Source organism: Pelagicoccus mobilis, from assembly GCF_016595505.1.
Classification (GTDB): Bacteria; Verrucomicrobiota; Verrucomicrobiia; order Opitutales; family Opitutaceae; genus Pelagicoccus; species Pelagicoccus mobilis.
This window is the reverse complement of the sequence record NZ_JAENIL010000028.1, coordinates 1-55,734: the sequence shown is the minus strand read 5'-3', so window position 1 is coordinate 55,734 and position 55,734 is coordinate 1. Positions and strand designations below refer to the sequence as shown.

The 55,734-nt window shown below is 54.7% G+C and carries 54 protein-coding genes (1 of these 54 only partly in view); 24 read left to right on the top strand and 30 right to left on the bottom strand.

Annotated elements, in window-relative coordinates; translation table 11 throughout:
• From JIN87_RS15560 to JIN87_RS15545, 4 genes are all read left to right on the top strand, one after another.
• Positions 1 to 1,061, top strand: partial view of an ABC1 kinase family protein gene (locus tag JIN87_RS15560; protein WP_200356510.1) — the 3' portion only. It extends 598 nt beyond the left edge of the window; the window shows 1,061 of its 1,659 coding nt (coding positions 599-1,659); its start codon lies beyond the left edge, outside the window; it ends in the stop codon at positions 1,059 to 1,061.
• Between the two features lie 114 nt (positions 1,062 to 1,175).
• Positions 1,176 to 2,282, top strand: a complete 1,107-nt coding sequence (gene holA, locus JIN87_RS15555) for a DNA polymerase III subunit delta (protein ID WP_200356509.1) — start codon at positions 1,176 to 1,178, stop codon at positions 2,280 to 2,282.
• A 144-nt stretch (positions 2,283 to 2,426) separates the two neighbouring features.
• Entirely contained in the window at positions 2,427 to 3,623 is a 1,197-nt protein-coding gene (locus tag JIN87_RS15550; protein ID WP_200356508.1) for a glycosyltransferase, read from the top strand.
• An 82-nt stretch (positions 3,624 to 3,705) separates the two neighbouring features.
• Positions 3,706 to 4,356, top strand: a complete 651-nt coding sequence (locus JIN87_RS15545; RefSeq protein ID WP_200356507.1) for a DUF2959 domain-containing protein — start codon at positions 3,706 to 3,708, stop codon at positions 4,354 to 4,356.
• 64 nt (positions 4,357 to 4,420) lie between these two features.
• Here the strand turns inward: JIN87_RS15545 and JIN87_RS15540 are convergent, their stop codons facing one another.
• A complete protein-coding gene (locus JIN87_RS15540) occupies positions 4,421 to 5,302 on the bottom strand; it encodes a tetratricopeptide repeat protein (protein WP_200356506.1) in 882 nt (293 codons plus the stop codon).
• A gap of 90 nt (positions 5,303 to 5,392) precedes the next feature.
• Positions 5,393 to 5,830: a MarR family winged helix-turn-helix transcriptional regulator gene (locus tag JIN87_RS15535; protein ID WP_200356505.1), complete on the bottom strand. Its 438-nt coding sequence runs from the start codon at positions 5,828 to 5,830 to the stop codon at positions 5,393 to 5,395.
• Positions 5,831 to 5,909: 79 nt separating this feature from the next.
• Between JIN87_RS15535 and JIN87_RS15530 the strand changes: the two genes are divergently transcribed.
• On the top strand, positions 5,910 to 6,533 hold the full coding sequence (locus JIN87_RS15530; RefSeq protein WP_200356504.1) for a hypothetical protein: 624 nt from the start codon (positions 5,910 to 5,912) through the stop codon (positions 6,531 to 6,533).
• On the opposite strand, the gene JIN87_RS15525 is transcribed toward JIN87_RS15530, so the two are convergent.
• On the bottom strand, positions 6,530 to 7,519 hold the full coding sequence (locus tag JIN87_RS15525; protein WP_200356503.1) for a phosphotransferase enzyme family protein: 990 nt from the start codon (positions 7,517 to 7,519) through the stop codon (positions 6,530 to 6,532). The genes JIN87_RS15530 and JIN87_RS15525 overlap by 4 nt on opposite strands.
• Positions 7,520 to 7,776: 257 nt before the next feature.
• On the opposite strand from JIN87_RS15525, the gene JIN87_RS15520 reads away from it, so the two are divergent.
• Genes JIN87_RS15520 through JIN87_RS15505 form a run of 4 tightly spaced genes read left to right on the top strand, consistent with a single transcriptional unit; the run spans position 7,777 to position 10,634 of the window.
• A complete protein-coding gene (locus tag JIN87_RS15520; RefSeq protein ID WP_200356502.1) occupies positions 7,777 to 8,409 on the top strand; it encodes a hypothetical protein in 633 nt (210 codons plus the stop codon).
• A 5-nt stretch (positions 8,410 to 8,414) separates the two neighbouring features.
• Positions 8,415 to 9,827, top strand: coding sequence for a methyl-accepting chemotaxis protein (locus tag JIN87_RS15515; protein WP_200356501.1), 1,413 nt, complete (start codon positions 8,415 to 8,417; stop codon positions 9,825 to 9,827).
• 60 nt (positions 9,828 to 9,887) lie between these two features.
• Positions 9,888 to 10,265: a cupin domain-containing protein gene (locus JIN87_RS15510; protein ID WP_200356500.1), complete on the top strand. Its 378-nt coding sequence runs from the start codon at positions 9,888 to 9,890 to the stop codon at positions 10,263 to 10,265.
• A gap of 9 nt (positions 10,266 to 10,274) precedes the next feature.
• Complete coding sequence (locus JIN87_RS15505; RefSeq protein ID WP_200356499.1) at positions 10,275 to 10,634, top strand: rhodanese-like domain-containing protein; 360 nt, start codon at positions 10,275 to 10,277, stop codon at positions 10,632 to 10,634.
• Here JIN87_RS15505 and JIN87_RS15500 read toward each other — a convergent pair.
• The gene (locus tag JIN87_RS15500; RefSeq protein WP_200356498.1) at positions 10,631 to 11,545 is read right to left on the bottom strand and encodes a tetratricopeptide repeat protein; all 915 of its coding nucleotides are present in this window, start codon (positions 11,543 to 11,545) and stop codon (positions 10,631 to 10,633) included. The two genes, JIN87_RS15505 and JIN87_RS15500, sit on opposite strands and share 4 nt — an antisense overlap.
• A 148-nt stretch (positions 11,546 to 11,693) precedes the next feature.
• Here JIN87_RS15500 and JIN87_RS15495 point away from each other — a divergent pair, with 148 nt between their 5' ends.
• From JIN87_RS15495 to ppnP, 5 genes are all read left to right on the top strand, one after another.
• The gene (locus tag JIN87_RS15495; RefSeq protein WP_200356497.1) at positions 11,694 to 11,996 is read left to right on the top strand and encodes a DUF3817 domain-containing protein; all 303 of its coding nucleotides are present in this window, start codon (positions 11,694 to 11,696) and stop codon (positions 11,994 to 11,996) included.
• A gap of 211 nt (positions 11,997 to 12,207) precedes the next feature.
• Positions 12,208 to 14,490, top strand: coding sequence for a formate C-acetyltransferase (gene pflB / locus JIN87_RS15490; protein WP_345780797.1), 2,283 nt, complete (start codon positions 12,208 to 12,210; stop codon positions 14,488 to 14,490).
• Positions 14,491 to 14,522: 32 nt separating this feature from the next.
• Positions 14,523 to 15,299 carry a pyruvate formate-lyase-activating protein gene (pflA, locus tag JIN87_RS15485; protein WP_200356495.1) on the top strand — a complete coding sequence of 259 codons (777 nt, stop codon included), beginning with the start codon at positions 14,523 to 14,525 and terminating at the stop codon, positions 15,297 to 15,299.
• 48 nt (positions 15,300 to 15,347) lie between these two features.
• Positions 15,348 to 16,604: an L-lactate MFS transporter gene (locus JIN87_RS15480; protein WP_200356494.1), complete on the top strand. Its 1,257-nt coding sequence runs from the start codon at positions 15,348 to 15,350 to the stop codon at positions 16,602 to 16,604.
• 306 nt (positions 16,605 to 16,910) lie between these two features.
• Positions 16,911 to 17,222, top strand: coding sequence for a pyrimidine/purine nucleoside phosphorylase (gene ppnP / locus JIN87_RS15475; RefSeq protein ID WP_234033441.1), 312 nt, complete (start codon positions 16,911 to 16,913; stop codon positions 17,220 to 17,222).
• 53 nt (positions 17,223 to 17,275) lie between these two features.
• Here the strand turns inward: ppnP and JIN87_RS15470 are convergent, their stop codons facing one another.
• From JIN87_RS15470 to JIN87_RS15455, 4 genes are all read right to left on the bottom strand, one after another.
• Positions 17,276 to 18,001 carry a YqjF family protein gene (locus tag JIN87_RS15470; protein WP_200356492.1) on the bottom strand — a complete coding sequence of 242 codons (726 nt, stop codon included), beginning with the start codon at positions 17,999 to 18,001 and terminating at the stop codon, positions 17,276 to 17,278.
• Between the two features lie 21 nt (positions 18,002 to 18,022).
• Positions 18,023 to 18,961: a sugar phosphate isomerase/epimerase family protein gene (locus JIN87_RS15465; RefSeq protein WP_200356491.1), complete on the bottom strand. Its 939-nt coding sequence runs from the start codon at positions 18,959 to 18,961 to the stop codon at positions 18,023 to 18,025.
• Positions 18,962 to 19,095: 134 nt separating this feature from the next.
• A complete protein-coding gene (locus JIN87_RS15460) occupies positions 19,096 to 19,971 on the bottom strand; it encodes a mechanosensitive ion channel family protein (RefSeq protein ID WP_200356490.1) in 876 nt (291 codons plus the stop codon).
• 205 nt (positions 19,972 to 20,176) lie between these two features.
• The gene (locus tag JIN87_RS15455; protein ID WP_200356489.1) at positions 20,177 to 20,473 is read right to left on the bottom strand and encodes a magnetosome magnetite crystal formation protein family; all 297 of its coding nucleotides are present in this window, start codon (positions 20,471 to 20,473) and stop codon (positions 20,177 to 20,179) included.
• Between the two features lie 153 nt (positions 20,474 to 20,626).
• On the opposite strand from JIN87_RS15455, the gene JIN87_RS15450 reads away from it, so the two are divergent.
• Positions 20,627 to 21,379 carry an AAC(3) family N-acetyltransferase gene (locus tag JIN87_RS15450; protein ID WP_200356488.1) on the top strand — a complete coding sequence of 251 codons (753 nt, stop codon included), beginning with the start codon at positions 20,627 to 20,629 and terminating at the stop codon, positions 21,377 to 21,379.
• A 9-nt stretch (positions 21,380 to 21,388) separates the two neighbouring features.
• On the opposite strand, the gene JIN87_RS15445 is transcribed toward JIN87_RS15450, so the two are convergent.
• Positions 21,389 to 21,907, bottom strand: coding sequence for an asparaginase domain-containing protein (locus JIN87_RS15445; RefSeq protein ID WP_200356487.1), 519 nt, complete (start codon positions 21,905 to 21,907; stop codon positions 21,389 to 21,391).
• On the bottom strand, positions 21,897 to 22,298 hold the full coding sequence (locus JIN87_RS15440) for a ribosomal maturation YjgA family protein (RefSeq protein ID WP_200356486.1): 402 nt from the start codon (positions 22,296 to 22,298) through the stop codon (positions 21,897 to 21,899). Before JIN87_RS15440 ends, JIN87_RS15445 begins: the two co-directional genes overlap by 11 nt.
• A gap of 144 nt (positions 22,299 to 22,442) precedes the next feature.
• Between JIN87_RS15440 and JIN87_RS15435 the strand changes: the two genes are divergently transcribed.
• A complete protein-coding gene (locus JIN87_RS15435; RefSeq protein ID WP_200356485.1) occupies positions 22,443 to 24,098 on the top strand; it encodes a methyl-accepting chemotaxis protein in 1,656 nt (551 codons plus the stop codon).
• Between the two features lie 29 nt (positions 24,099 to 24,127).
• Here JIN87_RS15435 and JIN87_RS15430 read toward each other — a convergent pair whose 3' ends face one another.
• The 8 genes from JIN87_RS15430 to JIN87_RS15395 all read right to left on the bottom strand — a co-directional run bounded on the left by JIN87_RS15430 (position 24,128) and on the right by JIN87_RS15395 (position 33,668).
• Entirely contained in the window at positions 24,128 to 26,044 is a 1,917-nt protein-coding gene (locus JIN87_RS15430) for a hypothetical protein (RefSeq protein ID WP_200356484.1), read from the bottom strand.
• Entirely contained in the window at positions 26,041 to 26,889 is an 849-nt protein-coding gene (locus JIN87_RS15425) for a CheR family methyltransferase (protein WP_200356483.1), read from the bottom strand. The genes JIN87_RS15430 and JIN87_RS15425 overlap by 4 nt, the downstream gene beginning before the upstream one ends.
• A 9-nt stretch (positions 26,890 to 26,898) precedes the next feature.
• The gene (locus JIN87_RS15420; protein WP_200356482.1) at positions 26,899 to 27,975 is read right to left on the bottom strand and encodes a protein-glutamate methylesterase/protein-glutamine glutaminase; all 1,077 of its coding nucleotides are present in this window, start codon (positions 27,973 to 27,975) and stop codon (positions 26,899 to 26,901) included.
• A 19-nt stretch (positions 27,976 to 27,994) separates the two neighbouring features.
• Positions 27,995 to 28,366: a response regulator gene (locus JIN87_RS15415; protein WP_200356481.1), complete on the bottom strand. Its 372-nt coding sequence runs from the start codon at positions 28,364 to 28,366 to the stop codon at positions 27,995 to 27,997.
• Positions 28,367 to 28,453: 87 nt separating this feature from the next.
• A complete protein-coding gene (locus tag JIN87_RS15410; protein WP_200356480.1) occupies positions 28,454 to 30,481 on the bottom strand; it encodes a methyl-accepting chemotaxis protein in 2,028 nt (675 codons plus the stop codon).
• A 46-nt stretch (positions 30,482 to 30,527) separates the two neighbouring features.
• Positions 30,528 to 30,986: a chemotaxis protein CheW gene (locus tag JIN87_RS15405; protein ID WP_200356479.1), complete on the bottom strand. Its 459-nt coding sequence runs from the start codon at positions 30,984 to 30,986 to the stop codon at positions 30,528 to 30,530.
• Between the two features lie 19 nt (positions 30,987 to 31,005).
• Positions 31,006 to 33,288, bottom strand: coding sequence for a chemotaxis protein CheA (locus JIN87_RS15400; protein WP_200356478.1), 2,283 nt, complete (start codon positions 33,286 to 33,288; stop codon positions 31,006 to 31,008).
• 11 nt (positions 33,289 to 33,299) lie between these two features.
• A complete protein-coding gene (locus tag JIN87_RS15395; protein WP_200356477.1) occupies positions 33,300 to 33,668 on the bottom strand; it encodes a response regulator in 369 nt (122 codons plus the stop codon).
• Between the two features lie 487 nt (positions 33,669 to 34,155).
• Here JIN87_RS15395 and JIN87_RS15390 point away from each other — a divergent pair, with 487 nt between their 5' ends.
• The gene (locus tag JIN87_RS15390) at positions 34,156 to 35,349 is read left to right on the top strand and encodes an MFS transporter (protein WP_200356476.1); all 1,194 of its coding nucleotides are present in this window, start codon (positions 34,156 to 34,158) and stop codon (positions 35,347 to 35,349) included.
• Between the two features lie 8 nt (positions 35,350 to 35,357).
• Here the strand turns inward: JIN87_RS15390 and JIN87_RS15385 are convergent, their stop codons facing one another.
• From JIN87_RS15385 to JIN87_RS15360, 6 genes are all read right to left on the bottom strand, one after another.
• Positions 35,358 to 36,221, bottom strand: a complete 864-nt coding sequence (locus JIN87_RS15385; protein WP_200356475.1) for a hypothetical protein — start codon at positions 36,219 to 36,221, stop codon at positions 35,358 to 35,360.
• Complete coding sequence (locus JIN87_RS15380; protein ID WP_200356474.1) at positions 36,218 to 37,384, bottom strand: FG-GAP repeat domain-containing protein; 1,167 nt, start codon at positions 37,382 to 37,384, stop codon at positions 36,218 to 36,220. Before JIN87_RS15380 ends, JIN87_RS15385 begins: the two co-directional genes overlap by 4 nt.
• Positions 37,381 to 38,583 (bottom strand): FG-GAP repeat domain-containing protein, encoded by a 1,203-nt coding sequence (locus JIN87_RS15375; RefSeq protein WP_200356473.1) that lies wholly within the window; start codon positions 38,581 to 38,583, stop codon positions 37,381 to 37,383. The genes JIN87_RS15380 and JIN87_RS15375 overlap by 4 nt, the downstream gene beginning before the upstream one ends.
• 218 nt (positions 38,584 to 38,801) lie before the next feature.
• The gene (locus JIN87_RS15370) at positions 38,802 to 40,256 is read right to left on the bottom strand and encodes a nitronate monooxygenase (RefSeq protein ID WP_200356472.1); all 1,455 of its coding nucleotides are present in this window, start codon (positions 40,254 to 40,256) and stop codon (positions 38,802 to 38,804) included.
• 101 nt (positions 40,257 to 40,357) lie between these two features.
• A complete protein-coding gene (locus JIN87_RS15365) occupies positions 40,358 to 41,122 on the bottom strand; it encodes an esterase family protein (protein WP_200356471.1) in 765 nt (254 codons plus the stop codon).
• Positions 41,123 to 41,136: 14 nt separating this feature from the next.
• A complete protein-coding gene (locus JIN87_RS15360) occupies positions 41,137 to 42,132 on the bottom strand; it encodes an acetylxylan esterase (protein WP_200356470.1) in 996 nt (331 codons plus the stop codon).
• Between the two features lie 223 nt (positions 42,133 to 42,355).
• Between JIN87_RS15360 and JIN87_RS15355 the strand changes: the two genes are divergently transcribed.
• The 4 genes from JIN87_RS15355 to JIN87_RS15340 all read left to right on the top strand — a co-directional run bounded on the left by JIN87_RS15355 (position 42,356) and on the right by JIN87_RS15340 (position 45,386).
• The gene (locus JIN87_RS15355; RefSeq protein ID WP_200356469.1) at positions 42,356 to 43,291 is read left to right on the top strand and encodes a Vgb family protein; all 936 of its coding nucleotides are present in this window, start codon (positions 42,356 to 42,358) and stop codon (positions 43,289 to 43,291) included.
• 208 nt (positions 43,292 to 43,499) lie between these two features.
• Complete coding sequence (locus tag JIN87_RS15350; protein ID WP_200356468.1) at positions 43,500 to 43,928, top strand: hypothetical protein; 429 nt, start codon at positions 43,500 to 43,502, stop codon at positions 43,926 to 43,928.
• A gap of 256 nt (positions 43,929 to 44,184) precedes the next feature.
• A complete protein-coding gene (locus JIN87_RS15345) occupies positions 44,185 to 44,691 on the top strand; it encodes a hypothetical protein (RefSeq protein ID WP_200356467.1) in 507 nt (168 codons plus the stop codon).
• Between the two features lie 152 nt (positions 44,692 to 44,843).
• A complete protein-coding gene (locus JIN87_RS15340) occupies positions 44,844 to 45,386 on the top strand; it encodes a DinB family protein (RefSeq protein WP_200356466.1) in 543 nt (180 codons plus the stop codon).
• A 72-nt stretch (positions 45,387 to 45,458) separates the two neighbouring features.
• Here JIN87_RS15340 and JIN87_RS15335 read toward each other — a convergent pair whose 3' ends face one another.
• Both JIN87_RS15335 and purT read right to left on the bottom strand, forming a co-directional pair.
• Positions 45,459 to 45,992, bottom strand: coding sequence for an energy transducer TonB (locus tag JIN87_RS15335; protein WP_200356465.1), 534 nt, complete (start codon positions 45,990 to 45,992; stop codon positions 45,459 to 45,461).
• Between the two features lie 389 nt (positions 45,993 to 46,381).
• Positions 46,382 to 47,566: a formate-dependent phosphoribosylglycinamide formyltransferase gene (gene purT, locus JIN87_RS15330; RefSeq protein ID WP_200356464.1), complete on the bottom strand. Its 1,185-nt coding sequence runs from the start codon at positions 47,564 to 47,566 to the stop codon at positions 46,382 to 46,384.
• Positions 47,567 to 47,711: 145 nt separating this feature from the next.
• On the opposite strand from purT, the gene JIN87_RS15325 reads away from it, so the two are divergent.
• From JIN87_RS15325 to JIN87_RS15315, 3 genes are all read left to right on the top strand, one after another.
• Positions 47,712 to 48,593, top strand: a complete 882-nt coding sequence (locus tag JIN87_RS15325) for a hypothetical protein (protein ID WP_200356463.1) — start codon at positions 47,712 to 47,714, stop codon at positions 48,591 to 48,593.
• A gap of 80 nt (positions 48,594 to 48,673) precedes the next feature.
• Positions 48,674 to 50,203, top strand: coding sequence for a sulfatase (locus JIN87_RS15320; protein WP_200356462.1), 1,530 nt, complete (start codon positions 48,674 to 48,676; stop codon positions 50,201 to 50,203).
• An 82-nt stretch (positions 50,204 to 50,285) separates the two neighbouring features.
• The gene (locus JIN87_RS15315; RefSeq protein ID WP_200356461.1) at positions 50,286 to 51,791 is read left to right on the top strand and encodes a glycosyl hydrolase family 28 protein; all 1,506 of its coding nucleotides are present in this window, start codon (positions 50,286 to 50,288) and stop codon (positions 51,789 to 51,791) included.
• 42 nt (positions 51,792 to 51,833) lie between these two features.
• On the opposite strand, the gene JIN87_RS15310 is transcribed toward JIN87_RS15315, so the two are convergent.
• The 4 genes from JIN87_RS15310 to JIN87_RS15295 all read right to left on the bottom strand — a co-directional run bounded on the left by JIN87_RS15310 (position 51,834) and on the right by JIN87_RS15295 (position 55,693).
• Positions 51,834 to 53,132 carry a nucleoside hydrolase gene (locus JIN87_RS15310; protein WP_200356460.1) on the bottom strand — a complete coding sequence of 433 codons (1,299 nt, stop codon included), beginning with the start codon at positions 53,130 to 53,132 and terminating at the stop codon, positions 51,834 to 51,836.
• 9 nt (positions 53,133 to 53,141) lie between these two features.
• Positions 53,142 to 53,984 (bottom strand): LamG domain-containing protein, encoded by an 843-nt coding sequence (locus JIN87_RS15305; RefSeq protein WP_200356459.1) that lies wholly within the window; start codon positions 53,982 to 53,984, stop codon positions 53,142 to 53,144.
• 1 nt (position 53,985) lies between these two features.
• Complete coding sequence (locus JIN87_RS15300; RefSeq protein WP_200356458.1) at positions 53,986 to 54,687, bottom strand: 3-keto-disaccharide hydrolase; 702 nt, start codon at positions 54,685 to 54,687, stop codon at positions 53,986 to 53,988.
• Between the two features lie 163 nt (positions 54,688 to 54,850).
• On the bottom strand, positions 54,851 to 55,693 hold the full coding sequence (locus JIN87_RS15295; RefSeq protein ID WP_200356457.1) for an alpha/beta hydrolase: 843 nt from the start codon (positions 55,691 to 55,693) through the stop codon (positions 54,851 to 54,853).
• Positions 55,694 to 55,734 lie beyond the last annotated feature (41 nt).

Genomic DNA, 55,734 nt, shown 5'->3' with positions numbered 1-55,734 from the left:
TGGAACGGGAGCTCGATTTTCGGAGAGAGGCTCGGAGCTTGGCGTTTTTCTCCAAGCGGAACCAGTATCCGGATGAGGTGAAGGCTCCAGAAATTTTCGAGGAGGCGTGTTCGCGACGGGTCTTGGTGATGGAGTGGATCGAGGGGCGTAAGTTGGAGGACGTGGAAGCGGGGAGTGAGGAGGCTCGCCATTTGTCTAAGGTGGGGTCGCGTTCGATGTTTCACCAGATCATGATCAACGGCTATTTCCACGCGGATCCGCATGCGGGGAATTTGAGGGTGTTGGAGGACGGGAAGCTCTGCTTCCTCGATTGGGGCATGACTGGGCAGTTGACGCAGCGGATGCGCTACGGGTTGGTCGATTTGTTTATGGCTTTCGTGAAGGCGGATGCGGAGCGGGTGACGCGGATCGCTATGAACTTGGCTGACACGGGCGAGTCGATCGATCGGCGGCAGATGGAGCGGGATGTGAATCTGGCGATCCGGGAGCACTACAATCCGGAGACGGGTGAGGGGGATGTGGGGCGTGCGATCTTGCGCTTGCTGTACGTGTTCGGGCGAAACGGGGTTGATCTGGCTCGGGATTACTCGTTGATGGCGAAGGCGATCCTTTGCGTGGAGGAGACTGGGGTTTCGCTAGACGAGACGTACAATTTAAAGGGTGAATTTGAGCCTGTCCTTAGAGAGCTGATACAGCATCGTCGCAATCCGAAGCGGGTGGCGTCGGAGTTGCGTGATAGTCTGCTGCTTGGGTTGGATCAGTTGCAGTCGATTCCTGAGGAAGCGTTGAGGATCCTGAAGAAGGTCGAGAAGGATAATCTTAAGATCAATCTGCAGCATCGAGGACTCGATGAACTGGACGATACGATTAGCGATGCGAGCAACAAGATAACGCTAGGGATCATTATCGGGTGTTTACTGGTGGGGTCGTCATTGATCGTGACGTCGAATACGCCGCCAATTGTATTTGGATTTCCGATACTAGGGATCGTGGGGTATGTCTTGTCTCTGTTGTTGGGCTTGTACGTGGCCTTTGACATTTTGAGGGGTCGACCGAAGTGATTTGGCTATGTTGGCTCTAGGTTCTGCTGGTGCGATTGGTCATCGGGGGCGATGACCGCTACCTTTTGAGAGTTTTTGCTTTTCTAGTGGGGCGGGCTGGGCTTTGTTGGCGGCATGTCTAGCGCTCCTTTCATCTATGTTTCCGGTCCGGACGATTATCTTGCCAGTCGAATGGCGAAGGATATCTGGGCTGAGCTGAAGCAGGACGTTACGGACGACTTTTCGATCGAGGTGATCAGCGGTCAGGCTGGGAAGGTCGACGATGTGGCGGAAGCGGTGAGTCGGTTTCGCGAGGCGACGCAGACGCTGGGCCTATTTGGCGGTCGACGAGTGGTTTGGCTTAAGGATGTGACTTTTGTCGCTGACAACCAGACGGGGCGTGCGGAGGGCACGGTAAAGCTGTGCGAGGACCTGCAGGAGATTTTGGAGGGGATCAATCCGGATGAGGTGGGCGTGCTGATTTCCGCTTCTCCAGTGGATCGCCGGAAGCGTTTTGCCAAGTTTTTGGAGAAGACGGGCGACTATCGTCCTTCGGGCGGCATGGACTCGAAGGGGGGCGGTGTTGAGACATTGGTCGCGGCGATGAATCGCGAGTGCGAGTCGATGCAGGTGACGATTGCTCGGGACGCGGTGGAAGTGTTGATCAGCAAGGTGAACGGGAACTCGCGTCTGCTGATCGAGGAGGTGCGCAAGCTAGGGACTTATCTTGGCGAGCCAGGCGCTCAGATCACGAGCAAGCTGATCGAGGAGCTGACGCCGAACTTTGGCGAAGGGGACTTCTTCGAGACGACCGAAGCGTTTTTTGCCCGCGACATCAATTGGACGCTTTCTGCTCTGAGGCGGCATTTCTTTGCGGGTAACGACGCGCGTCCGGTGATCGCCTCTTTGCAGAACCGCAACCGTCTGCTGATTCAGCTTCGCTCTCTGATTGACGGCGGGGAAATCCAGGCGGGTGGGCGAGGCATCAGCAAACCGACTTTCGAGCGGGCGGCTGCCAAGTATGCTTCGTTCTACGATGGTCTGAGCACGAAGAGCGGATTTAACGTTTTCACGCAAAACCTGTGGTACATGGGCAAGCTGATCGGGAGCGGAAAGTTCCCTGCTCTCAAGGCCCTGATCGATCACCAGCTCGAGTTTATCAAGGCGTTCGAGGAAATCGTGGATCGGCCCAACGAGCAGGAAGAGGCATTGCGGGCGATGGCGATCCGTTGTCTGGCGTGATTCCATTTGGCTGCGCTTTGACGGAGAATTTATGGCGTAGGCGTGTCGTGGGGGATTCGGGCTTGCCGGGTTTCGGGGGCGCTGGCAGCCTTTGCGACTTTGTTTCCGGAGCCCCCTACGGAGCCTGAGGATCCTTGATCCCTTATGAGAGTTTGCTTATTCACAGATAGTTTTCTGCCATACATTTCCGGCGTCAGTTCAGCGGTCTTGAACCAGGCGAACGAGCTGACTCGACGTGGGCACAACGTCAGTATTTTTCACCCGAGGCCGAGCAAGGCAGACTCTTTCGAAACGGTTCCGGGGTTGGACGAGAAAGTGAGCGTGTATGGGCTGCCGTTTTCGGTGCCGACGGTTCACATTCCTAAGCTCCGTTGGTCGGCTCCTTTGTTCCTTTATTCGTATCGCCGTTTGCGCGAGGACCCGCCGGATTTGGTGCATGTGCACACGGAGTTTGGCTGTGGTCTGGAAGGCATGTTTCTGGCTCGCTGGAAGAATGTGCCGGTGGTGGGCACGTTTCATACGTTCTTTGCGGAACCGGACTACTTGAGGCAGTTTTATCTTCCGTCGTTCGAGTGGACGCAGAAGGCGATGTGGAAGTATTCGGTTGGGTTCTTCAATCGCTGCGCCCATGTGGTGAGCCCTTCGAAGTCGGTGCGGGATCATTTGGTGGCGCGTGGGATGTCGAGTCCGGCGACTGTGCTTTCGAATGGGATCGAGCGGGTTCGGATGCGATCGGAGGATGAGATCAAGGCGTTTCGGAAGTCGCTGGGGATTGAGGATTTCGCGTTTATCTACATTGGCCGGGTTTCTCCGGAGAAGTCTCTCGAGGTGGCTTTGGAGGCGTTTGCGGAGACGCTTAAGCTGAATTCGAAGGTGAAGTTCGTATTGGTGGGCAATGGGCCTGGCGATGCGGACGTGGACGCTAAGATTTCCGAACTCGGGATCGGTGCTGCGGTGATTCGCACGGGTCGGATCGAGCGGGATGTCTTGATGGAGGAGAACTATCCTTTGCTCGGCGACGTGTTCATAACGGCGAGCAAGACGGAGAATCAGCCGGTGAGCATTCTGGAGGCGTTGGCCTTTGGCTTGCCGTTGGTGGGACCGCGAGCGAAGGGGATTCCGGAGCTGGTGGACCACGACTACAACGGGCTCATTTTCGAGCCGGACGATGTTGCGGATATGGCGGGAGCGATGTCGCGCTTGATGGAGGATCGGGATCTGCTCGATCGGATGCGTCAGGCTTCTTTGGATACGGCGGCGACGCACGATATGGAGCATGTCGGTGACGAGCTGGAGTCGATCTACCAGCGGGTGGTTCGGGAGAAGTTAGCTGAGATTTGATCCTGCAAAGTGGCCGTTGGGGACAACGGCCTCTACCTTTGGGGTTGTGGGGATGCGAGTGGGTGGCTAGCTTCGTATTTGTATGAAGACTCTGCCTTTTGCTGTTACCCTTGTTTGTCTGCTGTTGTGCTCGTGCCAGAGCGCTTATTACGGGGCGATGGAGAAGTTTGGGGTTCACAAGCGTGACATCTTGGTGGATCGAGTGGAGGATGCTCGGGAAGCGCAGGAGGAGGCTAAGGAGCAGTTTGAAAGCGCGTTTGAGGAGTTTCTGGCGGTTTCGGAAGTGGATGTCGGGGAGCTGAAATCCACGTACGATCGCTTGCAGACGGCGTTTGATGATAGTGAATCGAAGGCGAAGGCGGTGCGGAGCCGGATCGAAGCGATCGAGGAGGTTTCCAAGGCGCTTTTCAGGGAATGGGAGGAGGAGCTGGATCAGTACACGAGCCAGGAGTTGCGGGAGGTGAGCGAGAACCAGTTGGCGTCGACGCGTGACTTATCCGAAGATTTGATACGTACCATGAACGGTGCTGCGGATAAGATGGACCCGGTGCTCAATGCGTTTCGCGATCAGGTTTTGTTTCTCAAGCACAACTTGAACGCTCGAGCGATCGCGGCCCTAAACAAGACATCGATCGCTTTGCAGGACGAGGTTGAGGTGCTGATCAGGCAGATGGAAGCCTCGATCGACGAGGCGAACGCTTTCGTGACTCAGATGCGGTCGGAAGGGCTGTAGCTTTACTGGCATCTGATTTTTTAGGTCGTGCGGCGTGCCCGGCGGTCACGCCCTACCTGTAGGTCTACTGTGGATACTCGGCGTTGATGCTGCCCAGCAGTGACTTTTTTGACTCGTCGAGACTTGGGTGGTCGATCTGCTTGATGAGCTTGCGTGCCGCGGTATGGTGTCCCATCTCGAAGCGGACGCGGGCGATGTAGAGTTTTACGACTTGTTCTTCGTATTCGGACCCGGCGGCTCGGTAGAGCTCTTGCCAAGTGACGAGGGCGGTTTCCCAGTCTGGGTAGTCGACATCGAAGAAGGCTTGGGCGTAGCGCATCTTGTAGGAGATCTCGCCTGGATTGAGGTGGTAGGCTTTTTGGAAGTGGTTGATGATGTGGTCGTCGATCTCTTCGGCGGCGTAGAGGCCGTCGCCCACGAAGAATTTGCGGTAGGCGACGAGCAAGTTGCCGATCTGGTACTGGTAGAGGGCCTCCTCCGGGGCGAGGTCGCGGGCGAGCATGAAGAAGCCGAGGGCCTCGGTGTACTTGCCTTCTTCGGCCATGAAGTTGCCGAGTTGGTTTTTGACGACTGGGACCATGGGGTCGAGCTCGTCGGCTTTCAGGAAAATAGCGTTTGCGGCGTCGCGGTTTCCGGTGCGGTTGAGCATGAGGCCGTAGGAGACGTAGGCGGGGGCGTAGTCGGGCGAGGATGCGATGAGTTTCTCGTAGCCGTTGATGATGGATTGGAGTTCGCGGCGCACCTGGTCGACGTCTTCTTCGGCGACTGCGGTTTCGTAGCGGTCGTAGGCTTCCTCTTCGCGTTCGTTGAGTTGCTTGAGCAGGTAGACGGCGAGGTTGGTTTGTTCGATGGGTTCCTCGGCGTTCTTCTTCTTCTTTTTCGCTTGGGCGGTGAAGGGTAGGGTCGCGGCGAGGGCGAGGATTAGGAGAGTGGGTAGATTTTTCACTGGTTTAATTAGACCGTGGTTTGCGGGAATGTTGCGCGGCGGTTGGCGAATGGCTATCGAGGACGATGTCGGCTGCCTGTTTAGGCGGGGTCAAGTGACGGCGTCGGCGAGTTTGGTTTGAAGTTGGAGGAAGGTTTGCAGCTCCTCTACGCTATGGTTGGCGTAGGCGGCGTCAACGGTGGGCCCGCAGGCTTGGTGGGCAGCGCCAAGTTGCTGGAGCCCTGCAGGAGTGATGGTTATATGGGTGATGCGGGCGTCCTTTTCGTCGGGGGTGCGGGCGAGCCAGCCGTTTGAGACGAGAGCCTGCACGGCTTTGGTGGTGGCGGGCTGATTCATCTGCATGGCGGCGGCCAGGCTGGAGATGGTTTCGCGGAGGCCTTCGAATCGGGAGAATCGGGTGAGGATGGAAAGTTGCGTCATGTTGAGGCCGAGCGGGCGCAGGTCCTGGTTCAGTTTGGCGCTGAGGTGCTGGTAGGCGATGGAGAGCTGGACGACGTTGGCGTGAACGAGGGGCTGACGCGGATTCATGATTTTGGCTTGACGGAATATTCCCTGGAATACAAATACATTCCAAGGAATATAAATTAACGCTCAATCCAACGCACCTATGAAAAAGATCACAGAACTCTTCCTGACTCGTTTGAATCCCATCGCTTGGTGGGGCGTAGCCATTGCGGCCTGGGCTGTCAGTCGAGTAAGCCAAGTTTGGCTCGACAGCTTTTATGACCGGTCGAAATTCCCGGTCCCGTTCTACGTCGGGCAGACGACTTTTGATGCGGCTGAGCTAAAGGGATATTACGCTCACATGATTAACGAAGGGACGCTTGGTATCTACGTTCAGACGCAGCTTGTCGACTTCGTGTTTATGGCAGCGAGTTTCGTGTTTCTGCTAATCTTGGCTGGAACGGCTTTGAGGACATTGCCCGCGGCTATACGCGAATCGAAATTTGGGAACTTTGCGAAGGCGATGCTGTGGGTAATGCCTTTGGCTCCGGTGTTCGATGCGATTGAGAATTTGACTTCGTTTGTGATGCTGGCGAATCCGCAGGACTTTGCGTATTGGCTGGTGTATCCGTATTCTTCATTCGCGGTGGTGAAGTTCGCGTTGTTTGGACTCGGCTATTTGTGGGCGTTGTCGAGTGTTTTTATCCTAATGGGATACGGACTCTGGACTGGGGTTAGAAAACTCTTTGGTGGAAAGGGAGCTCAGATTTCTGTCAGCGTGCGCTAAATTTCCTTTGCCCACTTTTTCCACGGGAGCCCGGAGATCGGGTTTCCGTTTTTGTATATGTGGTGAACTCTTTTTGTCCACTTGCTGTCGGGGTCGATTCGCCAGCGATAGCAAATCGCCTCTAGGTCTAGATCGCGCAGGTGGAAAAACAGGGGAAGCTCATAAAGGGAATCGCAATCGATGTCGTGGAATTTTCGATACCCTCGAAGAAAATGAGTAAAGAAGTGCTTTGCCGTGCTGGCTGTATCTTCGTCTGCGTAGAGTAGGCTATAATAGATGGGCATGGCGAACTCCTGTAGCAGATAGTGGTAGCAAGCGTCGTCGAAATCGAGTGCGACGAGTTTTCCTGTCTTCGTCTGGAAGACGTTTCCAGAATGCAGATCTGTATGGGCGAGTAGGTAGTTCGATTCGGTTTTAGCCAATTTCGCGATTTGAGACTTGGCTGTCTCGACTTCTTGGGCGAGTTGAGCGTGTTTGGAGCCGAGCTGTTCTGCTATGCTTGGCTGGCCGGGGATGAGTTCATCCCAGTGATGGCGCGGGAGCATTAAGTTACTTCGGTTCATCTCCAGAGACTGGGAAACGATTTGCCCGGTTAAAGATCCCCAATTGCGTATCGATTCTTCTGATACTTTTCCGCTTCTCGGTTTGACTGAGTGACCATCTATCCAGCGTGTGGCGCTCGCGAGCCAAGTCGTTTCCCCGATGATGATCGTCTCGACGAGCTGTTGGTTAATCGATTCGGTTGGGGTCACGACTGAAATCGTTGCCTGATTGAGGCGATCTACCCAATCGAGTTCTGCTTGAAGGAGCTCTCGGGTTCTATGCGAGGGATGGGTAAGGCGAAGGGCTACTTTCTCGTCGGGGCCTTCAGCTGCGAAGATCAGGTTTTCCGCTTCACTGATGAGCTTTGGCGACTGGAGATTCCAGAGTTTACAGGCTTCAATGAGAAAGGGCTCGGAGTAGTCGCTGAGCTGGTTGCTGTCCATGCTGTTGGGATTTGAGGGAATCTTTAGGAGATTTGGGAAACTCCGCCCTGTCGGGTATGTAACTAGAGTTAATCTAAGGTAAAAGCGTAGTTCGTCGCTGGATGCAATGCCTCAAGACTAGCGAAATTATTTTCGTGTAAGTGATTGTCTGTCAGTATCTAGATTTTGGATGACTCGCTGAAGTAATTCATTGTAAGCGCTTTCTGTCGCTGCATAAGCAATTTAGGCGGAGGGTTCATTACCGATGTTGTGGGTAAATGAGTAATATTCACACGAAGATGCCTCTTGCGGGAAGAGGCGCTGAGAGCACGAAATCGAAGCGAGTCCGAAGATCGATCCTCGTTTCGCTGGTCTGCCTTTGGGTGGTTTCGATTTCAGTTCCGCTTGGGCTTTTCTCTGCGAGTCACATGGCTGTTTTGCCGGTTGCCGAAGAATCTGTGATTGAATCTTCGGAGAACTGGGAAGGTTGGAGACTGGTTCACGTGCTCGCTGAAGACTGTCCCTGCTCGAAGAGCGTGATTGAATACCTCGTGCAGCGGAACGCCCAACAGACCTTGGTGGAGGAAGTCGTGTTGCTGGATGGATCTGACGCTTTGGTCGATCGTCTGAGGATGTCGGGTTTTAGCGTAACGGTTTTGGAGGCGGAAGATCTTTGCGAGAGTCTTGGATCTGAGGGGGTTCCATTTTTTCAGGTGATTGAGGGAGGTCGAAGTCCTCGTTACAGTGGCGCCTATTTCGATTCGGCTCATCGAGCCACGAACGGTTTTCTAGACTTAAAGACGTATTCACGAATCAAGGACGGAGGGTTCGTTCTGAATCGGCCTGTATTTGGATGTGCTACATCGGAGCGATTGCGAGCTCTGCTTGATCCGTTTGGCCTTAAATATTGAAACTTATGAAATCTGACACACGGTTTGAATCTCAATTTGACGAGCGAATTCACAGGAAAGCCTTGTTTGTTCTTGTGGCTCATCTGCCTGTTCTTGCGACGGTTGCACTGTACTATGAAACAGGGATCGTTTTGGCGTTGGGTATGGGGGCGTTGATTGCCGCTGGACCGATCGCAACCTTTTTTGCTGCTCGAAGGACTCTCTTTGTGCCGATTGCGATCGGTATCGCTGCGACGTCGATGTCTGCTTTGCTCATTCATTTGAGTCGAGGGATGATCGAAATGCACTTTCATATCTTTGTCGCTCTTGCCGCTTTGATCGGACTAGGCTCGAGAGCTGCGATCTTGGCGGGTGCGGCGACGACAGCAGTTCACCATATCGCGTTTTTCTTTTACCTGCCTGCAAGCGTATTCAACTACGATGCTGGCTTTGGGGTGGTTGTTGTACATGCGACGTTTGTAGTTGTTCTTGGAATACCGTCGCTTTTTGTAGCGGGGCGATATCGTGTGTTTGTTCGGGCCCAAGGAGTGATTTCCGAGCATTTGAACGAAATTGCGAATCGAGTTGGTGGCCAAACTAGGCAACTTAGTCTATCGGCTCGGGAGTTGGCTCAAGGGGCTAGTCGTCAGGCAGCTTCGGTCGAAGAAACAAGCTCATCTCTTGAGGAACTTGCAGCGGCGACCAGAGCGAATGCTGAGAACGCGAAGGAGGCGGAGGGAAATGCTCGCAGGGCTCGTGAAATAGCTGAACAAGGAGCGAATGATGTCGAAATCATGAGCGGCGCCATGGAGGAGATCCGTCGATCGAGTGATAGTATTGCGAACATTTTGAAGACGATCGATGAGATCGCTTTCCAGACCAACATCTTGGCTCTGAATGCAGCGGTAGAAGCGGCTCGGGCCGGTGAAGCGGGAGCCGGGTTTGCGGTTGTCGCTGATGAGGTCCGCAGTTTGGCTCAACGAAGTGCGACGGCTGCTCAAGAAACTGCCCAGCAAGTAGAAGATGCGATTGATTGCAGCCGTAGGGGGAGTGAAATTAGCCAAACGGTAACGAGTCAGCTAAAGGAGATATTCGAGATTACTCGAGGGGTTGATCAGCTGGTTTCAGAGATCGCTGAATCTTCCAGCCAACAAAGTAGCGGAATCCAGCAAATCTCGCAGGCGGTCGTGGAAATTGATAAGGTGACTCAGTTTGCGGCTGCCAATGCTGAGCAGACTGAGACGGACTCCGCGGATTTGAATGGCTTATCGGATCGCTTGCTTGAAACACTTTCGACAGTCGAGGAAATTCTCGGTAAGGACAATAGGGAGGGGGGCTCGAAACCGCAGGTTCCGCCCACGGAACCTGCCAAGGAGTCGATCGGTTTTGAGCTTCGCGTTGAGCGTGCAGAAAAGGAAGAACTCGTCTCTTGGAACTAGTTTGTCGCACTTGAGATTACGCGTTGATTGCGGAGCGTGATCGATTATTACGATAGCCTCATGGAGTCACGTAATGAGGTTATTGTTAAGGATTCAGATTCTTTCGAGCTCGAGCCGGTTGGCGCGGGTGAGGGGACAAGCCGTTCGGTTTTAATCGGTCCGGGGGATGCTCCGAACTTCGCCCTTCGCAAGTTCGTGATGAAGCCGGGCGGCGGCATGCCGCGTCACACGAACACGGTCGAGCACGAGCAGTACATCTTGAAGGGGGCGGCGGAAGTCGGAATCGGGGACGAGGTTTTCCAGGTGAAGGAAGGCGATGTCGTTTTTATTCCCGAGGGCGTTCCGCATTACTACAAGGCCGATACTGAGTTGGGATTTGAGTTTCTCTGCATGGTTCCGAACAAGGAAGATACGATTGAGATCGTGGAAGGATGTTAGGAGGAACTGATGAGCGTGGCGCTGTGGATCGGTCTGGGGCTTTTCGTTTTGGCATTTGTGCTGATCCGGATGAACAGCCAGCTTTCGGTTGATGAAGCGAAGAAGGCGTTAGCGGGTGGCGCTGTTGTTCTTGATGTGCGCGAGCCGCGGGAATGCTCCGGGGGAATGGTGCCGGGGGCGGTCAATGTTCCACTCGGGGCCGTTATCCAAGGAGTGGAAGAAAAGTATCCAGATAAGGATACAGTGTTGCTATGCCACTGTGCGAGCGGCGTGCGTTCGGCCAATGCGGTAAGCCAACTTAAGGCTGCCGGCTATTCGAATGCCTACAACCTTGGCTCTTTTGTGCGGGCTGGGAAAGTTGTTGGCTAGTGTTGCGGATGGTTCCCGTATCCAAGGGCTGGATTCGCCTTCATGGCGTTCATGTGGTCGATGGCTTCTTGGTACTTCTCTTGGTCGAGGAGAACTTTGGTTAGCCCTACGTGCCAGTCTCTAACGTCTGGGGCGATGCCGATGGCTTGCTTGTAGTGGTACTCCGAGGAGGCGAGGTTTCCTGTGTTGAGCTCGGAAAGGCCGATGAGGCCAAGCAGGGTCGGGTCTGGTTCTTTGGCAAGGTAGAGCGCTTCTTTGAGGTAAGGGACTGAGCGTTGGTGCTCGCCTTGTTTTACGAGCATGATGCCGAGGTTTTTGGTGGTTCTCGATTTCAGCTTTGGGGGAAGCTCGGTTTCGGTGTCGAGGGCTGTCAGGTAGAAGTCGATCGCGGTGTCGATGTCGCCTGACTCCGCGAAGAAGTTTCCTCCTACAAAATACATGCCTGGTGAGGAGTGTTCGCTGAGCGCCGCGAGGAAGTCGCTCTTCGCTTCGCTGTCGCCGCTTTGGATCGCGCTGGTCAGCTGCTTGAGCAGGAACTGCTCTTCTTGGGTGAAGCTTTCAGGGGTGGGAGTTTTCGATTTTCTGTGGAGTGCTCTTTCCGCATTCAGAATCGCGGTCTCGAGGATGTAGTCTTGTTTCGAGAGCGTTTGCTTGAGCTGCTCGAGCTCCCTGCTTCGCCGGGCGAGGCGTTGTTCTTTGCTTTCCGTTTCTTTCATTGCCGAGGGCGGCTCAGTTTCGGGTGCTTGAACGCTCTCGGTTTTCGGTTCGGAAGGGGCGGCCAACTCTTCCGTTTGAGGCGAAGGGGCCGAGATGGGTGCGGACGCCTTGCTCGATGGGGTTGGGCTGGTGAGGAGCTTAGCGAGCAAGTAGACGCCGAAGACCGCCAAGATGATGGCAAGAGTTAGTTTCATGCTGGGGTGGGTTGGTGGGGGTTAATAAATCTTACGAGTGTAGGAATAGGGAGAGTAAAGTACTACAACCGTAGGAGAGCAAGCGAAAAGTGTTTCTTCGCATCCGGATGGGCTTGCTTTGCGTTGGGCCTTTTCTTTGGTGATGCCCATGAACAACGCAGCGTGCCTAAGCCTTTTTCGGAAAACCGCCTTTGCTGAAGGCGTTTCGACAGTGATCCTTTTTCTGATCGCGATGCCTCTGAAATATTTGGCTGGAATGCCCGAAGCGGTGACCTATGTAGGCTGGATTCACGGTCTTTTGTTCATCGCGTACGTAGGAATGCTGATTCTGGCGGCCGGCAAGTTGGAGTGGCAGATGAAACGTGTGGTGATCTTCTTTTTGGCGGCTTGGGTGCCGTTTGCTCCGTTTTGGGTGGAACGCTCCCTAAGGGACGAACCGCAACGAGCCTAGTGTTTATGCGGGATAAGTCCGCATTGCTGACACTTATGGCTATTTGAGAAAGCGCTCACGCCTATAAGTTTTCTTAATTAATTACCTAAAGGTAAGTTTTTCATGGATTAGTGCTCAGATTTGAATATCGGTCTCCGTATAAACATATCTAATGTTCATCAAGCGGTGCTTAATAGGGGTGACCGCTTCGTATTCAGGAGACAAAAAAGCAGTGCCAACAATAGAAAAACGTGAATCGAAATCCGACGCTTCGGACACAACCGGCTCCCATGCATGGAGTGGGTTCGAAGGCGGAAATTGGGAAACGGAAATTGATGTACGCGGCTTCATTCAAGCTAACTACACGCCTTACACCGAGGATTATTCTTTCCTAACTGGCCCGACGGCCCGCACCGAGAAGCTTTGGGACGAACTCAAGGTTTTGCTCAAGCAAGAGCTGGACGCAGGTGGCGTTCTCGACGCGGACGACAAGGTCGTAAGCAAGGTCGCTTCTCATGGAGCGGGCTACATCAATAAGGATCTAGAGCAGATCGTTGGTGTTCAGACGGACAAGCCGCTCAAGCGCGGTATGCTCCCATACGGCGGCTACCGTATCGCTCAAAAGGCGCTGCAGGCGCACGGCCGCGATATGGATCCGACCACTCTCGATATTTTCCAAAACCACCGCAAGACGCACAATGACGGCGTTTTCGCGTGCTACACCGAGGACATTCGCAAGGCTCGTAGCGCGGGTATCGTGACCGGTCTTCCAGATGGTTATGGCCGTGGCCGTATTATCGGTGACTACCGCCGCGTCGCTCTCTATGGTGTAGACCGTCTCATCGAGGACAAGATCGCGACCTTCAAGGCCAGCGACAACGAGGACTTCAATGAGGATTGGGTACGTGAGCGCGAAGAGATCTCCGATCAGGTCCAGGCGCTCAAGGATCTCAAGACCATGGCCGAAGCGTACGGCTTCGATATCTCCAAGCCAGCGGTCAATGGTCGCGAAGCGGTTCAGTGGACTTACTTCGCCTATCTCGGCGCGATCAAGGACCAGAACGGGGCGGCAATGTCTTTCGGCCGCACGGCTTCTTTCTTCGACATCTACTTCGAGCGCGATCTAGCGAACGGCAAGATCACTGAAGAAGAAGTTCAAGAGATCATCGACCACCTAGTGATGAAGATGCGTATCGTACGCTTCATCCGTACCAAGGACTACGATGCGCTTTTCTCCGGCGACCCAACTTGGGTAACTGAAAGCATCGGCGGCATGGGTGAAGACGGACGCACGCTCGTTACCAAGAGCAGCTTCCGTGTTCTGCAGACTCTTTACAACCTTGGCCCAGCTCCAGAGCCGAATCTCACGGTTCTCTGGTCCGAGCAGCTCCCACAAGGCTTCAAGGACTACTGCTCGAAGGTTTCAATCGAGACTAGCTCTATCCAGTACGAAAGTGACGACCTTATGCGTCCGTATTGGGGAGACGACTACGGCATCGCCTGCTGTGTTTCCGCAATGCGGATCGGCAAGCAAATGCAGTTCTTCGGAGCTCGTGCAAACCTGGCCAAGGCGATCCTTTACTCGATCAACGGCGGTGTTGACGAAAAGAGCGGCAAGCAAGTTGGCCCAGCCATCGAGCCGTTCAAGGGCGACTACCTTGAGTACGACGACCTCGTCGAGCGTTTCGACAAGATGACTGATTGGCTCGCTAAGACTTACGTCAAGGCGCTCAACATCATCCACTACATGCACGACAAGTACTCGCCAGAGAACATCATGATGGCTCTGCACGATCGGGTTGTGCTCCGCACCATGGCTTGTGGCATCGCTGGTCTCTCCGTCGCTGCTGACTCCTTCTCCGCGGTTAAGAATGCTAAGGTTAAGGTTATCCGCAACGAAGCGGGAATCGCAGTCGACTACGAAGTAGAAGGCGAGTATCCAAAGTATGGTAACAACGACGACGCGGTAGACGCGATCGCCAACCAGCTTGTTGAAGACTTCATGGACAAGGTTCGCGTACAGCCAATGTACCGCAACGCAGTTCCAACACAGTCCGTTCTCACTATCACGTCTAACGTCGTTTACGGCAAGAAGACTGGTAGCACTCCTTGCGGACGTAAGGAAGGCGAGCCTTTCGCTCCAGGTGCGAACCCAATGCACGGTCGTGATACCAAGGGAGCGGTTGCTTCTATGGCTTCCGTAGCGAAGCTCCCATACGAGCACTCGCAAGACGGCATCTCTTACACATTCTCTATCGTTCCGAAGGCGCTCGGTAAGACCCCTGCGGACCAGGTTAGAAACCTGAGCAGCCTGCTCGACGGTTACTTCGCCGAAAGCGGTCACCACATCAACGTGAACGTGTTCGAGAAGGAGACTCTGCTCGACGCGATGGAGCATCCAGAGAAGTACCCGCAGCTCACTATCCGTGTTTCCGGATACGCGGTGAACTTCATTAAACTCACTCGCGAGCAACAGCTCGACGTGATTAATCGGACGTTCCACGAACTACTATGACCTGCGCGGCAGGTCGTGCGGAGGACTGTCCCATGACAACGACATACGCTGAACCAGAGGTCGAAATACCTCTGGAGGAGATGCTCTCGGAAGAGGGCCATATCCACTCTGTGGAGACATGCGGTACGGTAGACGGCCCTGGGCTGCGCTACGTGCTCTTTCTCCACGGGTGTCCTCTTCGGTGCCAGTACTGCCACAACCCGGACGCTCAGGGCAAACCGAGCGGAAAGGTAACGACGGCAGGTGAGGCGCTGAAGGATGTCGTCAAGTACAAGAACTTCATTCGCAGCGGCGGGCTCACCATCAGTGGTGGGGAGCCCCTCATGCAGCCAGAGTTCGTGCATGCGGTTTTCCGTGGTGCCAAGGAAGCTGGCTTGCACACTGCGCTCGATACTTCTGGATTCGCCGGCCACCACGCAACGGACGCTCTCTTGCAGAATGTGGACCTCGTCCTGCTCGATATCAAAAGCTGGGATCCCGACATCTACAAGGAAACGACAGGTGTTCGGATTAGCCCGACGCTCGAGTTCGCGGAACGCCTTGAACGTCTTGGTATCGATGTTTGGATACGTTTCGTTCTGGTTCCCGGCCTCACTGATGTAGAGAGCAATATCGACGGCTTAGCCCGTTTTGTTTCAACCCTTGGCAATGTCGCCAAGGTGGAAATTCTCCCCTTTCACAAGATGGGGGAGAGCAAGTACAAGCAGCTTGGTTTGCCATACAAGCTAGCGGAAACCAAGGAGCCTTCGAATCAGGATATTATCAAGGCTCGTTCGATTTTCGCGCGTTATGGTGTGACTGCGATTTAGGAGGCGGTCGCCTCGATCGAGGCGATCCACTACTGTGATTTAGGAAAGATGAAGAAAATTAAGAATCGTTGGCTGATCGCTGCATCAGCGGTTGGCGTTCACGTATCGATTGGTGCGGTTTACGCGTACAGCGTATTCAAGAAACCGTTATTTGCGGAGCTTGGCTGGGAACCGACCCAGACAGCTTGGGCTTTCAGTATTGCGATCCTGTTCTTGGGATTGTCTGCTGCCTTCCTTGGCCCGACAGTTGAGCGAATGGGGCCGCGAAAGAGCGGCATGCTTTCGGCTACTCTTTACTGTACTGGTCTTGCAATCGCGGGATTGGGCGTGTCGTTGAATCAGATCTATGTATTCTATCTTGGATACGGAGTGATTAGCGGCATTGGTTTGGGCGTAGGCTATATCTGTCCGGTATCAACCCTCGTGAAGTGGTTCCCGGACCGTCGCGGATTGGCGACTGGTCTTGCGATCATGGGCTTCGGCTTTGGAGCGTTGCTGGCGAGTAGCTTGATTCAGTTTTTGATGACCAACGTGGGTATCGCTCCTACTTTCTGGATACTTGCTGTTGCTTACTTTGTGATCATGATGGCTTCGGCCCAGTATCTGGAAGCGCCGCCTGAAGGTTGGGAGCCAGAAGGCTTCTCGGCGGCTCAGAAGGCTGGCAAGGTTAAGAAGAGAGAGGACCTTGCTCAGGTGAACTCCATCGAAGCTCTTGGCACGATCCGTTTCTATTACATGTGGATCATGCTCTTCATCAACATCACCTGCGGTATCGCGGTTATCTCGGTGGCGTCTCCGATGTCTCAGGAGATCGCGGGGCTCACGCCTGCTGCTGCGGCGACTATGGTTGGCTTGATGGGATTGTTTAACGGCATTGGCCGTATCTCTTGGGCTTCATTCTCAGATGTGATCGGTCGCCCGATGACTTACACAGCGTTTTTCGTGATCCAGATCGCGGCCTTCTTCATTCTCCCGAAGACAACCAGTTCCTTCCTTTTCCAGGCGGTGGTGTTTCTGATCCTCACTTGTTACGGAGGTGGGTTCGCATCGATCCCTGCCTACATCGGCGATGTGTTTGGAACGAAGCGCTTGTCCGCGATTCATGGCAACATCCTGACCGCATGGGCGGCTGCAGGATTGGTTGGACCTCTTATCGCTGCCCGTGTTCGTGAAACAACTGGAAGCTACGAGCAGACGCTTCAGATCTTCGCCGGTCTCTTCGTGGTCGCTCTGGTGGCGTCGATCTTGATCCAGTTCAACATCCGCAAGATACGAGCCCTCAAGCTCGCTCAGGCTGCGGCATAAAATATTTTTAGTTTTGTTTCCTGTACGACGGGCCGGATTTTCCGGTCCGTTTTTTTTGGGGGCATGGGCGATACTATTTTGCGCAGTTTGCTACGTAACGTTACGTTCAAAGCTGCGCAGATTAAGGGTGGGAGATGGGCTAGTCTTTTGGGGGTGGGTAGGGTCTGACCGCCGGGCAGACGGCAGTGGTCGAATCAGTTCTGCGTGGCTCGCCACTCCTTCGCCAGAGGCTACGGCGGCGCACAGCCGGCGGTCGAGCCCTACCTTTTTCTTGCCTTGAGTGGCGTTCTCGAAGATTCACGCCGGATGAAATTTGAAAACGTTACCGCCCTTGCTGAAGCTAATCTCTACTTCGACGGAAAAGTAGTTTCTCACACCATCATCACTGCGGAAGGTGAGAAGAAGACGCTAGGTGTGATTCTTCCTGGCAGCTACCATTTCGGTACTGAAGCTGCAGAGCGTATGGATGTGGCGGGTGGCGCGTGCTCGGTCGTTCTTGATGGCGAGACGGAAAAGAAGAGCTACGAGGCGGGCAGCTATTTCGAAGTGCCTGCGAATTCTGGCTTCACCATCGAAGTCGCTGACAACTGCCAGTACGTTTGCAGTTACTTGGCGTAGGTTACTCGCTCGGCTTGGTCCTATCCGGTCCGCCGCGGTGGTCGGACTCTACCTTAGCAGCGTTCCGGCCACCAGACGGTGACGGGGATGTGTTTGCTGAAGAGGACGCTTGGGTGCATTTGCCCGATTGGGAATGCATCTAGCATGGTGTTCTCTTGGATTTCGTATTCCGCTGTCTGGACGCTCCAGCGTGGGTGTTGGACTTCGCCGCGAAAGAGTTGCCCGGACTTGTTTTGCGAGTAGAGGCAGTAGCGTTCAGTGGCCCAGTCCTCGAAGCTGCCTCGCTCGGGAGTGACAGGTGCGAGGCCGCGGTAGGTCGCTGAGAAGGTGCGTTCTCCGTAGGTGGATCGATAGTATGTTCGATCTCCGTGCTGTTCGACCTGCATTTCTGCTCGGAAGTAGGGCAGATGGAAAAAGCTGCGGGCGATCCAGACCGGTAGGCGGTGCGGCACGTCGAGGCTGAAGAACCAGACGCCCGGTTTACCGTCTTTAATGACGTAGGTGCGGATGTTGATCTCGGGAAAATCGCACAGGGCTGAAGGTTTCGGGCATCCGCGGGGAGCCACCTCGCGCATAGAGAAGGGGACGACTCCTAACCATGCTTTGCCATCGTAGGTATCGATTTCAAGTCCTTCGGGAATGTAAGGCCGCAGATCGGCAGGCGCGATTTCCCAGTGAATGAACAAAAGATCTAGCCACTCTTGCTGCATGACCCAAGGCCCGTTTGGGATTTGCCAAGGGCGATGTTCGGTCTGGGAGAAGGCGGGATGCGGATTCATCAATAGTGGGGACGAGCGGCGCTAGAGGAATGCGGCGAATTGCGTGCGAATGTTCGCGTGCGTGATCTTGTGCGCGGAAAGGGCGTCTAAGGTATTGGGGCTCTGCTTTTCCACTGCTTGCTCGGCGACGATAAGGGGAGAGATTTCTTTTTCCTGGAGGGTGGTGAGCAAGCGGTGGTAGTCGACGTCTCCCTGAGTCGAGAAGGACTCGTCCCAGACTCCATTGGTCGATTGCCGGAGGTGCAGTTCGACGATTCGGCTGGCGTAGAGTTCCACCACATCGAAGAGGGCTACGTTTGAATCTTCGCAGCCTCGGTAGACCCAATGCGAGTCGAGGCAGTATTTGACGTATTCAGGGTTCGTTGACGCGAGGCAATGATGGAGCTCGCGCGCTCCGAGGCGGAGTTCTGAATCGTGGTTGTGATAGGCGAGAGTGAGTCCTTCTTGGGACAGTTTCTTGCCGAGTGTCTCGAGCGCTTTGGCCTGAGTGACGAGTTGTTTGTCGGTTTTGTTTTCAGGGCCTCCCCAACTGATTGGGCTAGGGTTGGTGACTACGATTTTGGTGCCTGCCTTTTCTTGAGCTTCGCTGGCGATGCGGAGGGCTTTTTCGATGGAAGCATTGGCTTGATCGGCTTCGTGGAGAACGCTGTTGACGTAGATCGAGCGCATCTCGAGTCCGTTTATTTCGAGGGCTCTGGAGATTGTATTGACTTGTTCGATACTTTCGAGATTTGGCTCTAGGCTTTGGGCTCCGGATTCAGCGATTTCTCGGATGGATTGATTGAGATCGCTATAAAACTCTTTGCCGGAGCGGCGGTAGAAGGTGTCCCAGGGGTATTGGTTGGTACAGAGTGGAGTCACTGTTGAGTTTGGTTTGGAGTTAGCGAGGGGCGTGAGGGTGCAGGCGGCCAGAGTGCCCGTTGCCGATTGGATGAATTTTCTGCGTGTTTGGTAAGCCATGGTAGCAGTAGTGGATGGATGTTGCGGCGGTCTGGGCCAGACCGCCCTACCTTTTGATCGAATATGAAAAACGCGGACGAGGCAAATGCCTGCGTCCGCGTTGTTGGGAAATTCTATTGTTCCTAAAGACTTCCCTACTTCTCTTGGAAGAGGTGAACGTCGCGTTGCGGGAATGGGATGGTGATGCCTTCTTCGTCTAGGCGGAGCTTGATCTGCTCGTTGAACTGGAAGAAGAGGTCCCAGTAGTCGTCGACCTTGACCCATGGGCGGAAAGCGAAGTTGACGGAGCTGTCCGCCATTTCCATGACGCCTACGAAGGGAGCGGGGTCGGCGAGGACTTTGGGCTCGGCGGCGATGATGCCTTCGAGTACTTCCTTTGTCTTCTTGATATCGTCGCCGTAGCTGACGCCGGCCACGAGGTCGAGGCGGCGGATGCCTTTCTTGGAGTAGTTTTCGATGACGCCGCTGGTGGCGACTGAGTTTGGAATGATCTGGGTGCGATTGTCGAGAGTGACGACGGTGGTGGTGAAGATGCCGATGTCTTCGACAACGCCTTCTGCTCCGCCTGCGACAACGTAGTCGCCTACCTTATACGGTTTGAAGATGATAATAAGCACGCCGGCTGCGAAGTTGGAGAGCGAGCCTTGTAGAGCGAGGCCGACTGCCAAGCCCGCGGCACCGATGACTGCGACGAGCGATGTAGTTTGGATGCCGATACGACTTAGGGCGGCGATGATGACGAAGGTCATCATGAGGGCTTGAGCTAGGCCGGTGGTGAATCCGATGAGGGACTGGTCGACCTTGCGGTTGTGCAGCACGTTGCGCACGCCCTTCGTAATGAGGCCGGCGACGAAGCGACCCACGACGAAGATGATGATGGCCGCTATGAAGTCTATGCCTTTGGATGATACGATATCGGTGGCTTTTTCGGCCATCGCGGTGAGGTCCATGCCGAGGAATTCGGAGGTCTTTTCCACTGTAGTGGTGTCAGTTGCTTCTTCTTGTGCCATAGGTTTTAGGTGGGAGTTTGCTTAGGATTCGCGATCTTTTGCTTGATCAAGGTGATGGCTGAAAGCTGTGTATCTTCTTGATGATCGCAACCTTCTCTGGATGAAAGTTTGTAAAGAAATCGAGTCGGCTTGCTTGTCTGGAGACAAAAAATCCGAACCGCTTGCGCGGTCCGGATGGGAAAGGGACTTGTGCTTGCCTGAGGACTTAGAGGTTTTTGAACCAGCTCTGGAAAAGGGAGCCGATGACGGGCACCTCTTTCTGGCTGCCTTCCAAGGCGCTCAGTAATCCGATAATCCAGAATACAAAGAGGGCGATGGGCAGGATCCAGCCGATGATTGGTAGCCAGATGAAGAAGGTGGAAACGATCCAGGCTAGGTTGAGTCCGAGGCCTTGTCTGAGATGGAAGGTGGTTTGTTCGTCCTTCGGGTTGTTTGTAACGAGGGCGATGACCCAACCGATGAGTGTTATGTAGGCAACGATTCCGCGTGTTTTTGCGTCCATAGAGTTGTGGGCTAAGGATTTGGATTTGATTCGGGGATAAGTGAAAGCGTTTTTTGCTCGTGGCTCAACATCGAACTTTCGGTTACTGAAGCGGGCGCTCTGTAAGAGTGCTTGCCTGGTTGCTCTGGTGGCTTAAGGAGATAGCGTCGTTTCATGAGTGGTACGAGAGATCGATTGGCGAATGATTTGCGGGGACTAGGTATCGAAAGAGGGGATACGCTATTGGTTCACTCCTCGTTGAAGAGCTTGGGTGGCGGTTTGGAGGAAGGTCCGAGTGGGGTGATCGAGGCGTTTTTGGACGTGGTGGGACCGGAAGGGACGCTTTGTTTTCCGGGATTGAGTTACCTAAACGTGACAGAGGAGTCGCCGGTCTTCGATGTTCGGTCGACGCCGGGAAATGTCGGTTTGTTGCCGGAGGTTTTCCGAAAGCAGTTCGCCACGCATCGGAGTCTACACCCCACGCATTCGGTCTGCGCGTTAGGGGCTTTGGCCGAGGAGCTGACGAGCAAGCACTTTAAAGACAGAACTCCGTGTGGAGAGAACAGCCCTTTTTCGTTGATTCCTAAGGTCGGCGGGAAGCTTGTGATGTTGGGCTGTAGTCTCTGTTGCAATACGACCGTGCATGCTGTGGAGGAGGTTGCGGGAGCCCCTTATACGCTTGGACGGTGGTTGGAATACGAGGTGGTCGACTGGAACGGCGAACGGGAGAAGGTCCTGCACGATTGCCATCTGTTTGACGGTTACGAGATTCGCTACGATCGCTTGGAAGAGTTGATGCCTGAGGGGAGCGCTCGGAGGGGGAAGGTTTTGGCGGCTGAAACTTGGGTGGCGGATCTTGGGGTTCTTTGGCAAGTCGCTCTGGAGCAATTAAGGCGCGAGCCTTTTTCTCTGGTGGATAAGGTGTGAGCTTCTTTTTTAGTCGCCGGTGGGCTCGAAGGTGAGACGCTTTTTGTTTTTACGCACGTTTGGAGCGGGGAAGATTTGGCTGTGGAATGAGATGTAGAGTCCCGGAGGGAGAATCTGGGCGGCGAGTAGGGCTTCGGTCACGTTTTGGCGAGCGTCCGAATCTTCGAAGCCTGCGGGTTTCATGGCTCCGGTAAAGACGACGGGAATCGGCGGCTCGGCTGTCTGTTTGTAGCAGTAGCGTAGGGTGTGCTCCATGGTATCGGTCCCGTGGAGAACGATGATGCCGTCGTAGCCTGTTGACTGTTCGTTGATCTTTTGGGAGATGGCTTGGCGATCGGAATCGGTCATCTGCAAAGAGTCTTTGGCCATGATCTCGCAGACTTCTAGTTGGGTATGAGGGAGGCGAAGTCTTTGCACCAAGTTCGCGTGCAGGATGGATTCCCGGTTGCTGATGGTCCCATCCGATTCGCAATAGGACTTTTCTATGGTGCCGCCTGTAGTGAGGGCGAGAATACGTTTAGGTTGCATGGGGTGGGCGAGATCTGAGCGAGTGGAGCGCGGGAAGGGCGAGCAGGGTTCCGACTAGGTAAGCTAAGAGATCGATTGGGTCAAAGCCGGAGCCCAGAATGAGTTTTCCCGGAAGGGTGGAACGCAGTTGGTTGAGCCAAGGCGCTTGATAGAGCTGGCTTAGCTCGACGCCATAGGCGGTGGCAAGAGTCGCGATCGCGATCGTTTTGAGGGTGGCTTGGGGGCGGGCGAACGCATACAGGGTAGCGACGAGCGTGGCCCAAAGGGCGTCACCCGGATAGTTTCCGAAGATCGGGTAGCGACGCGAAGCGAGACCGAGGATGACTACGATGACCGCGAAGAAGACGAGCTTTGTTCGGTGAAGGTGGGGGGAAGGGTTGGGTGACGGCATGATTTCAGATCTGAGTAGGTTGTCTTGGAGCGGTGGGTATTAGCTGCAACGGACGATCGAAATAAGTACTGTCCCTTGATTTTGAGTTAAATAAACCAAGGGAAAACCCGTATCATGGAGGAAGTATACCAATTAAGAAAATTAATGAAATTAAGCTCAAGAATTCTACTGGCTGCGTCTGTCGCGGCGGTTCTCACTGCTGTGGGATGCGTTGCTACAGTCTATGTAACTGCAAAATCAAACCGGATCGCGGCGATCAAGGATGAAATGGCCGGCATTTTGGCGCAGGCTGACAATGTTATCGAGAGTATGGATCGAATGTACGCCTCAGGTGCGTTTGACACCGGAAACCTGCTAAAGCAGGCGAAGGAGAAAAGCGGAGGGAAGCCTCTGAAGGAAACATACCGAGGGACTGCGTTTTACGATACGATTCCGGTGGTCTCCGCTTGGAAATCGGTGGAGGCCATGGCTGAGCAGCGAGGATTTGAGTTCACGATTCCTACCAAGCCAGGAATTGAAGCACGCAATGCCAGGAATGATTATGGCAGGGAGTATGTTGAACTATTTGAGTATTTTGAGAGTGGTGAGGACCTATTTGTAGGGGATCGGAACGGAGAGGCGGAAATCGTTGCCGCGACGCCAGTTAAGCTTCGGGAGAGCTGTCTCTCTTGTCATGGAAACCCAAGCGAAAGTCTGAGCGGGGATGGTCTTGATGTGCTAGGATTTCCGATGGAGAACATGCGGGTGGGAGAGATCAAAGGTGCCTTTGTCTTGAGAGCGAAGATGGATGACGATGCGGTGGTTGCTGAAACTGTAGCGAAGGCGTCTGGAGTGGGGGCCGTTGTCTTGGTTTTGGTTCTTGGAACGTTTTATATATTCAACAAGCGATACATTACGAATCCGGTTCGTGAGGTTATTGCCAAGTTGGATGTTACCTCTCAGAAGGCGACTCGTGCCTCGGTGGAGGTTTCTCAGTCGAGCAACTCTCTAGCGAATGGCGCGAGTGAGCAGGCTGCGACGATTGAGCAAACCGCCTCTTCGTTGGAGACGCTTAGCCAGATGACTCACAAAAATACTGACTCTACGAAGTCGGCGACGGAGACTGCGAGTGAGGCACGATCGGTTGCGGAACAAGGTGTCGCGAACATGAAGACGATGGTAGAGACGATGAATACGATCAAAGCTTCGAGTGACAGTGTGTCCAATATCCTGAAGACAATCGACGAGATCGCTTTTCAAACTAATATCCTAGCTCTTAATGCGGCGGTTGAGGCGGCTCGAGCTGGGGATGCGGGGACTGGATTTGCTGTAGTTGCAGACGAAGTACGCAATCTAGCTCACCGTAGCGCGAAGGCTGCGAACGAAACGTCTGCGAAGCTGGAGGAGTCGATCGCAAATAGTGAAATGGGAGTAAAGGTCTGTGAGACAGTAGGAGAGAGCCTGTCGACGATTCTTAACAAGGTAGCTTTGGTTGATGAGATTATGAATCAAATTTCTCAGGCGACGGGAGAACAAGGTGAGGGGATCGCTCAGATCAACGTTGCGATCCGGCAGATGAATCAGATAACGCAGCAGAATGCTTCAGATGCGGAACAGACTGCGGCTGCTTCAACAGACCTTAGTAGTTTGGGGCTGGAACTAGGAAGTTTAGTTGGAAACTTAAGCTCAATCGTAGATGGGCAAGAGCGTCGAGCGAATGCTAGCTTGGGCCTCGAAAATCAAATGGACTTAGCTAGCTCTCTCCCAGAAGCTGCTTCAAGACCGCCGCCGAAACGATTGGAAGATTTGGTGCGTCTTTAGATTGTGTGTATCGAATGTAAGACTACATTCTAGAAGAGCTCGACGTTTTGGCCGAGTTCTTCGTCTTGCTTGGGCTTTGTTTCGGTTTGGCGTTCGGGTTCGAAGCCGAAGTCGTCGAAGCCGAGATCCTCATCGGGCGAGCTGCTTTCGCGTTCGAACATTTCGAAGTCTGAAGGAGCTGGCTCGTTTTGTTGTTCCAGGCCGAGCGTCTGCATGTGCACGTTTTGCTCGGACTTCATGGTGTAGTGCGAGAGGAGTCCGCTCATGATTTCCGGTACGCTTACCTCGATCTTGAGGGCGTCGGCGGAGCGTTTGGCGAGTTGCGAAATCTCAGAATGGGCTGACTGCATGGCGTCGAGCTCTTGGAGCATGGTGGCTTCGAACTCGAGCCGGGATTCGTGTCCACGGGTCAGCCTGTGCAGCTCTTGCATGAGCTGCTGCGTCTCGGTCTGGCAGTCGCGGTAGAGCTGGCTTTGGTGATGCAGGTTTTCCGTTTCTTTTGGGATTTCGGAATGGATGTGCTCGTGGGCTTTGCGAGCTTCGCCTAGCAGGGATTCGAGCACGTTGACGTTTTCGAGGAGGGCGGAGGAAAGCTCGTCTAGCTGGACGGAGATGTTTTGGCAGAGGTCGCGCGTCTCGACTGAGATGCCGCTGGTTTTTGCGGAAAGCGTTTCGAGGGCGGTGCTTTCTCCGGTGCGGGCGGCGTGGATCTCTGCGTTGAGTCCGATCAGGTGAAGCTGCGATGAAAGCATCACGATGGTGCTGCTGACGTTGGTGGTCTGGCTTCGGATCGGTTCGATGGTTTTGAACGCCTGAGTGAGGAACGACTCGCTGGTACTAACCATGGTGCCGGCGCTCTGGAGGGCGGCGATTAGGCTCTCGCCATCGCTATCTTCTGCAGCGGTATCTTGGAGGAGGCCGGAAGTGTTGTCCATGCCTCGAATCGAATGTATGATGTTTTGGATACTTTCGTCGATGGCTCGGTCGGCATCCTTGAGCTCTCGCTTGATTGAAACGATCTGGTTTAGGATAACGAGGGCGGCGTTTTCCAGGAATCGGAATTCGATGCAGCGTTCACGTTTGCCTTTGATGCTCGTCAGCTTGTCGAAGCGTGCGCGCATCTCCCCGGAGACCTCGAATATGTGCTGTAGCTTCTGGGAGATGATATCCTGAGTTTGCAGCGAAATGATGGCGGTGCCGATGGATTGGGCGATCTTGTCGCTCTCGTTTTTAAAGGCGGAGTTCGCCTCGATGTCCTGGGTGAGCTTTTCGGTCTGGGTTTGGATCGCTCTTTCCATTTCCCGTTGGCTTTGGGCGTGGATGGAGATCTGGCTGCTTGCTTGCTTGGCGAGGCTGGAGGCGAGGCCGCCGATGGTTCCTCGATTTTCGCGGAGGGCCTGGAAGTTCTCGGCGAAGATTTCGGTCACATCGTTTTGCAAGCGGTGGATCTCCTCGACGAGGGAGGTGAACATGACCTTGGCGTTTTGCTCAAGAGGGGCGGCTTCTACGGCGAAGAGGGTCCGTATGTAGGTAAGCTGGCTAAAGGTCTGATCGAGCCTAGATTCGAATGACAGTGTCTCGTCGATCTTGTGGCGGTTCGTCTCCATGATCTTGACCAGCGAATCGATTTCATGAGCGGACCTTTCGATGAACTCGAGATTGGGGGCGAGCTTGCGGCTGACGCTGTTGATCGGGTTTTGCTCGGATTGGCTGAGGGCGAGCATGTTCGAGCTTTGGCTGCTCAGCTCGCTGCCGGCTGTCTGAAGTTCTTCCAAGGTATTGAGCACCTTTAGGAAGTGTTGCTCGAAGACTTTGGAGGAGCGGGTCAGCTGGCTTTCCAGATTGATGGTGCGAGAGAGGGAGCTTCCGAGCTGGGAGGCGTCCTTCTTGCGAAGCTTCCGGACGAAGGTTTTCCGGAGGTTTCTGACTATGGCTGGGAACTTCATATGCCGATGTTCCTCACCTCTTTGCCTTTTACTTGGAAGGAGGCGCTTGTGGTTCCTTCGCTAACCCAGTTGGAGTCGATATTAAAGGTCGTTTCGGAGGCCCCAAGAAACAGGTGCCCGCCTTCGTTGATGTGCTTTCTCGCGTGCGAGAGGATGAGCTGCTTCTCGGGGAGTTCGAAGTAGATGAGAACGTTGCGCAGCAGGATTACGTCGTACATGCCCAGTCCGTTCCAGGCTCCGACCAAGTTGTGCCGTGAGAAACTGACGCTTTGTCGAATCTCCTCGCAGATTTGCCAGTCGAACTCGCTGACCTTGTTGAAGTATTTCTCTTTGAGGGCGGGAGAGATTCCGCGGTTTAATTCAAATTCTGAATACGTACCGGATCTGGCCTGTTCTAGGACTCGATCGGAGATGTCGGTCGCGTGCAGACCGATATGCCAATCTTTGAGGCGGGGGAACCGTTCTTTTAGCAAGATGGCGGTACTGTAGATTTCTTGTCCGGTCGAGCATGCGGCTGACCAGATCTTGAGCCGCTTTGTTCCGGCGTTCTTTTTGATGATCTGTGGGAGAACGGTTTGCTCGAGGTGGTCGAATACGGCTTGGTCTCGGAAGAATGAGGTTTCGTTGATCGTGAGAGCGTCGATGACGATGCGTTCGATTGTTCCTCCTTCGCCTTCGTCCATCATTTCCTGAACGAGGTCCGGGATCGAATCGAAGCCGTGTTTGCTTGCGACGGGAGCGAGACGGTTCTCTATGAGGTAGTCTTTGCCTTTGTCCAGCGAGATGCCGGCGGCGTTTTTGACAACGCTACGAACGTATTCAAAGTTTGGAGTTAGACCTGTCATTGAGTTGGATTAGTTTGCGAGTGGGCCATGAGAGGACATTCGCGTGTAGATGGCTCCTGGAATGTTGTCCAAGGGGAGCGTCTGGTGGGCGAGGTTTGCTTCGGTAACAGCTCTTGGCATACCCCAGATTAGCGATGTCTTCTGGTCTTGAGAAATGATTCTGCTCCCCTGTTCGTGTAGGGCTTCGCACCCTCTGAGCCCGTCTTGCCCCATGCCGGTGAGGATTATTCCCAGGGCTCCGTCTTTGTAGGTGGATGCTACGCTTCTGAAGAGCGTATCCACAGCGGGGCGACAGGAGTTTTCGGGCGGGCCTTCGTGGAGGTGGAGGCGGACTTCGTTGCCTACGCGTTTCACTTCCATGTGTTTCCCTCCGGGGGCGATGTAGGCGCAGCCGGGCTCGAGCAGTTGTCCGTCTTCTCCTTCGAAGACGCGATTGGGAGAGATCTTGTCGAGTCGTTCCGCAAGGGTGCGGGTGAATACGGGTGGCATGTGCTGCACGATGACCGCGGGCACGCTGAGCGGCTCTTGGAGGCGGTGGAAAATCGTTTCGAGAGCGTTGGGGCCTCCGGTCGAAGTTCCGATGCAGAGAATGTTGAACGGTCCGTTGCTCGTGCTGTTGGGGATGGCGCTGCTTGGCTTGGCCGGAGCGGGTTGAGCGGTTGATACGGTTGGTTCGGGGAGCTTTACGTGGGCCTTTAGTTTTGGCAGGAGAAGTTGGTTTAGCTCCTTTAGAGTGGTAGCGAAGTCGGTGACTTTTGCGGGCTTGAGCAGGTAGTCGGTTGCTCCCGCGGAGAGAGCTTCGAAGGTCATTTCGGCTCCGGTGCGGGTGAGGGAGCTGAGCATGATGACGGGGGTGCGTTTATCGACCTTTCTGATTTCCCTGAGGGTTTCGATCCCGTCCATCTCGGGCATCTCGATATCGAGAGTGATGATATCGGGGTTGAGCTGAGGCAGCTTCATGAGGGCGACCTTGCCGTTGGGGGCGGTGCCTGCTACGTCTAGCTCGTCGTCGCGTTCGATGACTTCTGAGAGAAGGCGGCGTACGACTGAGGTATCGTCGACAATGAGTACTCTTGGCTTGGGCATGGGCGTTGTCCGCTTCGAGTTAGTTCAATCCGTGGAGTTGTAGTTTCTTGGCGACTACGTCACGGTACACCGGCTTGATGATAAAGTCGTCCGCTCCGGCTTTTTGAGCTTCTTCGATAGCTTCTGGAGTGTCGTTGGCGGTAACGATGATTATCTTGATGTGCTCGAATTTTGGCTGGCGTTTTACCTCAGCGAGAAAGTCCATGCCGTTCATTTCGGGCATATTCCAGTCGACCATGACGAGTCCGAAACTCGGATCCCAGTTGAGAATCTCGAGGGCTTCTCTGCCGTTGAGAGCTTCTTTGCAGGGTATGTTTTGTGAGTTGAGGACGATTGAAACGATGCGCCTGGTGACGGGCGAGTCATCGACTACGAGGGCTTTGGTCGGCATGGTCAGTGGTGTAGTGCTGCGTATTGGGGAACGGAAAGAGCGGTCGAGTTTGATGATCAACTCTCGACCGCTCTGGAAGTGGATGGGCTAGATCTCGATGCCGGAGCCGTCGACTACTTCTTGCAGTTCGGAGGCGAGGGCTGAGAGCTGCTGCGAAGAGGTGAGCGTCTCGGCAGCGCCTTGGGCGGTGCTTTGAGCGGCCTCGGAAACGCTGTTGATATTGCGTGCGATCTCGGAGCTGCCCTTGGCGGCTTCGCTCGCGTTACGGGCAATCTCGTTTGTCGTATTGGCCTGCTCTTCGACGGCGCTCGCGATGTTGCGCTGGATGTCGTTGATCTGGTTGATTATGTCGCTGATCTTGCCGATGCCTTGGACGGCGCCTTCGGTGTCTTGCTGGATGGCTCCTACCTTTTGGCTGATGTCTTCGGTGGCGTTGGCGGTTTGGCGAGCGAGCTCTTTGACTTCGTTTGCGACCACTGCGAATCCCTTGCCAGCTTCGCCGGCACGGGCGGCTTCGATGGTGGCGTTGAGGGCGAGCAGGTTGGTCTGCTGAGCGATGGAAGTGATGACCTTGATGACCTTGCCGATATCGACGGAGCTTTCGCCTAGCTTGGCGACGGTGGCGTTTGTGGACTCGGCCACGCTAACGGCGGTGGTCGCGATAGAGGCTGCTGAAGTGGCGCTCTTGGCGACTTCTTGAACGGTGGCGCTCATTTCTTCGGCGCTGGTGGCGACTGTTTCGACGTTCTTGCTAACTTGCTCTGAAGCGGCTGCCGCGGTTTCGGATTGCTTGGATGTTTCTTCGGAATTGGAAGACATCTGCTGGGCGGTTGCGGAGAGCTGGACGGAAGACGCGGTGAGTGATTGGGCGTTGCGGGCGATGATGCCCAGCGTGCTCTTGAGGTTGGCTTCTGCCTTCTTGCGAGCTGTGATGTCGGTGGCGAACTTGATGACCTTGCAGGTCTTGCCGTTGATATCGAGCACTGGGTTGTAAGTCGCTTGTATCCAAACTTCCTTACCTCCCTTGCCGAAGCGTTGGAACTCGGCGGTTTGGAATTTGCCTTCGTTTAGCTCTGCCCAGAAGCGGCGATACTCGTCGCTCTCGCGGTATTCTGGATCCACGAACATGCTGTGATGCTTGCCTTGGATTTCAGAGAGGCTGTAGCCCACTGCTCCGAGGAAGTTATCGTTGGCAGTCTGGATGATGCCGTCCTGGTTGAATTCGATGACGGCCTGCGTTCTGTTGATCTCGTCGAGCTGGCGGTTGCTGTTGTCGGAAGCAAGCTTGGCTTCGGTGATGTCGGAAGCGAACTTGACGACCTTGAACGGCTTGCCTTCGAGATCGAAGATCGGGTTGTAGGATGCTTGTATCCAGATGATCTTACCGTGCTTATCAATGCGCTTGAACTCGCCTGACTGGAATTCGCCGCGTCCGAGGGTATCCCAGAACATGCGGTACTCGTGGCTTTGGCGGTAATCCGGATCGACGAACATGCCGTGATGCTGGCCGACGATCTCGCGCTTTGCGTATCCGAGAGCGTTTAGGAAGTTCTCGTTGGCATCGAGGATGGTGCCGTCGAGTTCGAATTCGATGACTGCCTGAGCCTTGCTGATGGCGTCGATCTGGCCTTGGAAGTTTGCGTTCTCGAGCTTGGCGGCTGTGACGTCGGAAGCGAACTTGACGACCTTGAACGGATTGCCTTCGAGGTCGAAGATCGGGTTGTAGGATGCTTGGATCCAGATTGGCTCGCCGTTGCTTTTGATGCGCTTGAACTCGGCTGACTTGAATTCGCCGCGAGCGAGGTCTTTCCAGAACTTGCGGTATTCGTCGCTATTGCGGTATTCGTCTTCGACGAACATGCCGTGGTGTTCGCCTACGATTTCGTCGAGGTCGTAGCCGAGCGCGTCGAGGAAATTTTGATTGGCCTTGATGATGGTGCCGTCGAGCTCGAATTCGATAACGGCTTGGGACTTGTTGATGGCGTCGATTTGACCTTTTAGGTCGGCGACGTCGGTTTCTACTTCGCGAGCAGATGGGCGTTTTTTGCCGCGGGTTGAGGTGGTGGCAGACTTGGCGATCGAGTTGGTACGGCGGGAGGTTTTTTGTGTATTCATTTTCTAAGCGGGTCGAATTGGTTTAGTAGAGTTGAAGTATTCAGATTTAGGATGCGGCTGTTTGGAGCCAGTTAGAGGAAGTGTCGCTGGTGATATTGATTGTGCGTTCGGAGTTGAGAACGAGCAGGAGGCGTTTATCGAGTTTGTAGACGCCTTCGATCATCTCCTTGGCTGCTTCGGGGATGGTTTCGGGAGGATCCTCGAAATCGTCTTCCGAAGGTTCGATGACATCGCCGATCTCATCCACCAGAAGGCTGACGGCTTCTTCTCCGGATTGGATGACGATGTTCTTTTGCTCCTCTTCCGATGTGGAGGGAGGGAGGTTCAATCGCTCGCGGAGGTCGATCGCGGTGACGATCTGGCCTCGTAGGTTGATGAGCCCTTTGATTGAGTCGTGTGCAAGGGGGACTTGGGTCATATCCTGGTAGAGGATGACTTCCTGAACTTCGAGGACGTCTACGCCCAGCATCAGGTCTCCCAGGTAGAATGTGCAGAATTGCTTCATTGTTTCGCTAGGGCTCGAGTTAGACGGTTTGCGGGATGGCTCCGGATTCGTAGCGCTCGATGATGGCTTCGGCATCAAGGAGGTCGGTAACGTGTCCTTGCAGGACGATGGATCCGGCGAGCGTCTCGCAACGGGATTCACGACGGGCTGAGATGGCTTGTTCGACGATGTCTTGGATTTGATCGACGATGAGGCCGTAGGTGCCTGTGTGGGTGGAGTAGACGATGACCTGTAGCTTCTCGCGGCTTGTTTTGTCGGCCTGAGGCTGAGAGGTTGGGACGTAGTCGGCGATTTCAATCAGCGGGAGAATTTCGCCGCGGTACTGAACCACCTGGTGGCGTCCTGAATGTTCCACGGTATCGACCTCGAACTCTTCGAGGCGAGCTGCCTGGTTGAGTGGGATGGCGATACGGTTGTCGGATCCGATGGAGAAGAGGAGGAGTGTTTCGGTATCTTCGCGCTGGACTGTTTCTGTTTCTTCCTGGGAAGATATCGTTCTGTCAGCGTTTTCGGATACGACGCGTGAGTGCTGGGCGATACCCATGACATCGAGGATGAGGGCTACCTTGCCGTCGCCCATGATGGTGGCTCCGGCGAAGCAAGGGATGCCTTTGAGCTGCTTGCTGAGCGGTTTGACCACGATTTCTTCGGTGTCGTTGATTTCGTCGACCACGAGTCCGAACTGGCGTCCGTCCGCTTGCAGGACGACGATGTTGACGACTTTGTCTTCGTCGTCCGCTTCATCGGCAAGGGCTTCGGTTCGTAGTTGCTCGTTGAGGAAGATTATGGGGAGAAGCTTGCCTCGGAGACGGTAGATCGGGCTGCCGTAGAGCTCTTCGATGCCGGAGTGGGCAGCTTCTCCTTCGAGGCGAACGAGCTCGAGAAGGCTGACTTGCGGAATCGCGTAGCGGTCGCCTGAAGTCGTCACGGTGAGGGCTGGAATGATCGCCAAGGTGAGCGGGATCTTGATCTTGACGGTGGTGCCCTGGCCGGCTTCGGAGGAGAGGTCTACGGTGCCGCCTGATTTTTCGATGTTGGTGCGGACGACATCCATGCCGACTCCTCGTCCTGAAACGTTGGATACTTTTTCGGCGGTGGAGAACCCGGGCTGGAAGACTAGGTTGATGGCTTCCTTTTCGGTGAGATTCGCAGCGTGGGCGCTGGTGATGAGGCCGCGGGATACTGCTTTGTCTTTGACGCGTTCGACGTTGATGCCGGCGCCGTCGTCCATGATCTCGATGATGATCTGTCCGCCTTCGTGGTAAGCTCGCAGGGAGAGAAGACCTTCGGCTGGCTTGTGAGAGGCGAGGCGTTGCTCGGGAGACTCGATGCCGTGATCGATGGAGTTACGCACGATGTGGGTGAGCGGGTCCTTGATGGCTTCGATTACAGTCCGGTCGAGCTCTGTGTCTTGTCCGTCCATGATGAGGCGGACTTCTTTACCCAGCTCGTTTGAGACGTCGCGCACGACGCGTGGAAATTTGGCCCAGACGTTTCCGATTGGCTGCATACGCGTCTTCATGACGTTTTCTTGCAGCTCTGTAGTGATGATGTTGAGACGTTGGGAGGCTTTTAGAAGAGCCGCTTCGTCGAAGTTGGTGGTGTTGAGAACGATCTGGTTTCGAGCGAGAACGAGTTCGCCCACGATGTTCATCACTTTGTCCAGCTGGGTGACGCCGATGCGGATGGAGCTCTCGGCCAGGCTGGTGCCGGTATTCGCTGGCAGCTGAGCCGTAGCGGGCTCTTTGCTTTCGGTTTCGGCTTGAGGAGTCGTTTCTTCCTCCTCGTCACCAAAGAGCCCCCACGCTTCGTCTGCTTGTTCAGCGGGTGTCTCTTCTTCGTCTTCGAAAAGTCCGTAGGCTTGCTCTTCTGGCTCCGGCTCGGGAGTTGGGAGGGCTTCGCCTTTTTGGTGGGCGTCGAGCTGGGCGAGCAGGTCGGAGAAATCCTGATCGCCTTCGCGGCCTGTCTGTTCGAGAATTTGGATACTCTCGCGCAGGGCGTCGGAGAGTGAGAGAAGGGTGGTGATCATGCTCTTGTTGGGAGTGATCTCGCCTTCTCGGATCATGCTCAGGAGGTTTTCTCCTGCGTGGGAAACGGATTCGATCTTGGGTAGGGCGAGGCAGCCGGCGGTGCCTTTGATGGTATGGATGACTCGGAAGATGACATTCATGGTTCCGAGATCGGCTTCGTTTTCGAAGTCGAGTATCTTTTGATCGTAGAGATCGAGCCCTTCGACGCTTTCGATGATGAAGTCTTTAATGAGCTCCGTCTGAAGATCGTCGTTGGAAAATGAGTTGGACATCGAGGGAGGGGTCAGTTGGGGAGGACTTTGGAGACGATGGCGAGGAGCTGTTGCTGGTTGAATGGCTTCACGATCCATCCGGTAGCGCCTGCGGCTCGGCCTTGGTTTTTCTTCTCGGGGGAAGACTCGGTTGTGAGCAACACGATGGGGGTGCGTGCGTGCAAGGGAGTGCCGCGTAGCTTCCGGGTGAGCTCGATGCCGTCCATGTTCGGCATGTTTACGTCGGTGATGATGAGATCGACCGGCTTGTTTTTGAGGGTGTTAAATGCTTCGGCTCCGTCGGCGGCCTCGATGATCTCGTGGCCGGTAGGTTGGAGGGTGAAGCGGATCATTTTCCGCATGGTTTGTGCGTCGTCTACGGTGATGATCGTTTTGCTCATGTACTTTGATTGGTTCTTGGTTTCGTAAAGGGGTTGGCTCGAGAACGCGCCGAATCTAAGTAGATACTTGGTACGGAATTGCAGGGGCGTCCCTTTAGGGAGTTTTCACAAAAAATGGTCTCCCTTACCTATCTTTTACAGGAGGGGTGAACTCATGCGTTTTCCCGGCCGGGAAGGAGGGTGAATCTGAAAGGACTAGGGTCCCGAACGTTGAGAAACCCTCTGTTCTTCTAGGGAAGAGACGGTTTTTTCGGGGGGTGATGACCGTAGCTTTCAGGGAAATAGAGACATGATTATAATAAATTGTGAAGCTGTGTAGGATTACCGATGGGCCATTTCAGGGCGTTGAGGCGGAGTGAACGGCGGTCACTTTTCGAGTACGGGTATGTACCCATGTTGGTGTTTTGAGCATTTGGGCCCTACGTGAGGTCCCGAGGTCATTGAGGTTGACCCTGTGCAGTCGGGGTGATCTGTGTCGCGTTGGGGCATGGTGCGAAACAGACTCAAGGCAATTCCGGCGAACGTTTGGCTACTGGCGGCCAGCCAGGCGCTGGCGATGAGCGCGGTGCCGATGCTGATCTTGGTGAGCAGTCTGTTGGCGGCGGACCTTGCTCCGGACGAGTCGCTGGTCACGCTGCCGGTGGCTTTGGTGGTGGTGGGCACGGCGAGCGCTACGATTCCGGTGGCGATGGTGATGAAGCGGCTGGGGCGGAAGCTTGGGGGCTATGTGGGGTTCTGCTTTGCTTTCGGCTGTTGCGCTTTGGGGTACCAGGCGGCGATGAGCAGCGACTTCTATTTATTGTTGGCCGCCTGTTTTTGCATGGGCATTTCCACCGCATTCGGGCAGCAGTTCCGTTTTGCGGCCTTAGAGAGCGTGAAGGATCCGGCGAATTACGGGCCCGCTCTTTCTGCGTTCATGACGGGCGGTTTGGTGTCTGCCTACCTTGGCCCGGAGATCGGGGCGTTGGGCAAGGATCTGATCGAGTCGGAGCATGGCTTTGCCGGATCGTTTGTGCTGCTGGGATGTGTTGTCGCCCTGGCGGTGGTGGTCTTTTCGTTTTTTAAACCGGCGAGCCCTGTGAAGCTGGAGTCAGAAACTTCGGCGAGGCCGCTTCGCGAAATCGTGTTTTCCTCGGGGTTTCTGTTGGCGATGGGGGCCGCCGCTCTGAGCTACGCGGTGATGAGTTTTATTATGACCGCGACGCCGATTACCATGCACGAAGTGTGCGGCTTTAGCTTGGGCGATACGAAGCGTGTCATCCAGAGCCATATCATAGCGATGTTCCTTCCGAGCTTGTTCGTGGGCTGGCTGCTGAAGAGGATTGGTCCGGCGAAGCTGATTATTGCGGGCGCGGCCGCTTATGCGTTGGTGAGCCTGGTCGCTACGCGGGGTCAGGAGTTCGTGCACTTCTGGTGGGCCCTGGTGCTTTTGGGCGTCGGGTGGAATTTCCTTTTCGCAAGTGGCACGGCTTTGCTGCCGCGAGCCTACGAAGGCGACGAGAGGTTCAAGGCTCAGGCTGCCAACGACTTCACGGTTTTTGGGTGTCAGGCGATCGCCGCTTTGTCTGCGGGGTGGTTTCTCTATCGGTTTGGTTGGAACGTTTTGATCGCGACTTGCGTGCCGTTGACCGTGTTGGCTGGAGCGGTGGGGTTCCTGCAGCTACGGAAAGACAGGAAGTGATGTGATCTCTATTCGGAAGCGTTTTCTTTGCGAAGCGCTTCTATCTCGCGGACGATGTTTTGGTGATCGGGCCTTTGTTTGATTGGCCCGGGGCGCATGCCGATGAGAAATCGCTTTGGGCCTTTCAGCAGGGAGGCGGTTCCTGGACCGCGACCAAAGCCCGCTACGACCATGCCATCGGGAGCGTTGACGCCGCTGGGTTCGTTGCCGAGTAGGGAGAAGAGATCGATCTGGTTGTCTGATTCCACTTGAGCCATCCAAAAGGTGTAGTCGGAGAAGTCGGTTCCGAAGTAGAACCAGTCGAAGTGGTCGAAGCGTTTGTCGTTGTTGTAGAAGTCGTGTTGTTCCTTTTTTGGGCCGCCTTGGTTGCTACCCCAGTAGGTCTTGTCGGGGTCCCACTTCCCTCCTGCTGGACCTTCGTAGAGAAACCAGTAGGCTCGGTCTTCTGCCGCTTTTTCGATAACGAGTTCAGCATGCGTATCGAAGAAATGCCATGACCACTGCCAGACGCCGCTTGTGGAAAACGACTGTATTCTGTTGTCTGATACGATGGCGCTTCGACACTTTTTGAACCCTGGGTGACCGGTTCCGCTGTCCTCGCCTCCGTGTACCATGTTTGGCAATCCACGAAATGCGTAGGCGGCTCCGGCCGGGTAGTCAGCTTGTGCAGGGTCTCCGTAAGCTATCCAATCTTGGCCTGTGGGGTCGAAGATGCTGGAGAATCCTCCGGCTACGGGATCGTAGAGATAGGTGGCGGTTTCGGTTGTGATCTTGTAGTGGAGGCGGCCGAGATGTTCGGCTTTGCCGATGCTGACCTCAGCGCTTGCCACTATTGGGAAAAGAGATGCGAGAGCGATGAGGGCGCGTTTCACTTTGCGTCGTTTCTCCAGAGGTGGACGAACTTGTGTTGATCCCAGCCGATGCTGACTATGTCGAGATCGCCGTCCCCATCCATGTCCGCTGTTTGGGCGCCGAGGTGGCTTTCCTTGCCTTGATCGACGAGGGTTTTGGTGAAGTTAGCCGAACCGTCGTTTTCCCAAATTTGCAGCTCCAATTTTGAGCCTTTGTGTTCGCAGGTGATTAGGTCCAAGTCGCCGTCGTTGTCCATATCGGCAGTATCGAGATTGTTCATACTGTATTGGGTAACGATCTTTTTGCGGTCCCATCTCTTCTCTCCCTGTAGGAATACCCAGAGGGATGCGTCTGGTTCTAGCCCCGGGTAGCGTTCTTCGGCTACCGCAATATCTGCCTTTCCGTCTCCGTTCAAATCGCCTATCTCCACGCGGTCGACGGCGTGGGTGGTTAAACCAACTTCATGCTTGGTCCAATTTTCGGAAGAAGAGCCCGGGTTTTCGAACCAAACAACGACGAGCGGATTTTCCGGGTCTTTTCCTTCGACTCGGAAACCGCTCGCGAGATCCAGGTCTCCGTCGCCGTCGATATCGCCAACTGCGAAGCCTTCGTCGCTCGCGTCTTTTCCGATCGCTTTGCTGGTGGTCATCCCGTCGGGACCGAGCTCCAGCATGAATATGCCGCCTAAGCTGGCGAGGAGGATTTCGTTGGTGCCGTTTCCTGTGATGTCGGCGACGCGATATCCCTGCCCATTGTGGTGTCCTGTGGCTGGGATTTGTCCGATGACGCGAGATTTGAAGCTGCCTTTTTTGTATTCGAATTCCCACACATCTGGCAGGGCTTCGGCGATAAGGCGGGGTGGTGACTGATCGTTTTCTTGATAGAAAAGCATGGCGTCGACGTTTTTCCCAAGATCGAGCTTTCTCCATTGGGAGCTCATGTCGTCGCCTGGATTTAGGTAGACGTTGCGGCCGGTGATGATGTCAGCGTCTCCGTCTTGGTCGATGTCGCCCATGTCTAGGCCGAAGTAGCGTAGCCAATTCGGTTTGGCGAAGTCGCCCCACATGGCTTTTTTGTTATCGATCTGGATGTAGGTCCATTGGTCGATAGGGAGTGGGGCGTCTCCAGCGGCGGAAGCGCTGAGGGTGGAAATGGCGAGGGCAGGGAGGATCAGCTTTTTCATTTTACCTGATTGACGAGTACTTCGATGGACTTGGCTTCGTGACCGTTGAGGCGAAAGAGATCAAAGTCGCCGTCTCCTTCGAAGTCTGCGACACGCCCGTTGTAGATGCCGCCTTCTGTGATCACATTCTTCTCCCACTTTTTTCCGGATCCGTCGTTCAGCATGACGAGTACTGGAAACTCCCGTAGCTTGAGATTCCAGGCTCGGTCTTTGTTTATGCCGGCAACTACGTCTAGGTCTCCATCGAGGTCCATGTCGTAGACTTGTAAGGTATGGCAGGAGGAGAGTTCGTTCAGTACGGTGTTGATCGTCCAGGATCCCTTCTCGTTTCTATCGTACCAGGCGATTGGATACCCGCTGCGCTCTGAGTGCGAGATGAAGACTTCGTCGAGACCGTCTCCATCGATATCGACGCATACGTTTTTGGTCGCGTTTTGTGACCAGTCGCCGTCTTGGTTGACCCAGCGTTCGTCGATTAGTTCTACGCTCCAGCCTTTTCTGCTTTTACCGGGGCTGAAGAACGCGTAGCCGTTGGCGGCGATGTCTGGATAGCCGTCTCCGTCGATGTCTCCGACGTCCATTCCTTCGTGTAGCCCTCGTTGCTTGGTATCGTAGACGATGGAAAATGACTTGTCTTGATTCTGCTGATACACGCGGAGTTGGCTATTGTTGAAGTTGAGGACCGCGAGGTCGAGTAGGCCGTCGTTGTTGAAGTCGCCGGTGCTGAGGTCTTTGACCGCTCCGAGGCAGTCGCCGATCGGGCGCGGGGTCCAGGATGGGTTTTCGTACCAGAAGATTTCAGCGGTCTCCTTGGCGTCGTCCCATTCGCCCGTGTGCTTGACTCCGATGAGGTCGATATCTCCATCTCCATCGAAGTCGCCCGTCTCGAGATCTCCTGAAGCGAACTCGCCGCCGGTGGGGGGCGTTTCTGCGACGATCACCTTTTCCCAAAGTCCGGGGGTGGTTTGGCCAATTCTGTAGCCGAGATGTCCTCCTTGGGCGTTGTTATTTATATAGACGATGTCTTGGATGCCATCGTTGGTGACGTCCGCTACGGTGACAGCCCACCACCATTGAACGTCGTCGGCCGCGGTGACGCTGGAGAAGTCGAGTGGTTTGGCGGAAAGGGCGGAATAGGCGCTCAAGCCTAGTACGGTCGCTATGCGAAAGGCAGTGGTGGGGATTCGTTTTGATTTCACGGTTGGGTCGTTTTTTTGGGGGCGGGGTAGGGCCCGTTTTTGCGTAAACGTTTACGTTAGTCAGGAACGAAGTCTATGCAAGTCCTGCTCTCACTGATGAGCGAACCCTCACCATCTTCGAGGTGAGGGTGTGGATGGCGTCGAGATGGGGACGCAATGAAGCCCGCGGCGGAGATGGGGGCCGCGGGTCGTTTTGAGGTGGGTTGAGTCTGGCCGGCTTAGGCGGTCGCTAGAGTCTGGCTGCGATCGCCTGGGAGGTCTGCGAAGATGCCTAGCTCGTCCATGACGTCGTCGGCGCTGTAGTCCGACTTGCCGCGTAGGAAGCGTGGCAGATCTCGCATGATCCCCGAGGTGATGAGCGGGTACTCGAGGCCACCGGTTTTCATGGCGTACGGATGTCCAGCTGTCGCCAATAATCCATTACAGAGGCAGCGTCGACCGACGCAGTCCTCGGAGGCTCCGCCTTTTCGGGTATAGTCTGCTTCCGGCTCTGCGGCGCAGCGCCAGCCGATGGATCCGTCCTCCTTTTGGTAAGCGGTTCTCAAGTAGCCTTGGTTGCAGGCTTGGCGCTCGCGTTCCGATGGGTGGCGTCCGCCCTCGGTTCCGCTGAGGTTGAGAGTTTTAAAGGGGTATCCGGTTGGGGAGCCGCGACCTTCGGTGCGTGTTTCGACATCTTCCGCCAACGCGTATGCGATCGCTCGGCGGCGAACGGATTTTTCCATTCCGGAGTCGGAACAGAATGCGAAGGCGGTGCCGACTTGGATGCCTTCGGCTCCGAGTTCTTTGGCTTCGTCGATGGAGGTGGGGGCGTCTTTTCCGCCGGCGAGCCAGAAGGGAAGCCCGAGGGAGCGGATGCGTTCGAGATTTACTTCGTCCTTCGGACCGTAGACGGGGTCCTCTCCACTTTCAACCTTCCAGCCGCGAGGTCCGGCATTGTGTCCGCCGGCGATTGGGCCTTCGACGATAAAGCCGTCGACGCCGCCAGAGCGAGCCAGCGACATGGCGAGCACGTGGGAGCTGACGATGGCGAGGAACTTAGGTCGTTCGAGCTCGAGGCAGTCGGTGTCGACGAGGGAGGGATCGTAAGGGATTTGCACGTCGTCGCCGTTTTCGACGTTGAGCTTGAGGGCGCAGGTCTCGTGACGGCAGAGTTGATCCATCAGATTGGGGATGTCGCGCGGGATGCCGGCTCCCATGAGGACGGCGTCCACGCCGGCGAGTAGCGCTCCGTAGAGGATGGGCAAGGTGGGGGCCTGGATTTTCTCGAGCAAGTTGATGCCGACGGGGCCGGACGCCTTGTGCTTGGCGAGCCAGACTTCGCAGAAGGAGGCGAAGGTGGCCAGCTCGAGAAGCGCTTTGGGCGGACTGACGCTGAACATGGGGACGGGCTTGTAGGCTCCGGGGCGTGCGAGTCCGTCGGGCTTGAACCAGCGTTCGAGGACGCGGGCGGCCAGGTTTTTGTCGGGAAAGTGTTCGGCTGCTTGTCTGATGGTTCCGTCTTTGTCGCCTTCTTGCAGGCGGCAGGCTACGACGCGGTCGATGGCGGTGCCGGAGACGACGCCGAGCTGGCCGCGTTTGGCGACGGCTCGGGCGAGGCGCCAGCTGGAAATTGCGATGCCCATGCCGCCTTGGATGAGCGCTGGCAGCGGGCTTGAGGTCAGATCTTTAACCATGCCGCAACCATGTGGGGCTTGGCCGTCTAATACAGTGAATAAAATACCAAAAGGTAATTATTAGCCTAGCGAATAGCCACTAGCGCTTGGGCGCGTAGAGGTCAGGCTGAGCGATCTAGAGGCAGGGGAGAGCAGGGAGTCAAAAACTGGGGGGCCATTTCTCGCCAGTAGCGGCCGCGATGGGCGCGTCCGTTCCAGTAGCGCAGTCCGTGCCAAATGCCTTTGTCCCAGAGGATTTGGCTGAGGTGCTCGTTGTTTTCCCGGAAGGGGTCCTGGTCGCCGATCACGAGGGTGATATCCATTTTGCGCAGGGCGTCGATGCGGTCGTCGCAGTCTAGGCCGGGAAGGAAGTGGGTGGGGGTGTTGTAGAAAACGTCCTCGCAGTAGTAGCCGTCGAATAGGTTGCGGAAGTCGTCGACTTGGAGGGTGAGGTCGTAGCGTCCGGAGAAGGCGACGAGTTTTTGGAAGCGCTGCGGGTGGCGGAAGGCGATGTTTGCGGCGTGGAAGGCGCCGAGGCTGCAGCCGTGGGAGATGGTGGGCTGGCCGGGGTTTTTGAGTTCCATGAGCGGGAAGACTTCATCGAGGATGTAGTTTTCGTAGCGAATGTGTCTTTGCATGCGGCCATGGGGATGGGCCCACCAGCAGTAGAAGCTTTCGGCGTCGACGCTATCGACGCAGTAGAGCTGCAGCTCTCCCGCCTCGATGCGTTCGCGCGATTGCTCGACGAGGCCGAGGTTTTCGTATTCGAAGAAGCGTCCTCCTCGTGTTGGAAAAACCAATACGCGTGTGCCGGAGTGTCCGAATACGAGCAGTTCCATTTGTCGCTCGAGGCGGGGGCTCCACCATTTGTGGTATTCTCGGTTCATGGGGTTTGAGGATATCACGAAGCGGCGCCTGAGGGTTCGAAAAAGGTGCAAAGTTCGCGCAACAGGAGCGTGTCTTCTTTGAGTTGGTCCGGGTAGTCGTGATGGCCGGCGGTCAAGGTGAAGAGTTGGCGGAGGTTTTCGGGCAGGGCGTTGTAGATGGCGAATTGCCCGGGTGGCGCCACGGCGGGATCGAAGCGGGCGCAGGCGAGGTGGGTGGGAATTTTCATATGACGTGCTGTGTTGGCCGCGTCGAAGAAAGAGAGTGTTCGCTCGGCTACTCCTGGATGGAGGCGCTCAAATTCTTGCACACCGTGGCCGCTTCCGACGGTAGCAAGTTTCATGCGCAATGCTTGTTGTCCGAAGGTAGGGACGTTTGAATGCACGCGGCGAATACGGTTGTCCCACGGAGCGGCGAGCATGTTGATGCCGCCGGAGAAGCTGATGCCGAGCAGGTTAACGTTGCCTGCCGTTTCTGGAAAAAGCTCAAGCATGGCGCTCACGGCGACCCAGAGATCGTCTACGCAGCCGCCGATAAGGTAGCGGTCGAGGTCCTCGATGCCGTGCACTACATGTTGCTCCGGATCGCTGGGGAGGTCGGGGTGCTTGCTGAGGCTTATGCCGCGCGAGCAGGGGAAAAGCAGGGCGGCGTCATTGAAGGGTAGATGAGGATCAGGGGCTTCTCGTCCTCCGTAGCCGTGGCCGACAACGAATCCGCGTCGGATCTCCTGGTTGCTTGGGAGCAAGGCCCAGCCGGCGAGGGTGTAGTTGTCGGTGCTAGTGTAGACGAGGCTATAGACATTCCACTTCCCGAGCGACTGGCCGGTGTTTTTGAGTCTGGGCTTGGGGGTTTGGCTGAGGGCTCTTTGGTAGCGAGCTTGCCAGAATGCTGCGAAGCCGTCGGGTTCCTCCGGGGGAGCTATGGCGAGCAGATCCTCTCGGCTGTAGCCGTAGCTGGGGTCATAGGGATAGTCGTGCTCGATGCGTTTCCCGTCGATGGTGGCGAAGTTCATGCGGGCAGTTAGCGCAGAGGGAAGGGGATCGTGCAATCTTCGATTGTATCTTCTCTCGTGAGACGCTTTGTTTAAGGTGTATCCATTAATTGGAACAGCGGTCTGATATTTTTTTTGCCAAAAAAATGGAATAAGTCTCCGAGGCGATTGCTCTTGTATGAGGAAACCAAAATACAGTCGAGATTCGTGAGGTTTCGAATCTGACGCAACCCCTATACACATTATGAGACGCAATGTAACTGCTCTGTCTTTTCGCAGCCTCGTGCTCGGATCGCTCGCCCTGATGGGTACAATTTCTCTTTCTGCCCGTGAATACGAGGTAGAGATTGTTAAGGACGGGTTGAACAGCCCGACAGGAATCGCTAGCCACTGGCGCAATACGTTGGTGTTCACCGAAGTGCCTGAACCTGGGACGCCCGCCGCGGGGAACGCGGTTAAGTATTTGAATGTTCGTAGTGGTAAGATGGGTACAATAAGCGAGGGCGAACCCAATCCTGTCAATGTGGCGATCAGCAAACGTGGCGAGATCTATTGGACCTGTAAGACTGCGGGGGTAATTCTCAGATACGATCGTCGGAACGGTAAGCAGTTTTTCTTGCCGGCAGATCCCGAGTCCGGCGACTTTTTGCTGAGCCCGAATGGGATCGACGTGGATTCGAGGGGAGATGTTTTGTTCACGGAGGTACCGCTTCCAGGTACTCCTGGCGCGAACATGGTTTCGGTTTCTGATGGAATGAACATCACGACTATTTCTGACAACGAACCGGCTCCGACGGATATCGTGATCGGTCACGACGGGACTGCTTACTGGACCTGCCAGTCTGCTGGCGTGATTTTGAAGCGCTCTCGGGCTGGTGTCATCAGCTTGCTTCTCAGTGGGCTGGAAGAGCCGGCGGGTATCGCGTTGGACGCATCGGGCAAGCGACTTTATTTCACGGAGCTCCCGACTCCGGGCGTTCCGGGTGACGCGGGTGGCAGCAATCGCGTGATGGAGTATGATCTGCGTGAGAAGGAGCTGCACGTGGTGGCAGACGGCTTCCCGCTACCGGCCGATGTGACGGTGAGTGCGGATGGGACGGTTTACTGGACTTGCACAGCGGCAGGGGTGATCGCCAAAGGTACCCCGCAAAAGGAGGGAAAACGCCGCTATCGCTACTAGGAGGAACTGATTGGGTAGTAGCTACGAAGGCGCCTTCATGTGAGGGCGCCTTCTTTGCGTTTTGATGGGGTGCAAGTTTTCCTGATGGCGAGGACGGGGCGGGTAGGTGTCTTTATCCTAGGCAGTTTGCCGTCTGGTCGTTTACTCTTTTTTAGCGTTTCGCCGCTGCCTGGCGCCTCGCTTGCTCGTACCTCGACCCAAAATTGCCATGAGAATTTTCGCCTTCGCTAGAGCTGTTGTCCTTTTCGTATCGCTAAGTGTCTCTGGCTCTTGGGCGTTTGCCGATGCGGATTCTCAGTATCTGGGAGGGGCGATCAATACCTTGGACCATTTCATGCAGGCCGGTGCGAATGGGGACGCGAGTCGCGGTGCGATGCTTCTGGAGGCTTTCAAGATTAATGAGAGGCGAGCTGAGTACGATACGCAGCGTTTGTACAAGAAGCAGAAGGAGTTGCTTTCCTCTTACGTGTCTGTGGCGAGCGACCTTTATGGTTATGAGGTGCAAAAGGGATTTCGTGGGGCGAGCGTCGAGCTCGAGGGGGGGATCGAAACTCGGAAGGGGGTGACGGCGGAGTTCAAGGCTCGGGTCGTCTACCGCAACAAGGAGTGGCTGATCGTCAATCTTGAGATTGATTGAGCGATTACTGTTCAATCCGAGAAAGTAAGAGGCTTGTTAATTTGGGCGGCGTTGGAGCGAATCTTGAACGCTTCTGGATCTGCGCGCGTCCCTCGTAACAGTATTGTCGTGAGACCCAATACCGCCCCGAGCAGATCTTGGAGACGGTCCGCTGAACCGTTTCGGAGTATCCTAGGAAGATCGATTTCCGATCTTTGCGCGAGCCGGTATGCGACCTGCTAAATCCTCGTATTGCTTAATTCAAAACCTTCAGCGCATGGTCTCTCGCATCCTCCTCTTCTCGACAGTTTTGTCCGCTCTCCTTTCCCCCTTCGTTTCGGCTCGGTCCGACCTTGAGGGACAACAGTTTATGGCAGGGGCGATTACGTACGAGGGGGGCGTTCAGGACTCAGCTGCAGACGAGAGGGCTGACTTTGAGTCGCGGGCGTTTTTCGCGGCATTGGCCAATCTCGAATTCTACATGCGGGCGGGGATTGATCAAAACGTCAGTCGAGCCGCGCCTTTGCTGTCCTCATTTGTGATCAATAAGAAGCGGGCTCGGGACGATACGAAGCGCCTGTTTCGCGATTTTAGCGATGAGCTCGAAGGTTACGTTTCGATTTCCAACGACGTGTACGGCTATGAGTTTTCAGTGGATCGCTTTGGGCCGAGCTTGCAGTTCGAGGGCGGGATTCAGACGGTGGACGGAATGACGGCCGAATTTGAGGCTACGATGGTTTTCCGCGAAAACAGATGGCTGATTTGGAGCCTGGATATCGATTGAGAATTTGCGGCTTTTCTCATCGATTGGTGCCAATTGATTGAACTAGTGCAATCAGTGGGCGGGGCTGTGAGTTGACTCCTCTGCTCGCCCGATTTTGCCGATGTTTCGGCATGTATTGGATTTGTGAGTACCGACTAAACCCAACCTATCCTATGAAAAAATCGATTGCATTGATTACTGCCGTGTTCGCCTTTTTTGCCCAAGGTTTACTGGCTGGCCATCATGAAAAGGGGGAGAACCTCTTTCTCCAGACTATCTCCGGAAAACTAGACTTTGCCAATGGTCGCTTGCTCGAACTCGCTGACGAGTTCACTGAAGAAGGTTATGCTTGGCGTCCCTCAGAAGGCATCCGTTCGGTGAAGGATGCTGTTTTGCACGTGGCTGCCGGAAACTATTTCCTAGCGTCGAAGCTTGGCGCGGAGTTGCCGGAGGGGATTGTGCCGTTCCAGCTGGAGAAGACCATCGAGACGAAAGAGGAGGCGATCGCGACTTTGAAGGCTTCTTATGACTTTGCCCGCGAAGTCATGGTCAACCTTTCTGAGGAGGAGCTCCAGGAGAAGATCGATTTTTTCGGCAACGAGGTAAACAAGATGTGGATCGTGCTTCAGTGGTCGGACCACACGAACGAGCATCTCGGTCAGCTGATCGCGTACGCACGCTCTTCGGGTGTCGTCCCGCCTTGGAGTAAGCCTTAAGCTGTATCCGAAATTTAAATATAGAAAAGCTGGAGAGCCCTTGCGGACTCTCCAGTTTTTGTGTGCGGACGTTTAGGCTTCGAACTTGAAGCTGATTGCGATACGGGATTTGACGGACTTGCCTGCGACTTGAGCGGGCTTGAAACTCCATTTGCGGATCGCCTCCATCGCCGGCTTCTCGAGATCGCCGTGAGTCGACTTCGAGACTGTGGCACGTCTGACTTTGCCTTGCTCGTCGAGGATGACTTGTAGGCTGACGATTCCTTTGAATCCGGGCGAGCTGAGCTGTGGTGGCGTGACTGCGGTGCGGCTTCGTACGACGCTTGGCTTAACATCCCAGACGGAGTAGACATCGCTAAGATCCGGATTCGCATCGCTCCACGATTGGACGGCTGATACGCTGTTAGCATCTAGATCTGCGATTGAAGCGGTGACGAATTCGCCACTGCTGGTTTTGAAGGTGACTTCTCTCTCGTTCGCATGGTCGATTTGGCCTTCGATGACGCTTCCGTCGCTACGAATGAAGGATTCGGCTGCAAGTTGAGAAAGAGAAGTCAGGCATATTAGGATAGCCGCGAGTGCGGATCTCCTTGCTTGAGTTCCCATGGTAGACATCTTTTTAAGTTGTGCCGGGAGAGATTTCCGCGGCTGCAGCTAGATCGGATGTTGCGGTGGATCCTTAACGTGTAATGTGAAAATGGGCACATTATTTTGTGCCCAATTTTGATCAATTCCGCCCTTTCATGAAAAGGGCATGTTGAAGGTTGATTTTTGATGAATGGAATTCGTCGAACGTAAGGTGATTGCCCCTCTTGTAGGGTATCAGCAATATGGATATACGAATGCCTAGAGCGCTTTTCTTTTGAATTGGCGTATTCTTCCTAGGATCGGAAGGTAGGGCGGCCTCGCCGTAGGCCGCCGTGGAGCCTTGATCCTGCATTGCGGCTGACTGGGCCAGTCAGCCCTACCTCGCGCCTATTCATAAGAAAGATGCTCTAGAATTTTACCTCGACGCTTGAAGATACTCGCTTCGCTTTCTCGCGGGCGGCTTCCACTGTATCGGCTCGAGCGAGGGCTACTCCCATGCGGCGTCGCCCGTTTACCTCTGGCTTTCCAAAGAGGCGTAGCTGAGTGTCTGTTTCGGCGAGGGCGGCGTGAAGGTTGCTGAATGCGAGCTGCTTGGAGCTTCCTTCTGGCAGAATGACGGAGGACGCTGCCGGACCAAGCTGGCGAATGGATGGAATGGGGAGGCCGAGGATGGCGCGGGCGTGCAGGGCGAATTGGGAGAGGTCCTGAGAGGCCATGGTGACCATGCCGGTGTCGTGGGGGCGGGGTGAGACTTCGCTGAAGTAGACGAGATCGCCTTTTACGAAGAGTTCGACGCCGAAGATGCCGTAGCCGCCGAGGGCTTCGGTGACGGATTTGGCGATGTGCTGGGCATTCTCGAGAGCTTTGGGGCTCATGGCTTGAGGTTGCCAGGATTCGCGGTAGTCACCGTCTTCCTGGATGTGGCCGATCGGCTGGCAAAAGCTGGTGCCGTCGCAGTGGCGAACGGTGAGAAGGGTGATCTCGTAGTCGAAGTCGACGAATCCCTCTATAATGACTTTTCCCTTGCCGGCACGTCCGCCTTCTTGGGCGTAGTCCCAGGCCTTCTGGATGTCGGCCTCCGTTTTGATGACGCTCTGGCCTTTACCGGAGGAGCTCATGATCGGCTTGATCACGCAAGGCATGCCGATCTCTGCGACGGCAGATTGAAAGGTTTCGAAATCGCCGGCGAACTTGTAAGGTGAAGTGAGCAGGTTCAGTTCCTCGGCAGCGAGGCAACGGATGCCTTCGCGATTCATGGTGAGCTGAGTGGCTCGGGCGGTGGGGACTACTTTTACTAAACCTTCTTTTTCGAGGGCGGCGAGGGTGTCGGTCGCGATGGCTTCCACTTCAGGAACGACGAGGTCTGGCTTTTCCGCTTCGATGACTTTACGGAGAGCGTCGCCGTCCAGCATGCTGACAACGTGGGAGCGATCGGCTACCTGCATCGCTGGGGCGTTCTCGTAGGCGTCGAGGGCGATGACTTCGACTCCGTAGCGTTGGAGTTCGATAACGACTTCTTTGCCGAGTTCGCCTGATCCGCAGAGGAGCACTTTGGTTGCGGTTGAAGTGAATGGAGTGCCGATTTGAACCATCGAGCGAGTGAAGCGGAATGGGCGGATTGATCAACCTTTGAGAGAGATTCTTCTGCGGGTATTAGAAGTATTCTTGGGTGTGGCGGAGTAGACTTCTTGTTTCGTGGTTCGCGTTCGTCGCGGAAGCGGTTAGGTTATTGTTCGAATGAGTGCATTGAGAAGACTAGGAACTGTATTTTGTGCGGCTGCTTTTGCGCTAGCTGGCTGGGGAGCCGAGACCTCAGGGGACGTGTCGGGGTACCTGTTTTATGGTGGGGAGGTCAGCGCGAAGAAGGGTAAGGCGTACTATCCGGTTCTTCGTGTTGATAAGAAGGGGATTTATGTGGAGGGAGACTTCGGCGTGAAGAAAGTGAATCGGAGAGCTCCGGTGGCGCTTAGTCTGAAGCCGGTGTTTTCTGAGCGATATGTCGAGTTTCTGGACTTGGATTTTGATGTGATATCGTCGCGTGTGGCCCGTGAGGAGGCGGCGGCGCTTTCAGATATCGGGTTTGTGGGGACTCAGTCTGATATTCAAGCAGGGCAAGTGAAAGCTGGGATCATCGCTATGGAGGCTGCGGGGGTGAAGGGGCGTGACTTGGAGCGTGAGTACCAGAAGTTGGAGGCGATCGAGGCGGATAGCGTTGATATGCAGAGGCAAATTCACCGGGGGATCGAAGATGGAGATTTTGAGCATCAGCGTTTTGGCGATACGGTATATTTAAAAGGTGAATACCATGCTCATGCCGATGTGAAGGATGCGTATTTTGTTGTGGGGATTCGATCGACAATGGTGCATGCCGAAACAGGGCGTCCATTCGAGTTTTCCGATGCGCGTATGGGGTATCTTGGCGATCTGATGGAGGGCGAAGTGTCTCGGCTGAAGTTTCGGGCGGTTTTTCCGGAATTTGACATGAACAGCGTCAAATGGGAGCTGTATCTTTTTTCTGGAGACGGAGAGCCTATCGCTTCGAATCGAGCCAAAGGGGTACGGGCTTTGGGTGCCAAAGAGAGTGCGGCGATAAAAGATCGAATGGCTCTGGCAAAATAGCTCAATTTTTCTCTTCTGGAAGAACGTTAGCTTCGGGGCTGCGAGTTGACCTTGGCCACGTTGCGCCGCAAGCCATGCGAATGACCCCAAGACTCCTTTGCGTTCTCTTTCTGTTGGCTTGCCCCTTTTTCCAGGTTGCGAGTTCTGAGCAGAAGCAGCCGAATGTACTCTTTCTTTCAATTGATGATCTAAAGCCGTTACTCGGATGCTATGGAGCTGAGCAGATGGTGACTCCGCACATTGACGTGCTCGCTGAACGCGGGACGCTCTTCGAACGTCACTACGTGCAACAAGCGGTTTGCGCGCCTTCGCGAGTGAGCATGTTTACAGGACTTCGTCCTGATACGACGCGCGTTTGGGATCTGAAGACTTATTGCAAGGATGTCTGCCCTCAGGCGTTCACAATGCAGGAATTTTTCAAGAACGCAGGCTATACAACAGCAGGGGCTGGCAAGATTATGCACGGCTTTCGCAAGGATGATCCCCCATCGTGGAGTATGCCTTACGTTCCGTCAGAAGAACTTGAATACGCTGATGGACAAATGCCGGCTCTTTATTGCCAATATCAAGGAGAAGCGATTCACGATGCGTACGAAAAACTTCTGGCCGAGAAGATTAAAGCTTACGGAGCGAAACAGAAATTCATGAGTGCTCTCGGCGCTAAGCCGAGCACCGAGCGACTAGACCTGGCGGATGACGCTTATGCCGATGGTGCAATGGTTGAGTGGGGCATCGACATGCTGGAACGCTTCGCAGAGTCTGGGGAGTCGTTTTTTCTTACTCTAGGCTTCAGGAAACCGCACCTTCCTTTTGTCGCTCCAGAGAAGTATTGGAAAATGTATGATCGTGATTCGATTGATACGGCAGCGTTTACGAAAATGCCGAAAGGCGCTCCGAATTTTGGATACCAGCCGGGCTTTGAGATCGATGGCTATTCGGATATCGATGTGAAGACGCTCAACGATGACTTCGATAAACAATGCGAGTTGATTCACGGCTACTATGCTTGCGTATCTTATGTGGACGCGCTGGTTGGTGAGGTGATAACGACCCTGGACGAAACAGGACTGGCTGATAACACGGTGGTTGTGCTTTGGGGTGATCATGGGTGGCATTTGGGAGATCACAGTATCTGGTGTAAGCATGGGGTCTACGAACAAGCGACTCACTCACCGCTGATTGTGGTGGCTCCCGATGGAAAAGGGGGGCAGCGCGTCGTGACACCGGTTGAGTCTATCGATATCTTTCCGACTTTGTGCGAGTTGGCAGGACTCGATGTTCCGACCCAGTTGGAAGGAGTCAGTTTAGTTGAGGCGTTGGACGAACCGTCCACCGAGTTAAAGCCTTTTGCCTTGAGTCAGTTCAAGGACTGGAAAGGGAAGGACCTGATGGGATACGCCCAACGCACGGAACGGTACCGAATGATCACTTGGATTGATCGTAGCGTAAGCGAGAACGGAAAGTTTGACGCTTCATTGGTAGAGGCGATCGAACTGTACGATTACGAGGTGGATCCTCTGGAGACAGTTAACCTGGCGAAGAATCCGGAGTACGCCGAGATCATCACCGAGTTGTCGTCGCTCCTTGAAAAGCATTTTTCGGAGAGTTGAGTCACTCCTAGCAATTTCCTGAACTGTTAGATTTCGCCGCTTCGGCGTTGTCATGGTCGGTTTGACTCATGATGCTGAAAGCATGAAAATGCTTCCCCCATCGTTTCGGAATGTGAATGCGGCGATACTTTCGATTTTGATATCGATTGTAGCGGTAGGTTGTTCCAGCTCGCCAGAGCCTCTTCTGGAAATTGCTCCAGCACCCGGAGACCTTACCTCAGTCGAGGGGCTCGAGGAGTCATCGCTTTTTGACGTGTCTGTGAACGGTCGGGATACGTTTGTCTACCGTGGATTCCAGAAGGACTTCAATAAGTATGACTTTGGTAAGAAGGGTGGGCACTACGTGAACTTCGCCTTCGCGAATACGGCGGTGACGATTGACGTGAAGACGAGTCGTCCATTCGAAAGTTATTCAGTGAAGCCGACACAGGCGAAGGTAGAGCTGGTATCCGATACGGAACTACGAGTGACTCTTGATGATCCGAGTAAGTTCCTTGTAACGGCTGAGTTTGAGGACGGCGGCGAGAACTGGCTTGTAATCGCTGCGGACGGTCCGGAAGTGGACGCACCTAAAAAGGGGGATGAAGGTGTTCTCTATCTAGAAGCGGGAATACATGATTTTGGTCGCTCTTGGGATCCGTTCATTGATGGCATCGATACTGTTTATATGGAATTGGGTGCAGTCGTGGAAGCGACGCTCAAGGTTGTTGGGAAGGAAGGTTTGACGATCAAAGGGCGTGGTTTGTTCGCCCAAGGATTCCGTCCGCATGCGAAGGTGGAAGATCCTCTGCAGACGGAGTGGCTAGGCGACTGTATGGGGGCCTATTTCCGGGAGTGTAAGGATCTAACCTTCGAAGGGTTTGCGGTTATCAATTGCCCAAGCTACCAACTAGAAGTGGCCGACTGTGATAATGTCAGTATCCAAAATATTAAGGCGCTTGGATTTGGTTGGAATAATAACGATGGACTGCACCTTTACAGTCGAAACGTAACGGTTGAGAATTCGTTTATCGCTGGGAACGATGACCGCATTTGCGTAACAGGTCTTTTTGATAGCGAGGATCGAGTTATCAAAACGGTTGCGGATCAGAAACCTCGCATCAAGGGTTGCGATGTTGGTAATCTGACGATCCGTGACAACGTCTTCTGGGGCCAGCGGAACGGTGGCGATATCATGCTAACTTGGAACGGCAGCCATACGTGCGAGAATGTTCTGATCGAGAACTGCAAGAGCATTGGTTTTACTAACAAAGGTTTTTTGTCTGCGATGCACGGCGGATCTGTAGTGATCAAGAACGTGATGATTCGTGATATCGAAATCTACCATCACCGACTAACCAGCGTGCTCGTTCGCGACGCAAAGACCTGGGGTGACGGAGGTGGCGCCATTGATGGCCTCACGCTTGAGAATATCTCGATCCACGCAGAGCCGAAGGATGTTTCTCTGAAGCTCACTGGCTGGAGCGATGAAAGCCCGATCAAGAATGTGACGCTTCGCAACATCACAGCAAATGGTCAGAAGATCACGAGCTTCGACCAGACCAGTATCGAGACCAACGAATTCCTAAAAGACGTGGTTTGGGAGTAGATTCGCTTGTGGCCGCTGGGACAGCGGCCACTACCTGTCATTCTATTTGCTCTCGATACCGTTTATGTTAACGGCGGTGACTCGGTAGGAGTTGTCGCCGTTATTCGTATCTAGGAATTGGGTACCGTGGGCTTTACCGATGAGTTTGCCATCGTTGTAAATGTTGTAGTAGGCGACCCAACTGCCGGGCGTATCGTCTTTTGATGCGTTCCAGGTGAGGCGGGTGCCGCTAGACCCTTTGCTCGTTTTGAGGTTTGTTGGAGCGCTTGGGGGTGTGATGTCTGCTTCGGGCACCGGGCTCATCATGAGGTCCTCGATGACGACAGCGAGTTCTGCATCTGGGGCGAGTTTGTCGACGTATCCTTGGTTGCCGGTTTCGGTCTTCTCCCAGAGACAGGATCCGTCTGAGCCAAAGGTGATCCGGCCGTCGATGAATTCGACATAGTAGTCTCGTGCTCCTCTGGTGGCGTAGAGAAGTGCAAGCTGGTCGTTGCTGTGGCGATCGATTCGATTGAACTGTCCGCGAGATTCGAAGTGGTGTTCGTAGGAGCGGCGGATGACATTGTTCTTATCGAGCTCCTTGAGGCGTTGGCCGGTGCGCACGTCGCCTTGCTCGGCTTCGTTGAATTGGCCGTTTCCGTTCTCCCATCCAGAGGCGATGAAGGGAGCGGGGCAATTTTCAATGACATAGCGGGTGAGCTCGTTGCGTTGCTTATCGAGGCAGGCCCAGGTCCGGTCGTCGCGGCAGAGAAACTTGGAACCACCCCAATTGGCGCGATCATGACCTCGGTGATTGATGAAATTTCCTCCCATGCAGACGACTTGTGCTACTTTTTGGGATACGAGCTCGATTCCGTTGAGTGGACTGAACTCGTCGGGATCGGTTTTGAGGAGATACTCGATATTGTGTAGGGTTCCGATGACGATGATGGTTACGCTCTTGTCGGGGCTGCTAGCGAGGATTTCGCGGTAGAGTTTTTCAGCTGCCGGTGCGTCGGTATCGTTTTTGAGAACGCGTGGAAAATTGTAGGCGATATGGTGATCGTAGTTGCCTTCTGGTGACGACTTTTTCGGGTAGCCCTTAAAGTCTCCAACAGGAATGTGTCCTCGATTGTAATATTGGTTGATGGCGCTGATTGAGAGCGGCGCTTCGACGAAATCGACGGAATTCATCATGGCCACGATTTCGATCTCTCCGCTTGATGCCATGCCGTGCAGCATGGCCATGCACCCAGCGTCGTCCGGATCGAAGCATGGGTCTGTGTCTAGAATGACCTTCTTGGGAGTTGCGGATGCGAAACCTGCGAGAGTAAGGGCGATGCAGAGGGTAAGTGATTTCATGATCGAAGTCTATTGTAGGTAGGTCTGATTGAGAAGGTCGAGAAGCTTGGCGAGCTCTTGGTCGGAAAGGGGGCGTTCATAGATGAGGAGGCGTGCGATCTCGCCGTCGAACGACTCCCAGCCTGGATGGTTGGTAGCGTCACGTTCGGTGCCAATTGCTAGCTTGGAGGGGTTGGATTGGGGGTTGATGGGAAGCTCTCCGGTCGCGACGGGGTTGGGTTCGTTTACGAAGAGCTCGATCGTTGCGGTTTTCGCACCCGATGTCATGCGGCCGGCTATGATATAGTACTCGTTCGCTTTCAACTGAGGACCCAGGATGAGAGGGTTGTTCGAATCCCAACGCCCAAATGTGACTCCGTTTCGAGTGCCGCACCAGATTTCGTTTTCATCGGTGAAACCGGCCCAGAATCCCTCGTAGAGATCGCTGTTCTTGAGGTTTCCTATGAACACGTTCACATCCTCCAAACCGCCTTCCTGCTTGTACGGTGAGAGAATTGTGATCCAGGTGTATCCTTTTCCTTGTGTGAGTGAATCGAATACATCCTCTTCGAAGTTGATTAGCTCCTGTTCGCGAAACGCGATTGAGTTGTTACCTTTGAGGGCGTCGACGGAGAGCTTCAAAGTCGGGCGACCTGAACCTGGATTTTCTCTCCCTTCGTCTTGTTTGATGAGGGCTAGATCTGGTCTTTGGGGAACTTTGCTGACCCATTTGTATACCCTGTTTCCGTCTTCTACGCTTACGTAGTTGTTGGCGTTCAAATCGAGTAGTAGGGCGTCCTTAGGGATGTCGGATGCATGAATGCTCGTGATCGCGAGCATGGAGAAGAAGGCGAGGGTTGAGAGTTTAGCCATACTACAGTTCGAGGATCTCGATGTCTTTGTACCTGACGCGCATCTTATCGTTGTTGTGGATTTGCAAGGCGATGTGACCAGGGACGCAGGCGACTTGCTTCTCTTTGTGGTTCGCGTCGTCGAACCAGCCGGTCCCGTCGAAATCGGTTACAAGTGCATCGTTGATCCAAACTCGGAGTTGAAGTTCGTTAAACTCGATCAACATCTCGTTCCAGGCGGGTGCCCAGTTTGTGTGCTGATCTGTTTGCCCTTTCTTAAGCCATTTGTGCGAACCCGATGTTTCGTCGTAAATCGCTCCGTCCATTCCGCGTGAAGATATGTCTACTTGTGGCCCGTTCAGAAAGTGGCCCTCTTCGTTCCAAAGCCCGCGAAGGACAATGCCGCTATTGCAGGCGTTGTTTTCTTCGACTTGGTATTTCAGTCGTAGCTGGAAATTTCCGTATACGTCATTCGAATACAGCCAAATTTTTCCGTGATCGGTGTTGGTCGTTTCTCCGAGAACTGCTCCGTCTGAAACTGTCCATGCGTTTCGGTGAGCGTCGTCGGGGTGAGACTTTACAGTCCAGTTGCTTAAGTCAGTCCCGTCGAAGAGTGATACCCATTCCTTGGTTGTCTCTGGTGCGCATCCTAAGACGCAGCTTGAGAGGACCACGATCGTGGTCGGGACGAGATGTCGTGTTAACGTTTTGAGATTGGGGTGCATGAATCTGGATTTTGGGTCCTGAATTCATTGCAGTTTGTCGGTCCGTTGGACAGTTCGGATTCAGTCTCTCTGTTGAGTAGGTCGATTTGGAGAATCCCCACATGGCATTGGAGAAAGCCAGCCCCCTTCAGGCCAGAATTTGATAACATGTGCTCTTCTGGTTTTAGAATCGGTCTCTCAGAAATCTGTCGATCAGGGTGATACGTTTTGCGTCGTAGAAGGATGGGCCGCCGTGTTTGCCGTCGTAGATGATCTCGAGATGATGGGGGATGCTGTGTTCTTCGAGCTTTCCCTGGAGTTCGAGGGATTGGTTGACCGGCATTTGAGGGTCTTGGGCTCCGTGAATGAGGAGACAGGGTGGATCGCTTGGGTCGACGTGGAAAACGGGGCTTGCTAGTTTGGCGGTCTCGGGATCGTCGTTGGGTTGAGCTCCGAGGAAAAGATCAAGGGAGGGTACTCGGACCTTCAGTCCGTGTGGCGTCGATTGCTTGAGAATTGTGGTGAGGTTGCTAGCTCCGAAGAAGCTGACAGTGCATTGGACTGAGGAGCTCGTCTCGAGTCGGTCGCCGATCTCTCCTTCGAGCTTTGGGTGGTCGTTCGTGACTCCGACCAACGCAGCGAGATGACCGCCGGCGGAAGCTCCTGCAATGATGATTTTGCTGGCGTTGTAGGTGTAGCTCTCTTCGTTCGCGCGAAGGTAGCGGATGGCAGCTTTGATGTCGTGAATTTGAGCGGGGAATTTCGCTTGGGTTGAGAGACGGTAATCTACGCTCGCAATAGCCCATCCTTTTTCGAGTAGTGGTCTGATGGGTACGCTTTCTCGGCTGCCAGCTCGCCAAGCACCTCCGTGGACCCAAACTATGAGCCCGGGGGAGTCTTCGTTTTCTGGAAGGTAGAGGTCGAGGAAGAGGGGTGTGTTGTCGACCTTGGCGAACTCGAGCGTTGTGGGTTTGGCGGCCAAGAGGGGGAGGAGGAAGAGGATGAGAGTGGTGACAAGGGAACGCATACTTGCGAGTCGTAGCGCGGTGCTTTAGCCCGCGTATTTGG

Bases quoted from the DNA above. Each gene is read 5' to 3' on its own strand.
- holA (WP_200356509.1), top strand. From the start codon at position 1,176: ATGTCTAGCGCTCCTTTCATCTATGTTTCCGGTCCGGACGATTATCTT.
- JIN87_RS15550 (WP_200356508.1), top strand. From the start codon at position 2,427: ATGAGAGTTTGCTTATTCACAGATAGTTTTCTGCCATACATTTCCGGC.
- JIN87_RS15545 (WP_200356507.1), top strand. From the start codon at position 3,706: ATGAAGACTCTGCCTTTTGCTGTTACCCTTGTTTGTCTGCTGTTGTGC.
- JIN87_RS15535 (WP_200356505.1), bottom strand. From the start codon at position 5,830: ATGAATCCGCGTCAGCCCCTCGTTCACGCCAACGTCGTCCAGCTCTCC.
- JIN87_RS15530 (WP_200356504.1), top strand. From the start codon at position 5,910: ATGAAAAAGATCACAGAACTCTTCCTGACTCGTTTGAATCCCATCGCT.
- JIN87_RS15525 (WP_200356503.1), bottom strand. From the start codon at position 7,519: ATGGACAGCAACCAGCTCAGCGACTACTCCGAGCCCTTTCTCATTGAA.
- JIN87_RS15520 (WP_200356502.1), top strand. From the start codon at position 7,777: ATGAGTAATATTCACACGAAGATGCCTCTTGCGGGAAGAGGCGCTGAG.
- JIN87_RS15515 (WP_200356501.1), top strand. From the start codon at position 8,415: ATGAAATCTGACACACGGTTTGAATCTCAATTTGACGAGCGAATTCAC.
- JIN87_RS15510 (WP_200356500.1), top strand. From the start codon at position 9,888: ATGGAGTCACGTAATGAGGTTATTGTTAAGGATTCAGATTCTTTCGAG.
- JIN87_RS15505 (WP_200356499.1), top strand. From the start codon at position 10,275: ATGAGCGTGGCGCTGTGGATCGGTCTGGGGCTTTTCGTTTTGGCATTT.
- JIN87_RS15500 (WP_200356498.1), bottom strand. From the start codon at position 11,545: ATGAAACTAACTCTTGCCATCATCTTGGCGGTCTTCGGCGTCTACTTG.
- JIN87_RS15495 (WP_200356497.1), top strand. From the start codon at position 11,694: ATGAACAACGCAGCGTGCCTAAGCCTTTTTCGGAAAACCGCCTTTGCT.
- pflA (WP_200356495.1), top strand. From the start codon at position 14,523: ATGACAACGACATACGCTGAACCAGAGGTCGAAATACCTCTGGAGGAG.
- JIN87_RS15480 (WP_200356494.1), top strand. From the start codon at position 15,348: ATGAAGAAAATTAAGAATCGTTGGCTGATCGCTGCATCAGCGGTTGGC.
- ppnP (WP_234033441.1), top strand. From the start codon at position 16,911: ATGAAATTTGAAAACGTTACCGCCCTTGCTGAAGCTAATCTCTACTTC.
- JIN87_RS15470 (WP_200356492.1), bottom strand. From the start codon at position 18,001: ATGAATCCGCATCCCGCCTTCTCCCAGACCGAACATCGCCCTTGGCAA.
- JIN87_RS15465 (WP_200356491.1), bottom strand. From the start codon at position 18,961: ATGGCTTACCAAACACGCAGAAAATTCATCCAATCGGCAACGGGCACT.
- JIN87_RS15460 (WP_200356490.1), bottom strand. From the start codon at position 19,971: ATGGCACAAGAAGAAGCAACTGACACCACTACAGTGGAAAAGACCTCC.
- JIN87_RS15455 (WP_200356489.1), bottom strand. From the start codon at position 20,473: ATGGACGCAAAAACACGCGGAATCGTTGCCTACATAACACTCATCGGT.
- JIN87_RS15450 (WP_200356488.1), top strand. From the start codon at position 20,627: ATGAGTGGTACGAGAGATCGATTGGCGAATGATTTGCGGGGACTAGGT.
- JIN87_RS15445 (WP_200356487.1), bottom strand. From the start codon at position 21,907: ATGCAACCTAAACGTATTCTCGCCCTCACTACAGGCGGCACCATAGAA.
- JIN87_RS15440 (WP_200356486.1), bottom strand. From the start codon at position 22,298: ATGCCGTCACCCAACCCTTCCCCCCACCTTCACCGAACAAAGCTCGTC.
- JIN87_RS15435 (WP_200356485.1), top strand. From the start codon at position 22,443: ATGAAATTAAGCTCAAGAATTCTACTGGCTGCGTCTGTCGCGGCGGTT.
- JIN87_RS15430 (WP_200356484.1), bottom strand. From the start codon at position 26,044: ATGAAGTTCCCAGCCATAGTCAGAAACCTCCGGAAAACCTTCGTCCGG.
- JIN87_RS15425 (WP_200356483.1), bottom strand. From the start codon at position 26,889: ATGACAGGTCTAACTCCAAACTTTGAATACGTTCGTAGCGTTGTCAAA.
- JIN87_RS15420 (WP_200356482.1), bottom strand. From the start codon at position 27,975: ATGCCCAAGCCAAGAGTACTCATTGTCGACGATACCTCAGTCGTACGC.
- JIN87_RS15415 (WP_200356481.1), bottom strand. From the start codon at position 28,366: ATGCCGACCAAAGCCCTCGTAGTCGATGACTCGCCCGTCACCAGGCGC.
- JIN87_RS15410 (WP_200356480.1), bottom strand. From the start codon at position 30,481: ATGAATACACAAAAAACCTCCCGCCGTACCAACTCGATCGCCAAGTCT.
- JIN87_RS15405 (WP_200356479.1), bottom strand. From the start codon at position 30,986: ATGAAGCAATTCTGCACATTCTACCTGGGAGACCTGATGCTGGGCGTA.
- JIN87_RS15400 (WP_200356478.1), bottom strand. From the start codon at position 33,288: ATGTCCAACTCATTTTCCAACGACGATCTTCAGACGGAGCTCATTAAA.
- JIN87_RS15395 (WP_200356477.1), bottom strand. From the start codon at position 33,668: ATGAGCAAAACGATCATCACCGTAGACGACGCACAAACCATGCGGAAA.
- JIN87_RS15390 (WP_200356476.1), top strand. From the start codon at position 34,156: ATGGTGCGAAACAGACTCAAGGCAATTCCGGCGAACGTTTGGCTACTG.
- JIN87_RS15380 (WP_200356474.1), bottom strand. From the start codon at position 37,384: ATGAAAAAGCTGATCCTCCCTGCCCTCGCCATTTCCACCCTCAGCGCT.
- JIN87_RS15370 (WP_200356472.1), bottom strand. From the start codon at position 40,256: ATGGTTAAAGATCTGACCTCAAGCCCGCTGCCAGCGCTCATCCAAGGC.
- JIN87_RS15365 (WP_200356471.1), bottom strand. From the start codon at position 41,122: ATGAACCGAGAATACCACAAATGGTGGAGCCCCCGCCTCGAGCGACAA.
- JIN87_RS15360 (WP_200356470.1), bottom strand. From the start codon at position 42,132: ATGAACTTCGCCACCATCGACGGGAAACGCATCGAGCACGACTATCCC.
- JIN87_RS15355 (WP_200356469.1), top strand. From the start codon at position 42,356: ATGAGACGCAATGTAACTGCTCTGTCTTTTCGCAGCCTCGTGCTCGGA.
- JIN87_RS15350 (WP_200356468.1), top strand. From the start codon at position 43,500: ATGAGAATTTTCGCCTTCGCTAGAGCTGTTGTCCTTTTCGTATCGCTA.
- JIN87_RS15345 (WP_200356467.1), top strand. From the start codon at position 44,185: ATGGTCTCTCGCATCCTCCTCTTCTCGACAGTTTTGTCCGCTCTCCTT.
- JIN87_RS15340 (WP_200356466.1), top strand. From the start codon at position 44,844: ATGAAAAAATCGATTGCATTGATTACTGCCGTGTTCGCCTTTTTTGCC.
- JIN87_RS15335 (WP_200356465.1), bottom strand. From the start codon at position 45,992: ATGGGAACTCAAGCAAGGAGATCCGCACTCGCGGCTATCCTAATATGC.
- purT (WP_200356464.1), bottom strand. From the start codon at position 47,566: ATGGTTCAAATCGGCACTCCATTCACTTCAACCGCAACCAAAGTGCTC.
- JIN87_RS15325 (WP_200356463.1), top strand. From the start codon at position 47,712: ATGAGTGCATTGAGAAGACTAGGAACTGTATTTTGTGCGGCTGCTTTT.
- JIN87_RS15320 (WP_200356462.1), top strand. From the start codon at position 48,674: ATGACCCCAAGACTCCTTTGCGTTCTCTTTCTGTTGGCTTGCCCCTTT.
- JIN87_RS15315 (WP_200356461.1), top strand. From the start codon at position 50,286: ATGAAAATGCTTCCCCCATCGTTTCGGAATGTGAATGCGGCGATACTT.
- JIN87_RS15310 (WP_200356460.1), bottom strand. From the start codon at position 53,132: ATGAAATCACTTACCCTCTGCATCGCCCTTACTCTCGCAGGTTTCGCA.
- JIN87_RS15305 (WP_200356459.1), bottom strand. From the start codon at position 53,984: ATGGCTAAACTCTCAACCCTCGCCTTCTTCTCCATGCTCGCGATCACG.
- JIN87_RS15300 (WP_200356458.1), bottom strand. From the start codon at position 54,687: ATGCACCCCAATCTCAAAACGTTAACACGACATCTCGTCCCGACCACG.
- JIN87_RS15295 (WP_200356457.1), bottom strand. From the start codon at position 55,693: ATGCGTTCCCTTGTCACCACTCTCATCCTCTTCCTCCTCCCCCTCTTG.